The following is a 57,671-nucleotide window of genomic DNA, read 5'->3' on the forward strand; positions in this document are numbered from 1 at the left end:
GGGCAGACGGGATAGTGGCCCGGCTCATTGGGGTCGACGGTCGCGACGTACCCGAACGCCCCCACGACGGCCGCCATGATCCCCGCGGGGACGGCGAGACGCGCGAACACGCCGGAGGAAGGTTTCACCGGGGCCTCGGTGCTGTCGGTCGTCATGTCTCGCATTGTGCCCGCGGGGACGGGGAAAGCACCCGCGCACGCGCGAGGGCGGCCGGGGCTTCGTGCTGATGAACTTCATGAACCAGGTGATCGGCACGCACGCGCGAGGGCGGCTCCAGCACACCCACTCGGTGTCCGGAACCGCCCTCGGAAGTCTCGCGCGGACGGTCGGCTCAGCTCTCGGCCTTGGCCGGGGTGCCGTAGGTGATGTGGTCGGGGAGGTCGCGGAAGCCCTTCGGCTGGCCGAGGCCCATGCCCTTCATGACCAGGCCGACGGCACCGCCGAGGACCGAGATCACCATGCCGGCCCAGAAACCCAGCGGCTCCGCCATCACCATGAACGCGCCCGCGACGCAGAACCCGATGAAACAGATCGTTGCACCGGTCCAAGCCGCCAAAGTGTGACCGTGGCTGCTGCCCGCCATGACTTGCTCCTCATGCTGTCCATGTGGCGCCCGACCCGGACGCTCACTCACATTGTCCCGCACGCACCCGCGCGCGGGACGCCGGGGTGGCCCGCGCCCACGCCCGATTCACCACAACGGGACCGCGTATGCGTACGGGCCCGGCGAACGCTACGCCCCCGTGGGGTCCTCGCCCCGGTCCAGCGCCTTCCACATGTCCTCCGGCCGGTCCGGGTCGGCCGGTTTGGCGGTACGGCGGGGCCGAGGCGCGCCGTCGCGCTCGTACCGCCCCGACATCCCGGGCCACAGACGGCCGTAGCGCAGGGCGAGGAGCCCGGCGAGGAGCAGCAGGGCGCCACCGGCGGCGGCGACGTACGGCCAGGCCGTGTGGGAGAGCGCGGCGACCGTCGCGGACGTGTCGCCGGACGCCTTCGCGGCCTGCTCGTCGAGCGCGGAGCTGTCGTTCGCGCCGGAGAGCGCGGCGAACAGGGTTCCGGCGCCGGAGAGCGCGAGAACGGCGGACACGGCGAGGCGTCCCGCCCGGCGGACGGCGAAGACGGCGACGAGCGCGGCGAGGCCCACTATCGCGAGCGCCGCGGGCACGCCCGTGACGTCGCTGCCCTTCGCGGTGAGCCGGAAGGCGCCACCCGCGACCGACGCGGTCCCCTCCGACCAGCGCTGCCGGGTGGCCAGCAGCGCGACAGCCGCCCCCAGCGCCCCGCTGAGCAGGGCGAGGGCGAGGCTACGACGTCCGGAGTTCGCGGCTCCGGCTCCGGGGCGGGGTTGAGGCACAGCAGTCACGTACCCCACTATCGCCTGAACCCCGGGCGTTCCGTCACCCGGGGTTCATTTCCGGCGCGGGAGGGCTCTGCCGGAGGGGGCCGACGGCCGGGTGTGTCAGGCCGGGTGTGTCAGGCCGGGTGTGTCAGGCGCTCCCGCCGAGCCGGTTGGCCGTGTGGACCGCCCGCAGTACCGCCGCCGCCTTGTTGCGGCACTCCTGGTCCTCCGCGACCGGGTCGGAGTCGGCGACGATGCCCGCGCCCGCCTGGACGTACGCGGTGCCGTCGCGCAGCAGGGCCGTGCGGATGGCGATCGCCGTGTCGGAGTCGCCCGCGAAGTCCAGGTAGCCGACGCAGCCGCCGTACAGCCCGCGCCGGGACGGTTCCAGTTCGTCGATGATCTGCATCGCGCGGGGCTTCGGCGCGCCGGAGAGGGTGCCGGCGGGGAAGCAGGCCGTGAGGACGTCGAAGGCGGTACGGCCGGGCGCGACACGCCCGGTGACGGTGGACACGATGTGCATCACGTGGGAGTACCGCTCGACGGACATGAAGTCGACGACCTCCACGGAACCCGGCTCGCACACGCGCCCCAGGTCGTTGCGGCCGAGGTCGACGAGCATCAGGTGCTCGGCGCGCTCCTTGGGGTCGGCGAGCAGTTCGTCCGCGAGGGCCTGGTCCTCCTGCGGGGTCGCCCCCCGGTGCCGGGTCCCGGCGATGGGGTGGACCATCGCGCGCCCGCCCTCGACCTTGACGAGGGCCTCGGGGGACGACCCGACGACGTCGAACCCGTCGAACCGGAAGAGGTACATGTACGGCGACGGGTTGGTCGCCCTGAGCACCCGGTACACGTCGAGCGCGCCGGCCGTGCACGGCGTCTCGAACCGCTGCGAGGGCACGACCTGGAACGCCTCGCCCGCGCGGATGCGCTCCTTGATGTCCTCGACGGCGTCCATGAAGTCGGGCCCGCCCCACAGGGCGGTGTACTCGGGAAGCTCGGAGGGCGGCAGGACGGCGGGCGGCTGGGCGACCGCGCGCGAGAGGTCCGCCTCCATCGCGTCGAGCCGCGCGACCGCGTCCGCGTACGCCTCGTCGACGCCCGTGTCGAGGTCGTTGTGGTTGATCGCGTTGGCGATCAGCAGGACCGAGCCCTCCCAGTGGTCCATCACCGCGAGGTCGCTGGTGAGGAGCATGGTCAGCTCGGGGAGCTGGAGGTCGTCGCGCCCGCCGGGCCCGATCTTCTCCAGGCGGCGGACGATGTCGTACCCGAGATAGCCGACCATGCCGCCGGTGAACGGCGGGAGGTCCTGCGCGTGAGGCGTGTGCAGCGTCTCGATCGTCGCCCTCAGGGCCGCGAGGGGGTCGCCGTCGACAGGGACGCCGACGGGCGGTGTGCCGAGCCAGTGCGCCTGGCCGTCGCGCGCGGTGAGGGTGGCGGCGCTGCGGACTCCTACGAAGGAGTAGCGGGACCAGGAGCGGCCGTTCTCCGCGGACTCCAGCAGGAACGTGCCGGTGCGCTCGGCGGCGAGCTTGCGGTAGAGCGCGACCGGGGTGTCGCCGTCGGCGAGGAGCTTGCGGGTGACCGGGATGACCCGCCGGTCGACGGCCAGCTTGCGGAACGTGTCGAGGTCCATGGCGGCCGACCCTACTGACCCGAGGCGATCGGGAGCACATCCTCGTCGAAGCAGGTGCGCGCGCCCGTGTGGCAGGCGGCGCCGACCTGGTCGACCTTCACGAGCAGCGTGTCCGCGTCGCAGTCCAGGGCGACCGACTTCACCCACTGGACGTGCCCGGACGTGTCGCCCTTGACCCAGTACTCGCCGCGGCTGCGCGACCAGTACGTGCACCTGCCGGTCGTCAGCGTCCTGTGCAGCGCCTCATCGTCCATCCAGCCCAGCATCAGCACCTCGCCGGTGTCGTGCTGCTGGGCGATCGCGGGTACGAGGCCGTCGGGACTGCGCTTGAGGCGGGCCGCGATCTCGGGATCGAGGCTGCTGGGCCGGGGGTCGCCGGTCGTGCTGGTCATGTCCGCCATTGTGCCGCCTGCCACTGACAGTGACGGTCCGGTGTCCACTGTGCGGACGTCCGCTGCGGTCGTAGGCTGGCGGCATGTCGACCTTCGCCAAGCGTGAACGGCTCCTGCTCGCCGACCTCTTGGAGACCTCCGGTCCGGATGCCCCGACGCTCTGCGAGGGCTGGCGGACCCGGGATCTCGCGGCGCACGTGGTGGTGCGCGAACGCCGTCCCGACGCGGCGGGCGGGACCCTGATCAAGCAACTGGCGTCCCGCCTGGAGAAGGTGATGGACGAGTACAGGGCGAAGCCGTACGAAGATCTGATCGCCCTGATCCGCACGGGCCCCCCACGCTTCTCCCCCTTCGCCCTGAAGCAGCTGGACGAGGCGGCCAACACAGTGGAGTTCTACATCCACACGGAAGACATCCGCCGGGCCCAGCCCGACTGGACCCCCCGCCCCCTGGACCCCGTCTTCCAGGACGCCCTCTGGTCCCGCCTGGAACGCACCGCCCGCCTGATGGCCCGCTCCTCCCCCACGGGCCTGGTCCTCCGCCGCCCCGACGGCCGCACGGCAGTCGCCCACCGCGGCACCCCGGTCGTCACCGCCACCGCCGAACCCGCCGAACTCCTGATGTTCGTCTTCGGCCGCCAGTCCACGGCCCAGGTGGACCTGGAGGGCGACAAGGAGGCGATCGAGAAACTCCGGGCGGGCAAGCAACTGGGCATCTGAGGGGGAACACGCCGCCCTGCGCGCGAGACGAACGGACACGCCGACGACGCGGGGCGCTCTTCGCCGGGCGGCCCCGCGCGCGTGGGACGAAGGCCGGAGCGAACAGCTACGGCGGAGAGACGCCCCGTCCCTCACCCCGGCAGCTCCGCCCGCCGCAGCCCCCGCACCCCCAGCACCACCACCGCGCTGAGCCCGTTCAGCGTCGCGCACGCCGTGAAGACCGGGCCGGTGCCCCACAGGGAGACCGCCCAGCCGACGACCGGGAAGGTCAGCGGGGCGACGCCGTAGCCGATGAGGGTCGATACGGCGGTGACGCGGCCGATGTACGCCGCGCCCGCGCGGGACTGGACCAGCGTTCCGGCGAGGGCGCCACCGAGACCGGCGAGGAGGCCGACGCACAGGGCGACGGCGATCGCCCCGGCGACGGACGGCACGCGCGCGAGGGCGGCGATGGCGAGGGCGCCGCCGACCGTGGCGCCCGCGAGGACCAACCCCGCGCGCGGGACGCGCCCCCGCCAGGCGAGCAGCAGCGACGCCGCGCCGGCCCCGACGCCGAACCCGGCGAGCACGAGCCCCAGCCCGGAGGCTCCCCACCCCCGCTCCCCGGCGAGCAGCGTCAGCCCGAGGTTCATCGGCCCCACGAACCCCAGATCGCTGAGCGTGATGGCGAGCACCAGCGCGGAGAGCACCCGGTCCCGCCGCACGTACCGCACACCGTCCACCAACTCCCCGACCACACCACGCCGCCAGGCACGCAACGCACCTGAACCCCCGGACCGCACCTGCCCACGCCACCGGACACCCCAACCTCCGCCCCCTCCAGCCCGCGCCTCCTCACGCCGCCAGACACGCCACCCGCGCATCCCTCCGGTCCGTACCGCCTCACCACGCCACCAGGCGCCCCAACCCCCGGCCCCTCCAACTCGCCCTTCATCACACCGCCAGGCACCCCACCCACGTCCCCCTCCAGGCCGTACCGCCTCACGCGCGGGCGCAAGCGGCACAGGAGCAACCGGCTCGGTCACGGACGGCACCTCCTGGTACCCGTCGCACCGGCCGCCCTGCGGAGCGAGAGGCGCGGACGGCACAGGCGCGACCAACCCCCCGCACGCGAGCACCTCCCCGTCGGTGACTCCCACCCGCCCGCGCGCAGAGCGCTCCTCGATCGGTGCGGCCCCCCGCGAGGAGCCCCCACCGCCTGAAGGCACCTCCGCTTCAGGCCCCGCACTCCCGTCCCCACCCTGCGCGGGAACCACGCTCCCCGAAGCCGTCCGGCCTCGCGCGGACGCGTCACAAGCCAGGGCCGTCCCCCGCGCCGACGCGTCACCCCCCGCAGCCGCCCCGCCCCGCACGGAAACCGTGTCCCTCGAACCCACCCGCCCGCGCGGATCCGCCCCACCAGCCGCCTCCACCCCCACCCGGACCCGTACCGCCCCCAGCACCGGCCACGACACCCCGATCAGCAGCGCCGCCACCCCGAACGCCCCCGCCGTACCCCCCACCGCGACGCCCACCCCGCCCAGCGGCCCGCCCAGAACGTTCGCCAGGCGCGTGGAGAGCCCCCGGAGCCCCTGCACCCTCCCGAACTCCCCCGGCGGGGCTATGAGGGCCGGCAGGGCCCCCGCGGCGGGCAGGAACGCGGCGTCGACGACCCCGAAGAGGACGGCGACCGCGCCGAGGACCCAGAGCCCGGGGCGCGCGAAGAACAGCAGCACGGCCGCCGACAGCACGAGCGCACACCGCACCCCCGTACTGCCCAGGACGACCCGCCGGGCCCCGTACCGATCGGCCAGCACACCCCCGCCCAGCATCAGGACGGCCCGGGGCAGCGCCCCGGCGACGGTCACGAGCCCCGCCTGGACGGGCGTCCCGGACTGGACGGCGGCCCAGGAGAGGGCGATGTAGTACACGTTGTCGCCGACCCCGGAGAGGGTGAACCCGGCGAGCCAGCGCAGGACGTTCGGATCCCGATGAGCACCACGCGTGCGCACGGCGACGCTCAGAACCGGAACGGGAAGGCGTACGTATGGATCTGCACGTTCTCCCGCCCCTCGGTGTCACCGGCGGCCTCGGCGGCCCGCCCCCGCTCGTCGTAGCGCTGCAACAGGGCCAGCACCTCCCGGTTCAGCTCGGACAGCTCCGCCGCGGTGAGCCGCAGGTTGGACTCGGAGGACTCGACCGCGGCGTTCCACTCGGCACTCCAGTGCGCGCGCTCGTCGAGGAAGCGCCGGTACATGTCGGCACGCTGCTCGAAGAACAGCCGGCTCGCGGCGGTGTGCGCGGCGGCGGCCTCGGGCGCGTCGCGGAAGTCCGCGTCGTGGATGCGCAGCCCGTCGGAGGTCCGCTGCCACCACCGCTCGCGCCCGTCCGTGCTCTGCGGCTCGGCCTCCTCGATGAGCCCGTGCTCGGCGAGCTTGCGCAGGTGGTAGCTGACGAGGGACACCGCCTCGTCGACCTGCTCGGCGAGCTGCGAGGCGGTCGCCACGCGCGCGACGGTCAGCCCCCGGTACAACGCGGACCGCAACGGGTGCGCGAGCGCTTTGAGCGTGCCCACGTCGGTGATCCGCCGGTCTCTCTCCTGGCTTGCCATGTGGACCAGGCTAGATACGAAAGGAAAGTTGCGCAACATATTTTGCGCAACTTCTCTTGTGTATCACCGCACAAGTAAGCCCCGCTCGCCAGGCGAACGGGGCTTACAGCAACGTGCTGGAACCTCACCGAACCGGGTGTCCCGCCTCCCGCAGCGCCTGCTTCACTTCCCCGATCCGCAGATCCCCGAAGTGGAACACCGAAGCGGCCAGCACGGCATCCGCCCCCGCCCCCACGGCCGGCGCGAAGTCACCCAGCTTCCCCGCACCCCCGGACGCGATCAACGGCACGGACACGTGCTTACGGACAGCCTCGATCATCTCGATGTCGTACCCGTCCTTCGTCCCGTCCGCGTCCATCGAGTTGAGCAGGATCTCCCCGGCCCCCAGCTCGGCGGCCCGGTGGGCCCACTCGACGGCGTCGATGCCGGTCCCCCGGCGCCCGCCGTGCGTGGTGACCTCGAACGACCCGGACTCCGTGCGCCGCGCGTCCACGGACAGCACGAGCACCTGGCTCCCGAACCGCTCGGCGATCTCCCGGATCAGCTCGGGACGGGCGATGGCGGCCGTGTTGACGCCCACCTTGTCCGCGCCCGCGCGCAGCAGCTTGTCGACGTCCTCGGGCGCGCGCACGCCACCGCCGACGGTCAGCGGGATGAACACCTGCTCGGCGGTGCGCCGCACCACGTCGTAGGTGGTCTCCCGGTCCCCGGAGGACGCGGTGATGTCGAGGAACGTCAGCTCGTCGGCGCCCTCGGCGTCGTACACCTTGGCCATCTCGACGGGGTCGCCCGCGTCGCGCAGGTTCTGGAAGTTGACGCCCTTGACGACCCGCCCGTTGTCGACGTCGAGGCAGGGGATGACACGTACGGCGAGGGTCATGACGAGGCTCCCGAGAACGCTTCCAGCTCGACCTCGACGAGGATGCGCGGGTCGACGAACCCGGTGACGACGACGATCGTGTTGACCGGGCGCACCGCGTCGAAGGTCTCCTTGTGGGCGCGTCCCACCTCGTCGACGTCCCGCGCGTGCGTGAGGTACAGGCGCGTACGGATGACCGCTTCCGGCCCGAGGCCGAACTCGGCGATGGCCGCGAGCGCCGTCCCGAACGCCACCTTGGCCTGCTCGTACGGGTCGCCCTCGCCGTACAGGACGCCGCCCTTGAACGACGTCGTGCCGCCGACGACGACCCGGTCGCCCGCCTGGACCGCGCGCGCGAAGCCGAAGGGCTCCTCCCAGGGGGAGCCGCTCTGCACCCGCCGTACGGCCGTCACGACGACACCGCCGCCAGTGCCTCTTCCAGCGTGAACGCCTTCGCGTACAGGGCCTTGCCGACGATGGAGCCCTCGACGCCGAGGGGGACGAGTTCCGCGATCGCGCGCAGGTCGTCGAGGGACGACACGCCGCCGGAGGCGACGACAGGACGGTCGGTGGCGGCACAGACGCCGCGCAGCAGCTCCAGGTTGGGGCCCTGGAGGGTGCCGTCCTTGGCGATGTCGGTGACGACGTACCGCGCGCAGCCCTCGGCGTTCAGCCGCTCCAACGTCTCGTACAGGTCCCCGCCGTCGCGCGTCCACCCGCGCCCGCGCAGGGTGGTGCCGCGTACGTCGAGGCCGACCGCGATCTTGTCGCCGTGCTCGGCGATGACCTTGGCGACCCACTCCGGCGTCTCCAGGGCGGCCGTACCGAGGTTCACGCGCGTGCAGCCCGTCGCGAGGGCGGCGGCCAGCGTGTCGTCGTCCCGGATGCCGCCGGACAGCTCGACCTTGATGTCCATCGCGCCGGCGACCTCGGCGATCAGCGCCCGGTTGTCGCCGGTGCCGAACGCGGCGTCCAGGTCGACGAGGTGCAGCCACTCCGCGCCCGCGCGCTGCCAGGCGAGGGCGGCCTCCAGGGGGGAGCCGTAGGACGTCTCGGTCCCGGACTCGCCGTGCACGAGACGGACGGCCTGGCCGTCGCGGACGTCCACGGCGGGAAGGAGTTCGAGCTTGCTCACAGTGTTCCGATCCAGTTGGTGAGGAGCTGGGCTCCGGCGTCGCCGGACTTCTCGGGGTGGAACTGCGTCGCCCACAGGGCGCCGTTCTCGACGGCGGCGACGAACGGGGTGCCGTGGGTCGTCCAGGCGACCTTGGGGGCCCTGATGGTCGGGTTGCGGACCTCCAGGGACCAGTCCTGGACGCCGTAGGAGTGCACGAAGTAGAAGCGCGCGTCCGGTTCGACCCCGGCGAAGAGTTCGGAGCCCTGGGGGGCGTCCACGGTGTTCCAGCCCATGTGCGGGACGATGCCGGCCTTGAGGGGCTCGACCGTGCCCGGCCACTCGTCGAGACCCTCGGTCTCGACGCCGTGCTCGATGCCGCGCGCGAAGAGGATCTGCATGCCGACGCAGATGCCCATCACCGGACGCCCGCCGGACAGCCGCCGGCCGACGATCCAGTCACCGCGCGCGGCCGTGAGGCCCTTCATGCAGGCGGCGAAGGCGCCCACGCCGGGCACCAGGAGGCCGTCGGCGTTCATCGCCCTGTCGTAGTCACGCGTTATCTCGACATCGGCGCCCACGCGCGCGAGAGCGCGTTCGGCGGACCGGACGTTGCCGAAGCCGTAGTCGAAGACGACGACCTTCTTCGGGGAGCCGCTCAATTCCACACCTCCAGCCTGAGGACACCGGCGACCAGGCACAGCGCGGCGCTGACCGAGAGGAGCACGATCAGGCTCGTCGGCATCTTCTGCTTGGCGAAGGAGTAGACACCGCCGAGCAGGAACAGACCGAGAACGATCAGAATGGTCGACAGGCCGGTCACAGCGCGCCCTTCGTGGAAGGAAGGATGCCCGCCGCGCGCGGGTCGCGCTCGCTGGCGTAGCGCAGCGCCCGCGCGAGGGCCTTGAACTGGCACTCGACGATGTGGTGCGCGTTGCGCCCGTACGGCACGTGCACGTGGAGCGCGATCTGCGCCTGCGCGACGAACGACTCCAGGATGTGCCGGGTCATCGTCGTGTCGTACGCGCCGATCATCGGCGCCATGTTCTCGGGCTCGGTGTGCACGAGGTACGGGCGGCCGGACAGGTCGACGGTCACCTGCGCGAGGGACTCGTCCAGGGGCACCGTGCAGTTGCCGAAGCGGTAGATGCCGACCTTGTCGCCGAGGGCCTGCCGGAAGGCGGCGCCCAGCGCGAGCGCGGTGTCCTCGATGGTGTGGTGCGAGTCGATGTGCAGGTCGCCCTCGGTCTTCACGGTCAGGTCGAACAGACCGTGCCGGCCGAGCTGGTCGAGCATGTGGTCGTAGAAGCCGACGCCCGTGGAGATCTCGGTTCTGCCCGTCCCGTCGAGGTCGATCTCGACCAGGACGGACGTCTCCTTGGTGGCGCGTTCGGTACGGCCGACGCGGTTCATGCGCGCTGCTCCTTCTTGAGTTCACGGACCGCGTCGAGGAACGCGTCGTTCTCGGTGGGGGTCCCGGCGGACACCCTGAGGAACCCGGGTACCCCGTTGTCCCTGATCAGGACGCCGCGGTCCAGGATGAATCGCCACGCCACGCGCGGGTCGTCGAAACGGCCGAACTGCACGAAGTTGGCGTCGGACTCGGTCACCTCGTAGCCGATGGCCCGCAGCTCGCCGACCAGCCGGTCGCGCTCCGCCTTGAGCTGCTCGACGTACTTCAGCAGCGTCCCGGTGTGCTCCAGGGCGGCCAGCGCGGTCGCCTGGGTGACCGCGGAGAGGTGGTAGGGAAGCCGGACGAGCTGCACGGCGTCGACGACCGCCGGGTGCGCGGCGAGGTAGCCGAGGCGCAGGCCCGCCGCGCCGAACGCCTTGGACATCGTCCGGGAGACGACCAGGTTGGGGCGGCCCGCCAGGAGGGGCAGCAGCGAGTCGCCGTGGCTGAACTCGATGTACGCCTCGTCGACGACGACCATGGACGGCTTCGCGGCCTGCGCGGCCTCGTACAGCGCGAGGACGGTCTCGCGCGGGACGGCGTTGCCGGTGGGGTTGTTGGGGGTCGTCACGAAGACGACGTCCGGGCGATGCCCGGCGATCGCGCGCGTGGCGTCGTCGACGTCGATCGTGAAGTCGTCCTTGCGGGGGCCCGAGATCCACTCGGTGCCCGTCCCGCGCGCGATGAGGCCGTGCATCGAGTACGACGGCTCGAACCCGATCGCGCTGCGGCCGGGCCCGCCGAACGTCTGCAAGAGCTGCTGGATGACCTCGTTGGACCCGTTGGCGGCCCACACGTTCGCGAGCGCGACCTCGTACCCGGTGGTGTCCGTCAGGTACTTCGCGAGCTGCGTGCGCAGCTCCACGGCGTCCCGGTCGGGGTAGCGGTTGAGGTCGCGGGCGGCCTCACGCACGCGTTCGGCGATCCGCTCGACCAGTTCCTCGGGGAGCGGGTAGGGGTTCTCGTTCGTGTTCAGCCGTACGGGGACGTCCAGTTGGGGCGCTCCGTAGGGGGACTTGCCGCGCAGCTCGTCCCGTACGGGGAGGTCGTCGATTCCGAATGTCACTTGCCGGGCACCTTCCAGCCGAACCTTGCCTTGATCGCCGCGCCGTGCGCCGGGAGGTCCTCGGCCTCAGCGAGCGTGACCACGTGGTGGGCGACGTCGGCGAGCGCCTCGCGCGTGTAGTCGACGATGTGGATGCCGCGCAGGAACGACTGCACGGACAGGCCGGAGGAGTGGCAGGCGCACCCTCCGGTGGGCAGGACGTGGTTGGAGCCGGCCGCGTAGTCGCCCAGGGAGACGGGCGCCCAGGGGCCGACGAAGACCGCGCCCGCGTTGCGCACGCGGTCGGCGACTTCCGAAGCGTCGGCGGTCTGGATCTCCAGGTGCTCGGCGCCGTACGCGTCGACGACCCGCAGGCCCTCCTCGACGCCGTCGACGAGGACGATCGCGGACTGCCGGCCCGCGAGCGCGGGGGCGATGCGGTCGTCGATGTGCTTGCTGGCGGCGACCTGCGGGATCAGTTCCTTCTCGACGGCGTCCGCGAGTTCGGCGGAGTCGGTGACCAGGACGGCGGCGGCGAGCGGGTCGTGCTCGGCCTGGCTGATCAGGTCGGCGGCGACGTGCACCGGGTCGGCGGTCGCGTCCGCGAGGACCGCGATCTCGGTCGGCCCGGCCTCGGCGTCGATGCCGATCCGGCCGGTGAAGTAGCGCTTGGCGGCGGCGACCCAGATGTTGCCGGGGCCGGTGACCATGTTCGCGGGCGGGCAGGACTCGGTGCCGTACGCGAACATCGCGACGGCCGTGGCGCCGCCGGCCGCGTACACCTCGTCGACGCCGAGCAGCGCGCACGCGGCGAGGATCGTCGGGTGCGGCAGGCCGCCGAAGTCGGCCTGCGCCGGGGAGGCGAGGGCGATGGACTCGACGCCGGCCTCCTGCGCGGGCACGACGTTCATGATCACGGAGGACGGGTACACGGACCGCCCGCCGGGCGCGTACAGCCCGACCCGGTCGACGGGCACCCACTTCTCGGTCACGGACCCACCGGGCACGACCTGGGTCGTGTGCGTCGTACGGCGCTGCTCGCGGTGGACGAGGCGGGTGCGCCGGATCGACTCCTCCAGGGCCGCGCGGACGGCGGGGTCGAGGCCGTCCAGCGCCTTCGTGAGCGCCTCGACGGGGACGCGCACGGACGTGAGCCGTACGCCGTCGAACTTCTCGGCGAAGTCGATCAGCGCCGCGTCGCCCCGATGATGCACGGCCTCGCAGATGGGCCGCACCTTCTCCAGGGCAGCCGCGACGTCGAAGTCGGCTCGGGGCAGCAGGTCGCGCAGGGCGGGCCCTTCGGGGAGGGCGTCGCCGCGCAGATCGATTCGCGAGATCACGGAGCCAATTCTCGCAGACCCGGTTCCGGGGCCGTTCGCGCGTATCAATGGCTGATACAGAACCGCCTCGTCACACAACGTGGCAATGAATTCGGACAGGTTGGGAACTTTCGAAGATCGATGTCACGTTCAGTGTTCAAAGCCTCACGGAGCGGGCAGAACAGGTGCGAGGAGAACAGATGTACGAGAAAGGAGGGGCAGTGGTGATCGAGGGGGCCGGAGCGCATGTCAGGGACCTCCCGGGAGACCTGACGGCGGTCGAGGCGGGACTGTGGCAGGCGTTCCGGGACGGCGGGATGTACGACCTGAGCTGCGGCAACCCGGAGGTGGACGACCCGCACGGCGGCCACCCCTGGGGCGAGGGGCGGACGGTGCGGGCCAGGGTGGTGGCCTGGCTCCTGCTGGACGGCCCGCCGGCGCTGACGGGCCGGGTGTCGTCGCTGAAACTGGCCGGCGTCCGCATCAGCGGCACGCTGGACCTGTCCGGCGGCCGGGTCCTGCCGTACGTGGAGCTGCGCGGCTGCCGGTTCGACCGGGAGGTGCTGCTCCCGGAGGCCCGGTTCACGACGCTGCGCCTCGTGGACTGCGCGGTCCCCCGCCTGGAGGCGGCCCGGGTGCACACGGAAGGGGACCTGCACCTCCCGCGCAGCCGCTTCCCCGAGGGCATCCGCCTGACCGACGCGCACATAGGGACGGACCTGCTGCTCAGCCAGGCGGTGGTGCACCGCGACCGCAGCGGGCGCTCCGTCGTCGCCGACGGGATGACGGTCGGCCAGGACGTCCAGGCGGACCTCCTGGAGTCCCACGGCGAGCTGAGCCTGCGCGGCGCCAAGGTCGGGGTGTCGCTGAGCCTGCGCGGAGCGCGCCTCGCCGACCCGCTGGGCCGGTTCGCGCTCAACGCCCCGCAGCTCACCGTCGAACGCTCGCTGTACCTGACGCCGGCGGCGGCGGGCGGCCGGCAGACGACGGGAGTGACACCCGCGCGGGGCATCCGCGTCCAGCGCTTCGAGTGCCGGGGCGGCCTGCGGCTGGACGACGGGCGGTTCGGGGACGCCGTGGACCTCCAGTCCGCGCGCTTCATCCTCACGGACGACCAGGAGCTGTCCCTGCGCCGGGTGCACGCGTCGGAGCTGCGCTTCCTCGGCCAGCGCCCGGCGCACGGCACGGTCGCCCTGTCGGGCGCGCGGGTCGTCAACCTGATCGACCGCGCGACGGCCTGGCCGGGCCCCGGCCGCCTGCACATGGCCGGGTTCACGTACGACAACCTGATCCCGGTCGGCCCGTTCCCGCTGGCCGCGCGCCTGGGGTGGGTCGCGGCGGCGACCGCGGAGTACGCGCCGGAGCCGTACGAGCGCCTCGCGGGGGTCCTGCGGGCGGGCGGGGAGGACGAGGACGCGCGGGAGGTCCTGCTCGCCAAGCAGCGCAGACGCCGCGAGACGCTCCCGCCGGGCGCGAAGTTCTGGGGGTACGCGCAGGACTGGACGGTCGCCTACGGGTACCGGCCGGGGCGGGCGGCGGTGTGGATGGGGGTGCTGTGGGCGGCGGGGTCGGTCGCCTTCGGCCACGCCCCGCACCACCCCACGGGCGGGAGCGGCCCGTCCTGGGACCCGGTCCTGTTCACCCTGGACCTCCTCCTGCCGGTGATCGACCTCGGGCAGGCCGGGCAGTGGCGGCTCGACGGGGCCTGGCAGTGGGCGGCGGCCGTGATGATCCTGCTGGGCTGGATCCTGGCGACGACGGTGGCGGCGGGCGCGACCCGGCTGCTACGGAGGGACTGAAACATGCGCGCCGCAACCCCCACGGAACCCGCACGCAGGGCGGCCCCGCAGTCACGGAAACCGCACGCTGTGCCCGTAGCGTGGCGACTGAACGGTAACCTTTTACTCTCCCTTGACCTCGGGGCGTACAACTTTCCATGGGTTGCGCTTTACCTCTGGCGCGTCGCCGACCAGCGTTTTTCAATGGTCGGCACCATGGCTCTGCTGCCCCCGTTCATCCGCCCGGCCCGCGCGCCGAAAGCCCCGAAGGCCGCGCCGCCCCTCGCCGTCACCGGACTGCCGGCCGACGACGAGATGCTGCTCGACGTCCCCGACGACCTCCTCGGCCCCGCGCTGGTCGCGGCCGGGCGCGGCGAGCACAGACCGGCGGCCGGACTCCTCGCGCGCACCCGCGTACGGCGCGACTGGGAGGCCCGCGACCGGTACGTCAAGCGCCTCGCGGCGTTCGCGCAGGCGCGGCCCGAGTGGTTCGAGGTGTGGCGGGCGGGCGCGCCGCGCGACCCGGACGTCCTGCTGGTCGCCGCCCAGCTCGCGGTGGGCCGCGCCTGGCGCTCCCCCGCGCGCGAGGAGCTGCTGCGCGAGGTGAGCCCGCTGATCACGGCGGCGGCGCAGGCATGGGACCGCGACCCGGTGCCGTGGCGCATCGCCCTCGACCACGCGCGCGGGGCGCACGCCGGGCACAAGTACTTCGGCGAGCTGTGGGAGGCCGCCGTCCGCCGCTCGCCCCACCACTTCGGGTGCCATGTGTCCGCGCTGCGCTACCTGGGCACCTCCTGGCACGGCTCGCACCTGGAGGGCTTCGACTTCGCCGACCGCGCCGCGCAGGACGCCCCCGCCGACTCCCTCGTGCAGTCGCTGCCGGCGCTCGTCGCGTTCTCGTACCTGACGGACGGCTGCGGGCCCCTCGTGGCGCGCGAGCGGCTCGACGCGGCGGCCGACCGGGCGGTCGTCCTGTCGGCCCGGCTCGGTCCCGGCGACTCGCGCGCGGCCGAGATCCGCAACGGCCTCGTCTACGTCCTGGACCGGCTCGGGCGGCGCGAGGACGCGCTCGTCCAGCTGCGGCTGCTGGGCCCGTACGTCACCTCGTTCCCCTGGAACCGCTTCTCCGACGACCCCCTCGGCCACTTCCTCGCCGCCCGCGAGGACCTCCTCCACGGCCGTCCGGTCCGCCCGTGGAGCGGTCACGACGGACATCCGACCGGCGCGGACCATTAGGCTTCCGCACCGTGACCATCGTCCGTCTGCCGCTCTTCCCCCTGAACTCGGTGCTGTTCCCCGGGCTCGTGCTGCCGCTGAACGTCTTCGAGGAGCGCTATCGCGCGATGATGCGCTCCCTGCTCAAGACACCGGAGGACGAGCCGCGCCGGTTCGCCGTCGTCGCCATCCGCGACGGCCACGAGGTCGCGCCCGCGGCCCAGGGCATGCCCGACCCGACCGCACAGCTGCGGCGCGGCCCCCTCGCCGGGTTCGGCCCCGACCCGCTCAAGGCGTTCCACTCCGTGGGGTGTATCGCCGACGCGGCGACCGTACGGGAGCGGGGCGACGGCACGTTCGAGGTACTGGCGACCGGTACGACCCGGGTGCGGCTGCTGTCCGTCGACGCGTCGGGGCCGTACCTCACCGCCGAGGTGGAGGAGCTGTCCGAGGAGCGCGGCGAGGAGGCGCAGGCCCTCGCCGAAGTCGTCCTGCGGGCCTTCCGCCAGTACCAGAAGCGGCTCGCCGGCGCCCGGGAGCTGTCCGTCCTCTCCGGCGACCTCCCCGACGAGCCCGGCGTCGTGTCGTACCTCGTCGCCGCGACGATGATGCTCGACACGCCGACCAAGCAACGGCTCCTCCAGGCACCGGACTTCACGTCCCGGCTGCGGGACGAGCTGAAGCTCCTGCGCGTCGAGACGGCGATCCTGCGCGGACTGCCCTCCCTGCCCGCGTCCGACCTGACGCGCGGCCCCACGAGCCTGAACTGAGGACCCCGGTGGCGAAGAAGCCGAAGAAACAGGCCGGTGGGACGCCGGCGACCGTCGCGCTGACGGCGGCGGGGGTGCCGTACACGGTCCACTCCTACGACCACGACCCCGCGCACCCCTCGTACGGCGAGGAGGCCGCCGAGGCGATGGGGGTGTCGCCGGAGCGGGTGTTCAAGACGCTGGTGGCGGACGTCGACGGGGCGCTGACCGTCGCGGTGGTCCCGGTGGCCGGCACCCTCGACCTGAAGGCGCTGGCGACGGCCGTGGGCGGCAAGAGGGCGGCCATGGCCGACCCGGCCCTCGCCGAACGCACCACGGGGTACGTCCGGGGCGGCATCTCCCCCCTGGGCCAGCGCAGGCGACTCCCGACGGTCCTGGACGCCTCGGCCGACGCCCACGCCACCATCTGCGTCTCGGCCGGCCGCCGGGGCCTGGAGGTCGAGCTCTCCCCCGGCGACCTCGCCACCCTCACCGAAGCGGTCCTGGCCCCCATCGGACGTGCGTGACCCCTCGACGTGCCGCCCCCTCTCCGTTAAGCAGAGAAGGCATGTCGAAACGCACGCGGAAACGAAAGTGGCGCACCAAGAAACGACGCGCGAACCACGGGAGGCGCCCGGCGTAGGGCTCACGGCGCGGGCGGGGGCGGGGGATGCCCGCGCCCGCGCCGGGTGTGTCGCGGCTCGGACCGCGGGAGGCGCCCGTACGCGAGCCCGCAATCGGCGGCAACGCCTGAGAAAGCCCCCGCACGGACGCCCTCTACACCGGCGGCGCCAGATACGGGTGTTCGTACACTTCCGGATCCCGTGGCCCGAACAACGCCGTCAGCCCCAGATGTACCAGCAGCCCCGCGATGGACCACACCATCAGCGCCCCCTTAGCCCCCAGCTTCAGCGGCGCCGAGAACGTCACCCCCTTGCCCGCGCTCTTCGCGTGGGCGATGACGTCGGAGGTCGGCCCGAGCCAGGTGCCCAGCTTCCACGCGACGACCGAGGCCAGCACGCCTCCGAGGGTCAGCCCGACGACGAGCGGGATGCCACCCCGCCGGCGCCACAGGAAGACCCCGACCGCGCTGAGCGCCCCGCAGGCCAGCGCGAGCAGCGTGAACGTTCCGTCGACGCCGATGGCCTGTTCGCCCTCGGAGTCCTTGAGGTAGACGACCCAGCTCCCGTCTGACTGGTCCCCCACGAGCGGCACCCGGGGCGCCAGCCAGAGCCACAGCAGCCCCAGCACGAGGCCCAGCACGGTCACCCCCACGGCGACCAGCGCCCCGTCCCGGAGATCACCCAGCAGCTCGGCCCGGTCCTTCACGCCCACCACCTCCCCGTACCCCTCCGGAGGCGGCGGAGGCCAGTCCCCCCGCGGGGACGGTTCGTGCGGCGGCGTAGGCGGAGTCAACGGAGCGGTCACCCTGCCATCGTGCCAGGCCCGCCTGAGCCCCGCCCCACCGGAGCCCCACCGGAGACCGGTCGGAGCCGCGCAGCACCGGGAACGCCCCTGGCCGAGGCCCGCGGAACCGCACCCCCCGGCCTCACCGGACCGCGGCCCTCCGATAAGCCCAGGTGGCCACCGCCAACGACACGACCCCCACCCCCGCGCACACCGCCAGATCCCCCAGCACATACCCCCAGTCGGGCCGCGCGGCGAACGTCCGCGCCATCGCCTCCACCCCGTACGTCGACGGCAGCAGATCCCGGGCGAACCGCACCACCTCCGGCATCCGGTCCGGCGGCAGCACCCCCAGCAACAGCGCGGCGGACATCCCCAGCTGCCCCATCACGGTCGCCAGTTCGGGCCGGGGCGCCAGCAGCCCCAGCGCCGCCCCCAGCCCGGACAACGCGGCCCCCGCCAGGGGAATCACGGCGAGCAGGATCCAGAGATGCGTCAGCGGCAGCCCGAAGAGCACGCACCCGAAAACAGCCGTGATCACCGTCCCCGGCACGGTGAACGACGCGTACGCCCCGGCGGCCCCCAGGACGACAGCGGCAGGCGGCACAGGAAGCGTCGCGTAGTGATCGAGCCCCCCGCTGGCCCGCAACTGCCCGAAGTACTGCGCGAGAAGGTTCAGCGCGACGAAGGCGACGACGAGAACGGCGGACCCGGCGACGACGGCCTCGGCCTCGCTCCCCCCGTCGACGACCCCCCGCATCATGATGAGAATCCCGACGGACTGGAACGTCGCGACGAAGAGCAGCGGAATCCGGGCCACCCGCGCACGCGACAGCTGCGCGCGGTAGACGGCGGCGAGGGACGGCCACAGCCGGGCGCGCGGCCCGAGCTCGGCGGCCTCACGCTTCCCCTGCTCCGCCCCCCGCACACTCCCCGGCAGAACCCCGGCGGGTACGACACTCACGTGGCGCTGCTCCTCTTCTCCAGGGCCCCGACCCCGTCCCGTACGGATCCGGCGCCCGAAAAACTCATCCCGTCACACAGGACGCCAAAAGGGCCCTTCATGCCTTCACCAGCCCCTGCCGGAAATTCCCGCCGAGCGCGAGGTACACGTCCTCAAGGCTCGGCGTGGCCAGCGTGAAATCGTCGAGCGCGGCGAACGCGGCCCCGCCGGTCACGGTCGACACGACGGCCCGGGCCTCCTCGGGCGCGAGCCGCAGCGTCCACCGCCGCCCCGACTCGACCGCCCGCTCCCGCAGCGCGGCCACCTCGGGAACGTCCAGCGGCGCCTTCTCCCGCCACACGAGATCGACCCGCACCTCCCCGGCGACCTGCTCCTTGAGCCCGGTCGGCGTGTCGCAGGCGATGACGCGCCCCCGGTCGAGGACGGCGACCCGGTCGAGGACGGTCTCCGCCTCGATGACGTTGTGCGTGACGAGCAGCACGGTCGTCCCCCGCTCGGCCCGCCGCCGGTCGACGGCGGACCAGACGGCGCGCCGGGCGACGGGATCCATGCCGGTGGTGGGTTCGTCGAGGACGAGCAGCCGCCGCTCCCCCACGAGCGCGGTGGCGAAACAGGCGAGCCGCCGCTGCCCCCCGGACAGCTTGCGCAACGGCCGCCCGGCCAGCGCCGTGAGCCCCAGCTCGTCGAGGACCGCGTCCCGCTCGGCGCGCGCCGCGTGCACGTCGAGCCCGCGCAGCCGCGCGGTGGTCTCGGCGGCGAGGGAGACGGTGAGCTCGTCGAGCGCGGTGGACTCCTGCCCGAGGTACGCGAGGAGCCGCGACGCCCGTTCGGGATGGCGCACGATGTCGTGCCCGAGGATCTCGACGCTGCCGGAGTCGGGCCGCATCAGCCCGGTGAGCTGCCGTACGAGGGTGGACTTCCCGGCGCCGTTGGGCCCGAGCAGTCCGAAGATCTCACCGCGCCGGATGTCGAGGCTCACGTCGTCCGTGGCCCGCACCTCGGGCGTACCGGGAGCGCCGCGTCTGCCGCGCACCGCCCGGTAGGTCTTGGTCAGCCCGCGCACGGCACACACGACGTCCTCGGTGTGCCGGACTGCCGGTGCCGCGCGCGTACTCACAAGGGGAGAGCGTACGGGGTCGGCGGGCCCGGCCCTTGTCCGGGTCGTCGCTCAGTCGGCGGCCGGCTGGTGCTCGACGCCGGTCCTGGCGTCGATCTCACGCCAGAATCCGGCCCGGATCGCGTACCGGTCGTGCTCGTCGATCTGGTCGTCCTTGTGCGCGAGGAGCCCGAAGCGGGCGGCGTAGCGCAGCAGCTCGCCGTCGATGCGGTGGGGGACGCGGGGATACATTCCGGACAGTTTCGGGAGGTGACCGTGGTCACCGAGACGGGCGATCCAGCGCCGCGCGAACACCTGCCCGACCTCGTACGGGTCGCCGCCGACGGTCGTGATGTCCTCCTCGCGGTCCGCCCAGCGCTGTTCGGCGGTGGTGAGCTGCGCGAGCGTCGGCATCGCGGCGGCCTCGGGGGCTTCGGCGGCGGGTCGGTCGACCCAGCCCTTGTCGGAGGACCAGCGCAGGGTCGCGGCCGGGGCGGGGAGCGGCTTCTCACCGGAGGCGCGCAGGGCGGCGAGGTCCTTCGGTGTGGGGATGCCCTTGTGCGCGGGGACGCGCTCCGAGACGCCGTTGCCGTCGGCCGGCGCGTGCTCGTGCGGCTCGGAGTCGGGGGGACGCGGCGCGTCCGGCAGGGGGGCTCCGAGGATCGCCGCGATCTCCGGGCGCGGCACGGGCTGCGGCGCGCACACCCCGCCGTGCTCCTTCGCGCGGACGGCCTTCGTGATCCACGTCCGGTCGAGCACCCGCCGCTCGTCCGCCTCCGCGACGAGGTCCTCCGACTGGTTGTAGTCCCCGTCGGCGGCCTGGACGGCCCACAGGTGTACGGCGACGCCGTGCTCCTTCGCGGCCATCATCCCCGGCAGCAGATCGCCGTCGCCGGTCACCAGCACGACGTCCGAACAGGCGCGGTTGCGGGCCAGCTCGGTCAGCTCGGCGTGCATCGCCGCGTCGACGCCCTTCTGCGCCCAGCGTCCGTCGCTGCGGGTCAGCGCGCCGAGCCGGACGGTGACCCGGGGCATCACGCGCAGCCTGCGGTGCTCGGGCTGGGGGACGCGGTCGGGGGCGCCGTCGAACCAGTAGATCCGCAGCAGCGGCCGTTCCGTATCGGACTCCGCCTGTTCTCGCAGGCCCTGTACGAGCGCACTGTGGTCGACGCTGATACGGGAGCGCGAGGGATCGCCGGCGAGGAGACTGGCGGCGGCCCCCAGCAGATACCCGGCGTCCACCAGGACGATGCAGCGGTCCACGCGACTCACCCTCTTCCCGGTAGTTGTGCTTCGGGCTTCCTTGGAGTCTGCCCGACCTCGCGGGGGTTAACGGCCGGAACTCGATCTTCGGCGTGGCGTTTGGGGACATTGCCCCCTCCGCCCCCTTGGTCACACAGGGCAATGATCCGAAATGCGGCTTATCTCCAGCCGTGTGAGTCTGAACCAGGCCCTAGCCCCTAACCATCCCAGGAGGCAGATCCCCATGGCCAAGAACAAGAAACAGAACCGCGCCCAGGCCGCTCAGGCTTCCCAGGCGGAACGCGGCCAGCAGCAGGCCCAGCAGTCGGCGATGGAAGCGGAAGCCAGGCGAGCCACCACGGCAAGCCCGATGGACATGGCCCGCAAACACCGCGAACGCCGCTTCGGCCACAACTGAGGCGAGCGGTACAGGGCAGTAGCAGCCTGAGCACGAAGAGGGGCGCACCCGCAAAGGGATGCGCCCCTCTTTCACACCAACAAGCTGTGCGTCTAAGCGCCGAGCCAGGCGAGGGCATTCAGGGGCGCGGGGCTGTGTCGATTTGCGGCTACCGCCGCGCGGGCGCGACCAGCCACCGACTACCCGCACCCGGCACACCACAGCCCCGACCTCCCCCTACCCCGCCAGGCACGCCGGACCCAGCAGCACCTTCAGGTCACCGAACAACGCCGGGTCCGGCTTCACCCGGTGCCGGTCCAGCCGCAGGATCGTCGTCTTCGTCGGCCCCTGCAACCGGATCCGCACCTCGCTGTCCCCCCGGTGATGCGTGAGGATCTCGTTCAGCCGGCTCACCATCGGCGGCGTCACCCGGGTCGCCGGGATCGTCAGGATCACCGGCGCGTTGGTCCCCGCGTTGGACAGGTCCGGCACGGCCAGCTCCATCGCGACGAGCCGCGGCACGTCCTCCCGCTTGTCGAGGCGGCCCTTGACGAACACGACCGCGTCCTCGACGAGCTGCGTGGAGATCAGCTGGTACGTCGCCGGGAAGAACATGCACTCGATGGACCCGGCGAGATCCTCGACCGTCGCGATGGCCCACGCGTTGCCCTGCTTGGTCATCTTGCGCTGGAGCCCGGAGATGATCCCCCCGATGGTCACGACGGCCCCGTCCGCGTGCTCACCGCCCGTGAGCTGCGAGATCCCGGCGTCGGCCTTGTCGGACAGCACGTGCTCAAGCCCGAACAGGGGGTGGTCGGAGACGTACAGCCCGAGCATCTCCCGCTCCTGCGCGAGCAGATACGTCTTCTCCCACTCGTCGGTGGTGAACTCGACGTCCAGCCCGAACCCCGGCTCGTCGCTGTCCTCCTCCCCCATCCCCCCGAACAGGTCGAACTGCCCCTCGGCCTCCTTGCGCTTCACCGCGACCACGTTGTCGATCATCGTGTCGAAGTGCGCGGTGAGCCCCTTGCGCGTGTGCCCGAGGGAGTCGAACGCCCCGGCCTTGATCAGCGACTCGGTGGTCCGCTTGTTGCAGGCGACGGCCTCGACCTTGTCGAGGTAGTCGGGGAAGGACCCGTACTTCCCCTTGGCCTTGCGGCTGCGGATGATCGACTCGACGACGTTCGTGCCGACGTTACGGACCGCTTCGAGCCCGAAGAGGATCACGTCGTCACCCTGCGCGGCGAAGTTGTGCACGGACTCGTTGACGTCCGGCGGCAGCACCTTGATGCCCATGCGCCGGCACTCGTTGAGGTAGATCGCGGACTTGTCCTTGTCGTCCTTGACGGACGTCAGGAGCCCGGCCATGTACTCGGCGGGGTAGTTGGCCTTGAGGTAGGCGGTCCAGTAGGAGACGAGCCCGTACGCGGCGGAGTGCGCCTTGTTGAAGGCGTACCCGGCGAACGGCACCAGCACGTCCCACAGGGCCTGGATCGCCTCGTCGCTGTAGCCGTTCTTCTGGGCGCCGGCCTGGAAGATGGTGAAGTTCTTGGCCAGTTCCTCGGGCTTCTTCTTGCCCATCACGCGGCGCAGGATGTCGGCCTCGCCGAGGGAGTACCCGGCGATGATCTGGGCGGCCTTCTGCACCTGCTCCTGGTAGACGATCAGGCCGTAGGTGACCGCGAGGACCTCTTCGAGCGGCTCCTCCAGCTCCTTGTGGATCGGGGTGATCTCCTGGAGCTTGTTCTTGCGCAGCGCGTAGTTGGTGTGCGAGTCCATGCCCATCGGGCCGGGACGGTAGAGCGCGGAGACGGCGGAGATGTCTTCGAAGTTGTCCGGCTTCATCAGGCGCAGCAGCGAGCGCATGGGGCCGCCGTCGAACTGGAAGACGCCGAGGGTGTCGCCGCGCTGGAGGAGTTCGAAGGTCTTCGGGTCGTCGAGCGGCAGCGCGAGGAGGTCGAGTTCGACGCCCTTGTTGGACTTCACCATCTTGACGGCGTCGTCCATGATCGTCAGGTTGCGCAGGCCGAGGAAGTCCATCTTCAGCAGGCCGAGCGACTCGCACTGCGGGTAGTCCCACTGCGTGATGGTGACGCCGTCGGTGTGCCGGACCCAGATCGGGGCGTGGTCGACGATGGGCTCGCTGGACATGATGACGCCGGCGGCGTGCACGCCCATCTGCCGGACCAGGCCCTCGACGCCCTTGGCGGTGTCGATGACCTTCTTGACGTCCGGCTCGTTCTCGTACATCCCCCGGATCTCGCCCGCCTCGTTGTACCGGGGGTGCGAGGGGTTGGTGATGCCGTCGAGGTCGATGCCCTTGCCGAGGACGTCGGCGGGCATGGCCTTGGTGAGGCGGTCGCCCATGGCGTACGGGTACCCGAGGACGCGCGCGGAGTCCTTGATGGCGTTCTTGGCCTTGATCTTGCCGTAGGTGCCGATCATGGCGACCTTGTCGGAGCCGTACTTCTCCGTCACGTACCGGATCACCTCGACGCGCCGGCGCTCGTCGAAGTCGATGTCGACGTCCGGCATGGAGATGCGCTCGGGGTTGAGGAACCGCTCGAAGATCAGGCCGTGCGGGATGGGGTCGAGGTCGGTGATGCCCATGGCGTACGCGACGATCGAGCCGGCCGCCGAGCCTCGGCCGGGGCCGACGGCGATGCCCTGCTTCTTGGCCCACATGATGAAGTCGGCGACGACGAGGAAGTAGCCCGGGAAGCCCATCGAGATGATGGTGTCCATCTCGTACTCGACCTGCTTCATGCGGTCGTCCGGGATGCCGTCCGGGAAGCGGCGGTTCATGCCGCGCATGGTCTCCTCGCGGAACCAGGAGACCTCGGTGTAGCCGTCGGGGATGTCGAACTTCGGCATGAGGTTCTTCTCCTCGAACATGCCGGTGGTGTCGACCATCTCGGCGATGAGGAGCGTGTTGGCGCAGCCCTCCTGCCAGGCGTCGGAGGAGTCGACGGCGTACATCTCGTCCGTGGACTTGAGGTAGTAGCCGGTGCCGTCGAACTTGAAGCGGTCCGGGTCGGAGAGGTTCTTGCCGGTCTGGATGCACAGCAGCGCGTCGTGCGCCGTCGCCTCGTGCGCGTACGTGTAGTGCGAGTCGTTCGTCACCAGGGGCGGGATGCCGAGCTTCTTGCCGATCTCCAGGAGGCCGTCGCGGACCCGGTGCTCGATCTCGATGCCGTGGTCCATCAGCTCCAGGAAGTAGCGGTCCTTGCCGAAGATGTCCTGGTAGTCGGCCGCCGCCTTGAGGGCCTCGTCGTACTGGCCGAGGCGCAGCCGGGTCTGGAGCTCGCCGGAGGGGCAGCCGGTGGAGGCGACGATGCCCTCGGACCACTGGGAGATGGTCTCCTTGTCCATCCGGGGCCACTTCTGGAGCCAGCCCTCCGCGTACGCGTCGGAGGAGAGGCGGAAGAGGTTGTGCAGGCCGGTCTTGTTCACGGCCCACATCGTTTTGTGCGTGTACCCGCCGGAGCCCGAGACGTCGTCGCGCTTCTGGTGCGGCTGGCCCCACTGGATCTTGCGCTTGTTGCGCCGGGACTCGGGGGCGACGTACGCCTCGATGCCGATGATCGGGGTGACGCCCGCCTTCTTCGCGGTGTGGAAGAAGTCGTAGGCGCCGTGGAGGTTGCCGTGGTCGGACATCGCGATGTGGGTCATGCCCATCTCGTTGCACGCGTCGAACATGTCCTTGAGCCGCGCGGCACCGTCCAGCAGCGAGTACTGGGTGTGGACGTGCAGGTGCGTGAACGGCGGCTTTGACACGGCTTGGCCTCCTACAGGGAAACGGGTGGCGACGGGACTGCGGAGTGGTCTGGGGGTCGGCGTGAAGTCTATGCCTCGGCACTGACACGCGAAGGTCTCCCCCGCGTACCTTCACTGGCGGGCACCAATCGAAGGACCCGTCCGTTGGAGTCGGCAGATACGCAGAAACGCTGCCGAACACATACGCACCAGGAGGCACCCGGCGATGTCGGTCAACCGGCTCAACGACGAGCAGCGCGGCGAGGAGATCCTCGCCGTCTTCGACACCGCGTTCGGCGAGCTCCTGGCCGCCGACCCGGCCGCGTTCCGCGTGAAGTTCCGCAAGATGGCGGCTTCCGCGTTCGCGTTCTACCGGGGGACGGCCGCTCTCTTCTACCACGACCTGGACGCGGAGAAGCACGGCGGCCCCTACCTCGACGACCGCACCGCGCGCGTATGGATCCACGGCGACCTGCACGCGGAGAACTTCGGCACGTACATGGACGCGACGGGCCGCCTGATCTTCAACGTCAACGACTTCGACGAGGCGTACGTCGGCCCCTTCACCTGGGACCTCAAGCGCTTCGCCGCCTCCATCGCCCTCATCGGGTACGCGAAGGCGCTGAGCGACGAGCAGATCGGCGAGCTGGTCGGCGTCTACGCGGGCGCGTACCGCGAGCGCATCCACGCGCTGGCGACGGGCGCGAAGCGCGACGAGGTACCGCCGTTCACGCTGGACACCGCCGAGGGCCCGCTCCTGGACGCGCTCAGGGACGCCCGCTCGCTGACCCGCTTCGGTCTCCTGGAGTCGATGACGGAGATCCGTGACTTCGAGCGCCGCTTCGCGCCGGGCGGCGGCTCCATCGAGCTGGACGCGGCGACGCGCTACAAGGTGCTGGCCGCGTTCGACGGCTACCTGGAGACGCTCCCGGACTCCTCGCTGGCCCGCCCGGACTCGTACCGCGTCAAGGACGTCGTCGGCCGCCGGGGCATCGGCATCGGGTCGGCCGGGCTGCCGTCGTACAACATCCTGCTGGAGGGGCACAGCGACGCCCTGGAGAACGACGTCGTGATCTACATCAAGCAGGCCCAGACCCCGGCGGTCTCCCGGCACATCACGGACCGCGCGATCCGGGACTACTTCCAGCACGAGGGCCACCGCACGGTCATCTCCCAGCGCGCCCTCCAGGCGCACGCGGACCCGTGGCTGGGCTGGACCGAGCTGGACGGCGCGGGCCAGCTGGTCGCCGAGGTGTCGCCGTACGCGGTGGACCTGGACTGGGGCGACATCGACGACCCGGAGGAGATCGCGGCGGTCGTCGCGGACCTCGGCCGGGCGACGGCGACGATGCACGCGGCGGCGGACGACACCTCGGGCGAGTCGCTGGTGCCGTTCTCCACGGAACGGGCCATCGACGCGGCACTCGCGGCCGACGAGGAGGGCCTCGCGCCGCTCCTGGTGGACTTCGCGCACAGCTACGGCGCCCGCGCGCGGGCCGACCACCAGACCTTCGTCGACCTGTTCCGCAACGGCCGGATAGCGGGGCTGTGACAGAAGCTGTGACGAGAAAGGTGACGGGAAGGGCACACATGGCCGCCCCGGGGCCTCTCACAGGCACCTTTTAGGAGCCTCTTACGACAGCCCGTGTCACACTGCCGGTGTTATGGACATATCCGGGACCCGACTCAGAGCCGCGCGCGCGGCGCTGTTCACGGCACTCGTCGTGACGCTCAGCACCGCGTCGCACGTCCTGCTGTCCCGGGCCCCCCTGCCGCTGAACACGGTCGCGCTGATCACGGCGGCCGTGTTCGCGCTCGCCTACCTCCTCGCGGGCCGCGAACGCGGCTACACCCGGATCGCCGCGCTGCTGGTCCCGCTGGAGCTGGCGGCCGACACGGTCTTCACGACCGGTCAGCACGTCTGCTACGGCCCGGCCGGCGGCCCGGTCACCGGCCCGCTGCGCTCGGTCGGCTGGAACGTCCTGTGCGGCGACGGCACCGAGTTCGGCACCCCCCTCACCCGCGTCACCCAGTCCGGCCAGGTCCCGGCGCTCCTCGCGCACGCCGACCCGGCGACGGCGTGGGGGCTGCTCGCGGCGCACGTCAGCGTCGGCCTGGTCGCCGCCGCCTGGCTGCGCCGGGGCGAGCGGGCCTTGGCCCAGCTGCTGCGGGCCGCCGCGGTGACGACGTTCCGGCCGCTGCTGCTCGCGGTGGCCGCCGTGACGCACCGGCCGCGCCCCGAGACCGGTGTCACCGGCCGCCTGCCGCGCGCGACGCGCCGTACGGCCGCCGTCCGTGACCTGCTCCTCGTCCACTCCCTGGGACGCAGGGGTCCGCCGCTCGCCGCCTGCGCCTGACGGTTCAGGCACGCGACGCGACACCCCCGTACACCCCTTTTCACACGCTTTCAGGGAGAACACCGACATGAGCAAGCGCAACAGTCAGGCGTCGAAGAGCGCGGCGCGCGAGCGGCTGCGCGAGGAGCGCGAGCGGCAGGCGAAGAAGGACAAGGTCAAGCGGCAGGTCATCGTGGCCGCCTCGGCGCTGGCGGTGCTGGCGGCGGCCGGCGGGATCAGCTACGCGGTGATCCAGGCCAACAAGCCCTCCCACTGGGAGGCCGCGAAGAGCGACACCGTCGTCGCCCCGGCCAACACCACCGGCGACAAGGGCACGACCGTCGTCATCGGCAAGGACACCGCGAAGAAGACCCTCAAGATCTTCGAGGACCCGCGCTGCCCGATCTGCGCCCAGTTCGAGCAGACGGTCGGGACGACCGTGAAGAAGGACATCGACGACGGCAAGTTCAAGTTCCAGTACGTCGGCGCGACCTTCATCGACAACAAGGACAACGGCGAGGGCTCCAAGAACGCCCTCAGCGCCCTCGGCGCCGCGCTGAACGTCAGCCCCGAGGCGTTCCTCGAGTACAAGGCCGCGATGTACTCGACGAAGTGGCACCCGGAGGAGACGACCGACAAGTTCAAGGACGACAGCTACCTCATCGAGATAGCCGACACGGTCCCGGCGCTCAAGGGCAACGCCAAGTTCCAGGACGCCGTCAAGAAGGGCACGTACGACGCCTGGGCGATGGCCATGTCGAAGACGTTCGACGACAACAAGGAAGGCGTCCAGGGCACGCCCGGCTTCGTCATGGACGGCAAGCAGCTCAACGACGGGAAGCCGATGATGACGGTGGACCAGTTCAACCAGGTGGTCGACGCCGCGATCAAGGGCTGAACCCCTCCTCGGTGAACAACTGGCGGGCGGACTTCACGAGTTCGCCCGCCCCCGTTCATACTGATCAGTAACCTGAGGGTTCGTGACCACACCGCAAAGACGCACTCACGAGCCCCTCACCCCGCGCCGCCGTACGGTCGTCAAGGCCGCGGCGGCGACCGCCGTCCTGGCCGGACCGCTGGCCGCCGCCCTGCCCGCGCGCGCAGCCTCCGAAACCGCCCCGGCCTTCCTGCACGGCCTCGCCTCCGGCGACCCCCTCGCCGACGGCGTCCTGCTGTGGACCCGGGTGACGCCCGCGCCCGAGGCGCTCCCCGGCTCGGGACTCGGCCCGGACACCGAGGTGGAATGGGTGATAGCCCGCGACAAGGCCCTCACGGACATCGCCGCGCGCGGCACCGTCACCGCGACCGCCGCCTCCGACCACACCGTCAAGGCGGACGTCCGCGGCCTCGCCCCGGCGACCGACTACTGGTTCCGCTTCTCGGCGGGCACCGCCCTCTCCCCCGTCGCGCGCACCCGTACGGCCCCGGCGGCCGACGCGTCCGTCACGGGTCTGCGCTTCGGCGTGGTCTCCTGCGCGAACTGGGAGGCCGGGTACTTCGCGTCGTACCGCCACCTCGCCGCACGGGGTGACCTGGACGCCTGGCTGCACCTCGGCGACTACATCTACGAGTACGGCACCGGCCAGTACGGCACCCGGGGCAAGGTGATCCGCCCGCACGTCCCCACCCACGAGATCGTCACCCTCGCCGACTACCGCGCCCGGCACGGCAACTACAAGACGGACGGCGACCTCCAGGCGCTGCACGCCAAGGCGCCGGTCGTCGCGATCTGGGACGACCACGAGTTCGCCAACGACTCCTGGTCCGGCGGCGCCGAGAACCACACCGAGGGCGCCGAGGGCACCTGGACGGCCCGGCAGGCCGCCGCCAAGCAGGCGTACTTCGAGTGGATGCCGGTGCGGCCCGCCCTCGCCGGTACGACCTACCGGCGGCTGCGGTTCGGGAAGCTCGCCGACCTCTCGCTGCTCGACCTGCGGTCCTTCCGCTCCCAGCAGGTCAAGACGGGCAACGGCTCGGTGGACGACCCCGGGCGCACGATCACCGGGCGCGCCCAGCTGGACTGGCTGAAGGCCGGGCTGAAGTCCTCCGACACTACGTGGAAGCTCGTCGGGAACTCGGTGATGATCTCGCCGTTCGCGATCGGCTCCCTGGCCGCCGACATCTTCAAGCCGCTGGCCAAGCTGCTCGGCCTGCCCGAGGAGGGCCTCGCCCTCAACACCGACCAGTGGGACGGCTACACCGACGACCGGCGCGAGCTGCTGGCCCACCTGAGGTCGAACGCGATCTCCAACACGGTCTTCCTCACCGGCGACATCCACATGGCGTGGGCGAACGACGTCCCCGTGGACGCCGGCACCTACCCCCTCTCCCCGTCCGCGGCCACCGAGTTCGTCGTCACGTCGGTCACCTCCGACAACCTCGACGACCTCACGAACGCCCCCGAGGGCGTCATCTCCGCGCTGGCCTCGCCGGTGATCCGCGCCGCCAACCGCCACGTCCAGTGGATCGACACCGACCGCCACGGGTACGGCGTACTCGACATCACGCCCGCCCGCGCGCAGATGGACTACTACACGCTCTCCGACAAGACGAAGCAGAACGCGACGTCGTCGTGGTCGCGGTCCTACCGCACGCTCGCCGGGAGCCAGAAGGTCGAGCGGACGTACGACCCGGTGTAGGTCCTAGAGCGTTTCGAGGAAGCCGAGCGCCACCCGCCAGGTGGTCTCGGCGGCCTCCTCGTCGTAGTCGGGGAGGCCGGGGTCGGTGTAGAGGTGGCCGGCCCCGGCGTACCGGTGGACCTCCACGTCGGCGCCGGTCCGGCCCATCTGGAGGTACCAGGAGTTCAGCCAGTCGTCCGTCTCGAACTGGTCCGGCGAGGCGACGTGCAGCTGTACGGGGAGTTCGTCCACGGAGGCGTTGGGCGCGATGTCCGACGTGCCGTGCAGCAGGAGCAGGCCGCGCGCCTTCTCGTCGCCGAGTGCGAGGGTCTGCGCGACGGACGCGCCCAGCGAGAAGCCGGCGTAGACCAGGCCGCGCTCGGAGTAGGGGGCGGCGGCGAGGACGGCGCGCTTGAGGAGTTCCTCCTTGCCGACGGTCTCCTTGAACTCCATCCCCGCCTCGGCCTCGTCGAACGTCCGCCCCTCGAAGAGATCGGGCGTCCAGACCACGTGCCCGGCCCCGCGCAGCCGCTCCGCGGCGTCCTGTACGGCGGGCCTGAGGCCGTAGGTCGAGTGGAAGAGCATGATGTTCATGCCCTCATGGTGCCAGCCACACCCTGCACACGAGTCTCACGGGCCCCATGTTCAGGGCCACCCCTGAGCGGCTACGTTCGACGGTATGGAGAACCTGCTCCGACCCGTGATCGTCGTGGGCGGCTCACTCGCCCTGACCCTGCTCATCGGCTGGGCCACCGACCGCCTTCTGCGCAAGGCCGACGCCCGCCACTCGGAGACCCCGCTGTGGGGCCTGCTGCGCCGGGGCCGCGTCCCCTACCAGCTGCTGATCTGCGCCGCCCTGCTGAGAGGCTCGTACGACAGGGCCGAACTGCTCCAGGACCACCGCGTCGCCATCGGCCGCGCGCTGACGCTGGTGCTGATCGGCTCCGCGGCCTGGGTGATCGTCCGCATCTCCGCCGCGATCGTGGAGACGACGTTCACCCGGTACGCCAGCTCCCGCGCAGGCCGCGACCCCGCGCGCGTACGCCGGGTACGCACCCAGGTCTCCCTGATCATGCGGGTCGTCGCGGCCGTCGTGGGGGTCGTCGCCATCGCCGCGATGCTGCTCACGTTCCCCGCGATGCGCGCCGCCGGGGCCTCGCTGCTCGCCTCCGCCGGCATCATCGGCATCGTCGCCGGTATCGCCGCCCAGTCCACCCTCAGCAACATGTTCGCCGGGTTCCAGATCGCCTTCGGCGACATGGTCCGGCTCGGTGACACGGTCGTCGTCGACGGGGAGTGGGGCACGGTCGAGGACATCACCCTGACGTACCTGACCGTCCGCACCTGGGACGAACGCCGGATCACGATGCCGGTGTCGTACTTCACGTCCAAGCCGTTCGAGAACTGGTCGCGGGGCGGGGCGCAGCTGACCGGCACGGTGTTCTGGCAACTGGACCACTCGGCCCCGCTGGACGCGATGCGGGTCCACCTGCGCGACATCCTCCGGGCGTGCGAGCACTGGGACGGCCGCGCGTACGACCTGACGGTGACCGACAGCACCCCGAACACGATCGAGGTCCGCGCCCTCCTGACGGCGAAGGACGCGGACGACATCTGGAAGGTGCGGGTGACGGTCCGCGAACAGATGATCACCTGGCTCTGTACGCACCACCCGCACGCCCTCCCCCGGGTCAACACGGCGGACGCCCACCTGCCCCCGACGAGCCCGCGCCCGGACGGGGTGTCACCACGCAGGGCGCACGAGCCTCCGCACGCGCCGCGGGGATGACGGTACGGGGACGCCTCACGCACCCCATGGGCGCGCAGCGCCCCCTCAGGGGCGCGGGGAACTGCGCGCCCAGCCCCCACGGCGCCGCACCCCGCCCCTCACCACTCCACCCATTCCGCCCCCAACACCCCCAACCCGCCAACGGCGATCACCCCCACAGGAAACGCCCACCCCTCAACGAACTGGAAACGGGCGGGCGGGGTGGGAAAGCCCCCGGCATCACCGCAGGCTCCGCACATCCAACTGCCTCAACACCCGATCCACAATCTCCGGATCCGCCCCGCTCTCACTCCGCGCAGCCAACACCTCATGCCGAGCCGCACTCATCATCTCCCCCTGAATCCGCCGCACCCGCTTCAGCCTCCGCACCCGCTTCTCATGCCCCTCCCGCCGCTCGTCCTCGACAATATGAGGAGAAATCCGCACCCCGATCTCAAACGCCCGCCGCAACAGCTGCTCGGACACCTCCTCCGGCAACTCCTCCACCTCCTCGATCTCCCGCAACCTCCGCTTGGCGGCTTTGGCGGCCCGAACCGCCAACTCCCGCTCGTACTCCTTCTCCCGCTCGGTATCGGCCCGAACCCCGAGCCGCCGGACAAGAAACGGCAGGGTCAGCCCCTGAAGCACAAGGGTGGTCATGATCACCCCGAAGGCGATGAAGACGATCTCGTCGCGGGCGGGAAAAGCGGACCCGTCGTCGACATGCAAGGGAATGGCAAGAGCAAGGGCGACAGAGGCAACCCCCCGCATCCCGGACCACCACATGACGACGGTCTCCCGCCAGCTCATCGGAATCTCCTCGTCGACATCCCGCCGAGCATGCAGCTTCCGGGCCAGCCACCCCGCGGGAAGCAACCACAGAAGCCGCACAAAAATAACGACTCCGGCAACAATGGCGGCCCACCCGAGCATCTCCCCCCAGCGCCCGGAAGCGGTCCGAATGGCGTTGTGCAGCTCAAGCCCGATCAGCCCGAAGGCGACGCCGGTGACGAGCGTGTCGACGATGTCCCAGAACGCGTGCCCGGCAAGCCGATTGACGACGTCGTCGGGGTCGGTGGCGTACTCGGCGAGAAAAAGCGCACAGGTCAGAACGGCCAGCACCCCGGACCCATGCAGTTCCTCGGCCAGCACGTACGCGGCGAACGGCACGAGCAACGTCAGACTGATCTGAAGAGTCGCGTCCCCGAGCAGATCGAGCAGCTTGTTGGCCCCCCACCCGAGCACAACCCCCACCACGACAGCGACGACGGCGGACAGCACGAACTGGAGAACGGCCTCCCCCGCATGGAACTCCCCGCTGACGACGGCGGCGATGGCGACGTGGTACAGCACGATCGCGGTGACGTCGTTGAACAGCCCCTCCCCCTCCAGGATGGAGACGAGCCGCCGGGGCAGCCCCAGTTGCCCGGCGACGGCGGTGGCGGCGACGGGGTCGGGTGGAGCCACCAGCGCCCCCAGCGCGACAGCGGCAGCGACGGACAGCCCGGGCACGATGCTGTGGGCGACGGCGGCGACGGAGAACGTGGTCACGAAGACGAGCGCGACGGCGAGCAGGAAGATGGGCCGCCGATTCGCGGCGAACTGCCGCCAGGAGGTCCGCCGCACGGCCGCGTACAGCAGCGGCGGCAACAGCACGGGCAGGATCAGCCCGGGCGGAATATCGACGTTGGGCACGAAGTCCGCGACGGCGAGCAGAATCCCGAGCAGCGTCATCAGCACCGGGGACGGCAACCCGAACCGGTCACCGACGGGCACACTGATCACGGCCCCGAGCAGCAGGACGAACAAGAGGGCCAGCTGATCCACGGCAGTCGCTCCGGCGTTCTAGACACAACCGATCAAGAACAAGCCTCGCACGCACCGCGCGAGCCCGGAGAAACGCCGCGGCTCACCCGTACGTCTCCTCCCGGACGAGGTCCAGCGCGAGCTGAAGGTCCGCGGGATAGTCGCTGGAGAACTCGACCCACTCCCCGTCCCCGGGGTGCTCGAAGCCGAGGCGGACCGCGTGCAGCCACTGCCGGGTCAGGCGCAGCCGCTTGGAGAGGGTGGGGTCGGCGCCGTACGTGAGGTCGCCGACGCAGGGGTGCCGGTGCGCGGACATGTGCACGCGGATCTGGTGGGTGCGCCCGGTCTCCAGCTTGATGTCGAGCAGGGAGGCCGAACGGAACGCCTCGATGAGGTCGTAGTGGGTGACGGAGTCCTTGCCGTCGGCGGTGACGGCCCACTTGTAGTCGTGCTGGGGGTGGCGTCCGATGGGCGCGTCGATGGTGCCGCTCGTCGGGTCGGGGTGCCCCTGGACGAGGGTGTGGTAGCGCTTGTCGACGACGCGTTCCTTGAACTGCCGCTTCAGCGAGGTGTACGCCCGCTCCGACTTGGCGACGACCATCAGGCCGGACGTCCCGACGTCGAGCCGGTGCACGATCCCCTGGCGCTCGGCGGCGCCGGACGTGGAGATGCGGTACCCGGCGGCGGCGAGCCCGCCGATGACGGTGGTCCCGGTCCACCCCGGGGACGGGTGCGCGGCGACGCCGACCGGCTTCATGATGACGACGACGTCGTCGTCGTCGTACACGATCTCCATGCCCTCGACCGGCTCCGCGACGATCTGCACCGGTGCGGGGGCCTGCGGCATCTCGACCTCCAGCCAGGCGCCGCCGTGCACGCGCTCCGACTTGCCGACCACCGAGCCGTCCACCGAGACCTTCCCCGCCGCGGCCAGCTCGGCGGCCTTCGTGCGGGAGAAGCCGAACATCCGGGAGATGGCGGCGTCGACACGCTCGCCCTCCAGGCCGTCGGGCACGGGCAGGGTTCGGATCTCGGGAATGGTGCTCACCCGTCGAGTATGTCAGTCCTTGTGGACGGTCCCGTCCGGGTCCAGTCCCTTGAACGACAGGAGGACGATCAGAATGCCGCCGCAGACGATCGCGGAGTCGGCGAGATTGAACACGGCGAAGTGCTTGGGGGCGATGAAGTCGACGACGGCCCCCTCGAAGATCCCGGGCGACCGGAAGATCCGGTCGGTGAGGTTCCCGAGCGCCCCCCCGAGCAGCAGCCCGAGCGCGATCGCCCACGGCAGGCTGTACAGCTTCCGGGCCAGCCGCACGATCACGACGATCACGGTGGCGGCGATCACCGTGAAGATCACGGTGAACGCTTCCCCGAAGCTGAACGCGGCCCCGGAATTGCGGATCGCGTCCAGCTTGAGCCAGTCCCCGATCAGTTCGACGGGAGCATGATGCTCAAGCTTGGCGACCACGATGATCTTGCTGACGAGATCGAGCGCGTAAGCGACAGCGGCCACCGTGAACAACACGAGAACCCGCCGCTTCCCCCGAGGCGACTCCCCCTCGGGAACCTCCGACGTACCGATAACGCGCTCCACCTCTGCCACGTAAGTCCCTCACGTAGGTACCAGTGAGGACGAGAGTACGACACGCTTGAAAAGGCAGGCGCGCAGCGCCGTCTTTTCAAGGGGCGCGGGGAACTGCGCGACCAGCCACAGCGAGCCCGCACCCGGCAACGAACCCCCCGCCACCCCCCTCAGTAGCGCCGTTCTTGCTTCTGCTTGCACGCAACACACAAGGTCGCCCGAGGAAACGCCTGCATCCGGGCCTTCCCGATCGCCTCCCCGCAGCTCTCGCACAACCCGTACGTCCCCGCATCGAGCCGCTCCAACGCCCGCTCGCTCTGCTCCAGCATCTCCCGGGCGTTCGCGGTGAGCGCCATCTCGTGCTCCCGCGTGATGTTCTTCGTCCCGGTGTCCGCCTGATCGTCCCCCGCCCCGTCCCCGGAATCCCGCATGAGCCCGGCCAGCGCTCCCTCGGACGCGTCGATCTCCGACCGCAGCCGCATGACCTCGGACATCAGCTCGGCGCGTGCCTCGGCCACCTCGTCCGGCGTCCACGGCTCCTCTCCCTCCCTGACAGCCAGCACAGCCGTACCCGCACTCTTCTTGTTCTTAGCCACCATGGCCGCGGCCCCTTCACATACGTGATCTTGCGCGCGAATCGTGCTGGGACGATAAATCGACTTCACCCGCTCGGCAACAGGTCGGACCGCCTGCCGCGCACCCCGGGAATTCCGTTCGGCCACCCCGCCCGGAGCCCCGTACACTGGCCGGAGCGACAAAGCATTGATGGGGACGAGTAGCGGCGTACGCGGCCGAGAGCGACCCGGGGACGGTGGGAGCCCGGGGGTGAGCGCGTCGTGAAGATCACCCCGGAGCCGCCGGAAGAAAGCCGCCAGGCGAGTAGACCCGGTTTCGCGAACCCAATGAGGGGGCTCCCCGGAGGACCGGTGGGCCAAGGAGGGTGGTACCGCGGGAGCGAAACGGCTCTCGTCCCTCCGACGGAAGGCAGCAAGTCCGTTGGAGGAAGCTCGCAGATGACAGAGCCGACGTACCGCCAGGTCCCCGCCCAGGTCGACCTGCCCGCGCTGGAGCACACCGTGCTCGACTTCTGGCGCGAGCAGAAGATCTTCGCCAAGACGCTGGAGCAGTCCGAGGGCCGCCCGGAGTGGGTGTTCTACGAGGGCCCGCCCACCGCGAACGGCATGCCCGGCGCCCACCACATCGAGGCCCGCGTCTTCAAGGACGTCTTCCCCCGGTTCCGCACGATGCGCGGCTACCACGTCGGCCGCAAGGCCGGCTGGGACTGCCACGGCCTGCCGGTGGAGCTGGCGGTCGAGAAGGAGCTGGGCTTCTCCGGCAAGCAGGACATCGAGACGTACGGCATCGCGGAGTTCAACGCGAAGTGCCGGGAGTCGGTGCTGCGCCACACGGACGCGTTCTCCGAGCTGACGACCCGTATGGGCTACTGGGTCGACCTCGACGACGCGTACGTGACGATGGACCCGGAGTACATCGAGTCCGTCTGGTGGTCGCTGAAGGAGATCTTCAACAAGGGTCTCCTGGTCCAGGACCACCGCGTCGCCCCCTGGTGCCCGCGCTGCGGCACCGGCCTCTCGGACCACGAGCTGGCCCAGGGCTACGAGACGGTCGTCGACCCGTCCGTGTACGTCCGTTTCCCTCTCACCTCCGGTCCGCTGGCCGGCGAGGCCGCCCTCCTGGTGTGGACGACGACCCCCTGGACACTGGTCTCCAACACGGCCGTGGCCGCGCACCCCGAGGTGACCTACGCGGTCGTGACGGACGGCACGGAGAAGCTGGTCGTCGCCGAACCGCTCGTCACCAAGGCGCTCGGCGAGGGCTGGGAGACCACAGGTCAGACCTTCACCGGCGCCGAAATGGAGCGCTGGAACTACCAACGTCCGTTCGATCTGGTTGAGTTCCCGGCTCCGGCGCATTACGTCGTCAACGCCGAGTACGTGACCACCGAGGACGGCACCGGCCTCGTCCACCAGTCCCCCGCGTTCGGCGAGGACGACCTCAAGGTCTGCCGCGCGTACGGCCTGCCGGTCGTGAACCCGGTCCGCCCGGACGGCACGTTCGAGGCGGACGTACCGATGGTCGGCGGAGTCTTCTTCAAGAAGGCGGACGAAAAGCTCACCGAGGACCTTCAGCAGCGCGGCCTCCTCTTCAGGCACATCCCGTACGAGCACAGCTACCCGCATTGCTGGCGCTGTCACACCGCGCTCCTCTACTACGCGCAGCCCTCCTGGTACATCCGCACGACGGCGGTCAAGGACCGCCTCCTCCAGGAGAACGAGAAGACGAACTGGTTCCCGGACACGGTCAAGCACGGCCGCTACGGCGACTGGCTCACCAACAACATCGACTGGGCGCTGTCGCGCAACCGCTACTGGGGCACCCCGCTGCCGATCTGGCGCTGCGAGGACGACCACCTCACGGTCGTCGGCTCCCGCGCGGAGCTGACCGAGCTGACCGGCACCGACCAGTCGTCCCTGGACCCGCACCGGCCGTACATCGACGCCGTCACGTTCGGCTGCCCGGACTGCGGCAAGGCGGCGACCCGCGTCCCCGAGGTCATCGACGCCTGGTACGACTCGGGTTCCATGCCGTTCGCGCAGTGGGGCTACCCGTACAAGAACAAGGAACTCTTCGAGTCCCGCTACCCGGCGCAGTTCATCTCCGAGGCGATCGACCAGACCCGCGGCTGGTTCTACACGCTGATGGCGATCGGCACGCTGGTCTTCGACAAGTCGAGCTACGAGAACGTCGTCTGCCTCGGCCACATCCTGGCCGAGGACGGCCGCAAGATGTCCAAGCACCTCGGCAACATCCTCCAGCCGATCCCGCTGATGGACCAGCACGGCGCCGACGCGGTCCGCTGGTTCATGGCCGCCGGCGGCTCCCCGTGGGCCGCGCGCCGGGTGGGCCACGGCACGATCCAGGAGGTCGTCCGCAAGACCCTCCTGACGTACTGGAACACGGTCGCCTTCCAGGCCCTGTACGCCCGCACGTCCAACTGGTCCCCCTCGGCGGCCGACCCGGCCCCCGCCGACCGCCCGGTCCTGGACCGCTGGCTCCTGTCCGAACTCCACGCCCTGACCGCCCAGATGACGGAGGCACTGGACGCCTACGACACCCAGCGCGCCGGCAAGCTCCTGTCCGCGTTCGTCGACGACCTGTCGAACTGGTACGTACGCCGCTCCCGGCGCCGTTTCTGGCAGGGCGACAAGGCGGCGCTGCGCACGCTGCACGAGGTCGTCGAGACGGTCACGAAGCTGATGGCGCCGCTGACCCCGTTCATCACCGAGCGGGTCTGGCAGGACCTGGTCGTCCCGGTCACCCCGGGCGCCCCGGAGTCCGTGCACCTGTCCTCGTGGCCGGAGGCGGACGAGAAGGCGATCGACCCGGAGCTGTCGCGGCAGATGGCCCTGGTCCGGCGCCTCGTCGAGCTGGGCCGCGCGACCCGCGCCGAGTCCGGTGTGAAGACCCGTCAGCCGCTGTCGCGCGCGCTGATCGCGGCGTCCGGCTTCGACGCCCTCGACCGCGAACTGCACGCGCAGATCACGGAGGAGCTGAACGTCGAGTCGCTGGCGTCCCTCTCCGAGGTGGGCGGCAGCCTCGTCGACACCACCGCGAAGGCCAACTTCCGGGCGCTCGGCAAGAGGTTCGGCAAGCGCGTCCAGGACGTCGCCAAGGCGGTCGCGAACACGGACGCGGCGGCCCTGTCGCTGGCCCTGCGCGAGGGCACGGCGTCGGTCGAGGTCGACGGCGAGACGATCACCCTGTCCCCGGACGAGGTCATCGTCACCGAGACGCCCCGCGAGGGCTGGTCGGTGGCCTCCGACTCCGGCGCGACCGTCGCCCTGGACCTGGAGATCACCGAGGAACTGCGCCGCGCGGGCCTGGCCCGTGACGCGATCCGCCTGATCCAGGAGGCCCGCAAGAACAGCGGCCTCGACGTCGCCGACCGCATCGCCCTGCGCTGGGAGTCCGCCGACCCGGCGGTCACCGAGGCCCTGACCGGCCACAGCACCCTCATCGCCGACGAGGTCCTCGCGACGGACTTCGCGACCGGCCCCGCCGACGGCACGTACGGCGAGCCGTTCACGGACGAGGGGCTCAGCCTGACGTTCCGCCTGCGCAAGGCGTAACACCGTACGGCCTAGGCCCGGTTCCCCCCAAGCGGGGGGAGCCGGGCCTTCGTCGTCCCCCGCCGTCCTGCCCAACTCCTCCGCAACACGCGTAAAAAGGGCGCGGCCCCGGACGAATCCGGGGCCGCGCCCTGAACGCTGCCTGTGCCTACGGCGTACTACGTGCCGTAGGGGCCTCTAGGAGGCCGTCAGTTGTCGTCCTCGTCGATGAGGAAGCCGCGCATCGGCGAGGGAGCCTGGCCCATCGGGGAGGGACCCTGCGGACGGACGGGAGCCATCGGCTGAGTCATCGCCGGGGACATCTGCTGCTGGCCGCCGTAGGACGGACCGGCGGGGCTGGGCTGCCCCATGCCCGAACCACCCATGCCGGGACCGCCCATTCCGCCACCCATGCCCGAACCGCCCATGCCGGGCGCACCCGCGCCGTAGGACGGGGCGCTCGCGCCGGCCGGAGCCATGGAGGGCGACGGGGACGGCGGCAGGGAAGCCGTCGCGGGGGTGCGCGGCGGGGCCAGGGAGTCGTCGGCCTGGGTCTCCAGCTGACGCAGCTGGGATTCCAGGTAGGACTTCAGGCGGGTGCGGTACTCGCGCTCGAAGCCGCGCAGGTCCTCGACCTTGCGCTCCAGCGTGGCGCGGGCGGACTCCAGGGAGCCCATGGCGACGCGGTGCTTCTCCTGGGCGTCCCGCTCCAGGGCGTCGGCCTTGGCGCGGGCGTCGCGCTCCAGGCCCTCGGCGCGCGAACGGGCCTCGCCGACGATCTTGTTGGCCTCGGAGCGTGCCTCGGCGATCGCCTGGTCGGCGGTCTGCTGGGCCAGCGAGAGGACACGAGCCGCGCTGTCGCCGCCGGGACCCTGGCCGGGGCCGCCCATCGGACCGCCCATGGGGCCACCCATCGGGCCGCCCATCTGCTGCTGCATGGGCGGCTGACCGCCCATCGGACCCTGGCCCATCGGGCCGGGACCCATCGGCCCCTGACCCATCGGACCCGGGCCCTGGGGACCCTGGCCGCTGGGACCGGCCGGAAGCTGCGGGGCACCGCTCGGCAGCTGGGGCGGGCCGCCCATGGGGCCGCCCATCTGCTGCTGCGGCGGGCCCGATATCCCTGCGGGCACCGGGGCGCCCGGCCCTCGCATGCCCTGCTGCGGCATCCCCTGCGGGGGCATGCCCTGCTGGGGCATCCCGGGCTGCTGCATGCCCTGCTGCATCCCTTGCTGCTGCATGCCCTGTTGTTGCATGCCCTGCTGTTGCATGCCCTGCTGCTGGGGCATCCCCTGCTGCGGCATGCCCTGCTGGGGCGGCATTCCCTGCTGCTGGGGCATGCCCTGCTGCTGGTCCTGCGGCTCCGGGGCCTTGCGCTGCTGGTTCTGCGCGGCGGCGCGGGTGGCCGCGGCCAGCTTGGCGCGCAGGTCCTCGTTCTCGCGCAGCAGGCGGGTCAGTTCGGCTTCGACCTCGTCGAGGAAGGCATCGACCTCGTCCTCGTCATAGCCTTCTCGGAGGCGGACGGTCGTGAACTGCTTGTTCCGCACGTCCTCGGGGGTCAACGGCATCTCTTCACCTCAACGTTGTCTTCGGCATCGGCAAGACGGTAGGTCACATCGTTCACAGCCGGATCACGATCGAGATCAGGACATAGACGATGATCATCAGTACGAAGAAGGACAGGTCGAGCGCCACGCCCCCGAGACGCAACGGCGGGATGAACCGCCGAAGAAGCTTGAGCGGTGGATCGGTGACAGTGTAGGTGGCCTCCAGAACGACCACCATCGCCTTGCCGGGTTGCCACGAGCGGGCGAACTGGAAGACGTAGTCCATGACCAGCCGGAAGATGAGCACGATGAGGAAGACCATCAGCGCGATGTAGATGATGTTCAGGACCACGCCCATGTTCGGTGCTTCCCTCTCCCCTGCTTACGCGTGCTCTGTCTTGTCTTGCCGGGTAAATCCGGTGGTGCGTCTCAGCTCTGGTTGAAGAACCCGCCCTCTGCGATGCGGGCCTTGTCCTCCGCCGTGACATCGACGTTAGCAGGAGACAACAGGAACACTTTCTGTGTCACCCGCTCGATGCTGCCATGGAGACCGAACACCAGACCGGCGGCAAAGTCGACAAGTCGCTTCGCATCCGTGTCGTCCATCTCGGTGAGGTTCATGATCACCGGGGTGCCCTCACGGAAGTGTTCCCCGATGGTACGGGCCTCGTTGTAGGTCCGCGGGTGAAGCGTGGTGATCCGGTAAGGCTCTCGTTCGGACACGACCTTGGGCATGATCACCGGTGCGTTCTTCTCCAGGGACTGACGTTCTTGTGTGATGGACGCCACGGGCGCGATGCGCGCGGGACGTCCGGATTCCGCGGTCACCGCCGCCGCACGGACCACCGGCTCACGAGGGGCGGGGGGCTGGACGATTCGCACCTCTTCGTCCCTTTGGGACTGATGTGCGTTGTGCGACTGGTGCGACGGTTCGTGCCGCCGGTGGTCGCGCTCGGGTTCGTCCAGCTCGGGTTCGAAGTCGTCATCGGGGTCGAAGCCCCGGCCGTCGTACCCATCGTCCTCCACGAGGCCGAGGTAGACCGCCATCTTGCGCATCGCGCCGGCCATGCTCTGAGTCCTCCGCTCTGTGGTGGATCGGTTGACGACTGCCAAGTCCCGCGATCCACGTGGCCCTTGTGTCCGCCTCCTGGCGGGTAATGACCATATTTTCTACTGTGGTCCGACTTCCTGGCGACGTTACCCGAGCCGAGGACGGACTCCGAGTACCGCACTGCCGACGCGCACATGTGTCGCCCCGGCCGCCACGGCCTGCTCAAGGTCCGCACTCATCCCCGCTGACACCATGGTGGCAGCCGGATGACTTCGGCGCAGGTCGGTCGACAAATCCATCAACCGCTGAAACGCTGCCCGTTCACGCCCGGCATACTCACCGGTCAGCGGAGCGACGGTCATCAGACCGTCCAGCCGCACCCCCGGCGAGGCCGCGACGAGTGCGGCCAACTCCCCGATCCCGCCCGGCCCCACGCCCCCGCGCTCACCCCGGCCGCTCTCCCCCGCGTCCAGCGCGACCTGGATCAGGCACCCCACCTCGCGCCCGGCCTTCTCGGCCTGGCCGGACAGCGAGACGATGAGCCGGTCCCGGTCGACAGACTGTACGAAATCCGCGTAACCCACCACGGAACGCGCCTTGTTGGTCTGCAACTGCCCGACGAAGTGCCAGGTCAGCGGGAGGTCGGCGCACTCGGCGGCCTTGGGCGCCGCGTCCTGGTCCTTGTTCTCGGCGACATGGCGCACACCGAGTTCCGACAGCATCCGCACATCGCTCGCCGGGTAGGTCTTGGTGACGACGATCAGCGTCACCTCCGACCGGGCCCGCCCGGCATCCGCGCACGCGCGCGCGATGCGCTCCTCCACCTTCGCCAGATTCCCGGCGAGTTCGTCCTTACGGTCCGTCATGCCCCATCAGCCCAGCCAGACATATCCCGCGAGTCGCCCTGTGGCGCCGTCGCGACGGTACGAGAAGTGGTCGTGCGACTCCAGCGTGCACACCGGCGACTGCGCCCGGTCGCGCACCCCGAGCCGCTCCAACTGCGCGTGCACCCCGGCGGCGACGTCGACGGCGGGAGTGCCCCAACTCGTCTCGGCGTACGCCGCCGGTTCGAGCGCGGCGACGTCGGCGCGCAGGTCCGACGGCACCTCATAACACCGGCCGCAGACGGCGGGTCCGGTGCGGGCGACGATCCGGTCCGGCTCGGCGCCGAGTTCCGCCATCGCGCGTACGGCGGAGGCGACGACCCCCTTCACCATGCCGGGCCGGCCCGCGTGAGCGGCGGCGGCGACACCGGCGACCGGGTCGGCCAGCAGGACGGGGACGCAGTCGGCGGTGAGGACGGCGAGGGGGAGGCCGCGGCGGGCGGTGACGATCGCGTCGACCTCCGGGACCGGCCGCGCGCCCCAGGGTTCGGTGACGACCTCGGCGTCCGCGCCGTGCACCTGGTTCATCCAGACCACCTCGGCCGGGTCCAGCCCGAGCGACTTGGCGGCCAGTTCGCGGTTGGTCCGCACGGCGGCGGGGTCGTCGCCGACCGCGCCGCCCAGGTTGAGCTCCTCATACGGAGCGGCGCTCACCCCGCCCCACCGGTCGGTGAAGGCGAAGTGCGCGCCGCGCACGCTCTCGCGCTGTCCTATCACTTCAGGAAGTCCGGTACGTCCAGTTCCTCGGCGGCGCTGTCCGAGTACGTCCGCGACGGCGGGACCGGCGGGTTCAGCGGGGGCAGGTCGGCGACCGGCTCCGGAGCGGGCTCCGGGGCCTCCTTCGGCGTCACGCTGCCGAGCGAGCCGAAGGACGGGCGGGACTCGGGCCGGCCGGCCGGCGCGGGCTCCTCGCGGCGGGTGGAGGCCGAGCCGATCACGTTGTCGCGGCGGGCCGGGGGCTGGCCGCCGTCGAAGCCGGCCGCGATGACCGTGACGCGGACCTCGTCGCCGAGGGCGTCGTCGATGACGGCGCCGAAGATGATGTTCGCCTCGGGGTGGGCGGCCTCGGAGACCAGCTGGGCGGCCTCGTTGATCTCGAACAGGCCGAGGTCGGAGCCACCGGAGATGGAGAGCAGGACACCGCGGGCACCGTCGATGGAGGCTTCGAGGAGCGGCGAGGAGATGGCCATCTCGGCGGCGGCCACCGCGCGGTCGTCGCCGCGGGCCGAGCCGATGCCCATGAGCGCCGAACCGGCCTCGGACATCACGGACTTGACGTCGGCGAAGTCGAGGTTGATCAGGCCCGGGGTGGTGATGAGGTCGGTGATGCCCTGGACACCGGAGAGCAGGACCTGGTCGGCCGACTTGAAGGCGTCGAGGACGGAGACCTGGCGGTCCGAGATGGACAGCAGCCGGTCGTTGGGGATGACGATGAGGGTGTCGACCTCTTCGCGCAGCTCCGCGATGCCGTCCTCGGCCTGGTTGGCGCGTCGGCGGCCCTCGAAGGTGAACGGGCGGGTGACCACGCCGATGGTGAGGGCGCCCAGGTTGCGCGCGATGTTGGCGACGACGGGTGCGCCGCCGGTGCCGGTGCCGCCGCCCTCGCCGGCCGTCACGAAGACCATGTCGGCCCCCTTGAGGACCTCCTCGATCTCCTCGCGGTGGTCCTCGGCGGCCTTGCGGCCGACGGCCGGGTTGGCGCCTGCGCCCAGTCCTCGGGTGAGTTCGCGGCCGACGTCCAGTTTGACGTCGGCGTCGCTCATCAACAGCGCCTGCGCGTCGGTGTTGATCGCGATGAACTCGACGCCCTTGAGACCGACTTCGATCATCCGGTTGATGGCATTGACACCACCGCCGCCGACACCGATGACCTTGATGACTGCGAGGTAGTTCTGCGGTGCTGCCACGTCGAAGGCCTCTCGCCTCGAATTACGTTGTCGTCGTTGCCCGGTTGTCCGAACCCCGCCGACGGATGCCGAATGGGACGGTCCGTAGCGCCGACCCGAACCCTAACGCTGAAGTTTAGGGTTACCAGTGTGTCTGTTCCTTGGAGTCTTCCGAACAGGACACTAAGTCGACAAGTGGCGCCCGTTCAACGAACACGCCGAACCTCCCGTTTTTCTTTTCACCCTATGTGATCAGCCATGTCGCTGCCCAACCAGGGTGCTGGCCTGCGCATATGTGCGTCAACTCCCCGATGACGCAGGGGCGGTGGGGACGCTCACGTCGAAGTGCCGGGCGTCCGGCGCGGCTTTCATGAGAGCACTGAGCGTACGGGCTTTCGCCGCGCCCTTCTCGGCGCTCCCCCAGGCGACGGTGCGACCATCCGTCAGGTCGAGTGAAATATCGTCGTACGAGCGAACTTTGACGGTTTTTGTGGTTTTCAGCACGCCGGCCGGAAGGCTGCCGGCCGTGCGGACGGCTTCGCGGACGAGGCGGTCCTCGCCGAAGCGGCGCAGACTAGCGGCGGTCGAACCGGAGTTCGCGAGGGAGAGCTCCAACAGGGGCGCCCCCTTCGGGGGTTGAGGGACCGTCGCGAACCGTACGCCCTCGTCGTCGACCTCGGTGTAGCCGGAGCCGTGCCGGATCAGCAGGACCGGGGTCCGCTCGGTGACCTCGACCGTGACTCCGTGTGGCCACGAACGGGCCACGTCCACCTCGCCGATGCGCGGCAGCGCCCGCCGCAGACGTGACGCGATCTCGTCGGTGTCGATCGACACCAGCGGTGTGTCCAGCGGGACTTGAGCCGCGTCCTGGACCTGCTCCGGCGTCAGGACGTCCGTACCCGACACCGAGACGTCCTCGACGCGCAGCCACGGGGAGCCGTACAACACCCAGACGCCGCCCGCCCCGAGGAGGACGGCGGCGACGGCGGCGACGGCGATCACGCGGAGCCTGCGCGGGCCCAGGCGGCGGACGAGGGGCGGGCCGGGGGGTCCCTGCCGACGTTCCGTACCGCGCTCGACGGTGGAGGGTCCTCCGGCCACGCTGCCTGACCTTTCTCGATACGCCTAACGGCGCGAGGCGATCGCCTCGTACACCATGCGGACGAGCAGGTCGTCCGCGTCGCGGCGGCCGAACTCGCTGGCCGCGCGCGACATCTCGTACAGCCGGTGCGGGTCGGCGAGGACGGGCAGGACGGTCTCCCGGACCCATTCCGGTGTCAGTTCCGCGTCGTCGACCAGCAGTCCGCCGCCGGCCTTGACCACCGGCTGGGCGTTCAGCCGCTGTTCGCCGTTGCCGATGGGCAACGGGACGTAGGCGGCCGGGAGTCCGACGGCGGAGAGCTCGGCGACGGTCATCGCGCCCGCGCGGCAGAGCATCATGTCGGCCGCGGCGTACGCGAGGTCCATCCGGTCCAGGTAACTTACCGGGATGTACGGGGGCATTCCCGGCATCTGCTGCACGTGCGGCAGTTCGTTCTTCGGGCCGACCGCGTGCAGGATCTGGATCCCGGCCTGCTGGAGCCAGGGCGCGACCTGCTGGACGACCTCGTTGAGCCGCCGGGCGCCCTGCGAGCCGCCGGAGACCAGCAGCGTCGGCAGGTTCGGGTCGAGGCCGAACATGTGGCGCGCCTCGGGGCGGGCCGCGGCGCGGTCCAGGGTGGAGATGGAGCGGCGCAGCGGGATGCCGATGTAGCGGGCGTCCCTGAGCTTGCTGTCGGGCGTGGAGACGGCGACCTGGGCGGCGTACCGGGAGCCGATCTTGTTGGCGAGGCCGGGGCGCGCGTTGGCCTCGTGGATGACGATCGGCACGCCGAGGCGTTTGGCGGCCAGGTAGCCGGGCAGGGCGACGTACCCGCCGAAGCCGACCACGCAGTCCGCCTTGGTGCGCTCCAGGATCTGCTCGGCCGCCTTGATGGTGCCGCGCAGCCGGCCCGGGACGGTGATCAGCTCCGGAGTGGGCTTGCGGGGCAGCGGTACGGCCGGGATCAGCGCGAGTTCGTAACCCCGCTGCGGGACGAGCTTGGTCTCCAGGCCGCGCTCCGTCCCCAGGGCCGTGATGCCCACGGTCGGGTCCTGCCTGCGCAGCGCGTCCGCGAGGGCGAGCGCGGGCTCGATGTGGCCGGCGGTCCCTCCGCCTGCGAGTACGACATGCACCGAAATTCACCGCTCTCCGGACGTACGTGCCGGGGCACGCCGTCGCATCGTGTTCCATCTCCGGGGTTCCCGAGGGCCCCCGCCCCGCTTTCTGGCAGAACGGGTCTGCCGCATCGCAAGCGCCGCCCGCGCAGCGGGATCCTCACGCGCGAACGCGATCAGCAGCCCGATGGCGAACATGGTCGGCAGCAGGGCCGACCCCCCGTAGGAGAACAGCGGGAGGGGGACACCGGCGATCGGCAGCAGGCCGAGCACCGCACCGATGTTGATCACGGCCTGGGCCATGATCCAGGTGGTCACGCCTCCCGCGGCATACCTGACGAAGGGGTCCTCCGTGCGTCCGGCCACGCGGATACCCGCATAGCCTAGAGCCGCGAAGAGGGCGAGGACCGACAGCGTCCCCGCGAGGCCCAGTTCCTCACCGGTGACGGCGAAGATGAAGTCGGTGTGAGCTTCGGGGAGTTGGCCCCATTTCTCCACACTCGCACCGAGGCCGGAACCGAAGATGCCGCCCGACGCGAGGGCGTAGATGCCGTGCACCGCCTGCCAGCAGTCGACCGGTCCCGCCTTGGGGTCCGTCGCGCCGATGCACTGGAGGCGGGCCATGCGGTTGGCGCTCGTCTTGATCAGGATGAACCCGATCAGGGCGGCCACCGACAACACCCCCACGAACATCCGCGTCGGCGCACCCGCGAGCCACAACAGGCCGAACAGCACAGCCGTCAGGATGATCGCCGTGCCCATGTCCCCGCCCAGCATGATGAGTCCGAGCAGCATGAACGCGACCGGGACAAGGGGGACGAGCATGTGCTTCCACTGCGCGAGCAGCTTCTTGTCCTGCTTGCGGGCGAGCAGATCGGCGCCCCACAGCACGAGCGCCAGCTTCCCGAACTCGCTCGGCTGGATCTGGAACGACCCCCCGAGCGAGATCCAGTTCTGGTTCCCGTTGACGGCCATCCCTATCCCCGGCACCTGTACGAGCGCCATCATGAACACGGCGCCCGCGAGGATCGGGTACGCCAGCGCCCGGTGCAGCTTCACGGGCATCCGCGAGGCCGCCACCAGCAGCAACGCCCCGATGGACGCGGCGAGAAACTGCTTCCGGAAGAAGAAGGTCCCCGGCAGCGACTGCTGCAACGCGGTGATCTGGGACGCGGAGTACACCATCACGAGCCCGAGGACGGTGATGAGCAGACTCCCGCCGAGGATCAGGTAGTAGGCGGTGAGGGGGCGGTCCCAGGCTTTGCGGGCGCGGGTGTGGAGGCGGATGAGGGGGTTGTCACGCTTGTTGTGGGGAGGCCGAACGACGGGCCTCCGCACGACCTTCTGGACAGGAGCCCGCCCGGTGCGACTGCTAACCACGGCGAGCACCCCCATCTTTCAGGGGCGCGGGACTCTGACATTTGCGGCTCCGCCGCGTGGGCGCGCCCAGCCCCCACGACCCGCAGCCGAAGAACGACCGAGTCACGCGTCCCTCCAAGTCTCCTGGAGAACGCCATCAGCCGATCTCGCGAACGGCCTCCGCGAACGCGTCCCCACGCTGGTTGTAATTGGTGAACATGTCCATCGAGGCACAGGCCGGCGCCAGAAGCACGGTGTCGCCCGCGGCAGCGAGACGCTGGGCCTCCCGCACCGCCTGGAGCATCGCCCCAGTGTCGGTCCGGTCGAGGTCCACGACCGGTACCTCCGGGGCGTGTCGCGCGAGGGCCTCCCGGATGAGCGCACGGTCCGCGCCGAACAGGACGACGCCACGCAGCCGTTCGGCGGAGCCGGCCACCAACTCGTCGAAGGCGGCGCCTTTCGCGAGCCCCCCGGCGATCCACACGATCGACTCGTACGCGGCCAACGACGCCTGCGCGGCGTGTGTGTTGGTCGCCTTGGAGTCGTCGACGTAGGAGACCCCGGCCACGTCGGCCACATGGGCGATGCGGTGCGCGTCCGGCGTGAACGCGCGCAGCCCGTCACGGACCGCCTTGGCGGGAACGCCGTACGCGCGCGCGAGGGCGGCGGCGGCGAGGGCGTTGGCGATATTGTGCGGGGCCGGCGGGTTGACGTCCGCGACCTCGGCGAGTTCCTGCGCGTTCTGGTGCCGGTTCTCGACGAACGCCCGGTCGACGAGGATGCCCTCGACGACGCCGAGCTGGGAGGGGCCCGGCGTACCGAGGGTGAAGCCGATCGCGCGGCAGCCCTCCTCGACGTCCGCCTCGCGCACCAGGTCCTCGGTGGCCTTGTCGGCGGCGTTGTAGACGCAGGCGACCTGGTTGCCCTCGTACACGCGGCCCTTGTCGGCGGCGTACGCCTCCATGGAGCCGTGCCAGTCGAGGTGGTCCGGGGCGAGGTTGAGGACGGCGGCGGAGTGGGCGCGCAGGGAGGGCGCCCAGTGGAGCTGGTAGCTGGAGAGCTCGACGGCGAGGACGTCGTAGTCGCCGTTCACCGCGTCCAGCAGGGAGACGCCGATGTTGCCGACGGCGGCCGTACGCAGCCCGGCGGCCGTGAGGATGGACGCCAGCATCTGGGTGGTGGTCGTCTTGCCGTTGGTGCCGGTGACGCACAGCCAGGGCGGTGCGTCCGGGCCGCGCAGGCGCCAGGCGAGTTCGACGTCGCCCCAGATCTCGACGCCGGCCGCGCGGGCCGCCGTGAAGAGGGGCTTGTCGGGCTGCCAGCCCGGCGCCGTGACGACGAGGTCGGTGCCGTCCGGCAGGGTGGCGCCGTCGCCGAGGCGGACGGTGACGCCGAGTTCCCTCAGGCCGGCCGCCTGCGCGCGGGCGCGGTCGTCGTCGCCGTCGTTGACGACGGTGACCTCCGCGCCGAGTCCGCGCAGCACCGTGGCCGCCGGGACGCCGGAGACGCCGAGTCCGGCGACGGTGACGTGCTTGCCCTGCCAGTCGGTCACTTGTCCGCTGCCCATCCCGCGTAGAAGAGGCCGAGTCCGACGATGACGCAGATGCCCTGGATGATCCAGAAGCGGACCACGATCAGGACCTCGGACCAGCCCTTGAGTTCGAAGTGGTGCTGGAGCGGCGCCATGCGGAAGACGCGTTTGCCGGTGAGGCGGAACGAGCCGACCTGGATGACGACCGACATGGTGATGAGGACGAACAGGCCGCCCATGAGGGCCACGAGCAGCTCCGTGCGGGAGCAGATCGCGAGGCCGGTCAGCACGCCGCCGAGGGCCAGCGAGCCGGTGTCGCCCATGAAGATCTTCGCCGGGGAGGTGTTCCACCACAGGAAGCCGAGGCAGGCTCCCATCAGCGCCGCCGACACCACGGCGAGGTCGAGGGGATCTCGTACCTCGAAGCAGGCGTTGGGGTTGGTGAGCGTCTCGCCGTTGGCGCAGGACTCCTGGTACTGCCAGACGCCGATGAACGTGTACGCGCCGAAGACCAGCACGGACGCGCCGGTGGCGAGGCCGTCCAGACCGTCCGTCAGGTTCACGCCGTTGGACATGGCCAGGATCATGAACAGCGCCCACACCACGAACAGGACGGGTCCGATGGACCAGCCGAAGTCCGTGATGAAGGACAGTTTCGTGGACGCGGGCGTATTGCCTCTGTTGTCCGCGAACTGCAAGGACAGCACCGCGAATCCGATGCCGACGATGAGCTGTCCGGCCATCTTCGCCTTGGCCCGCAGACCGAGCGAACGGCGCTTGACGATCTTGATGTAGTCGTCCAGGAAGCCGACCAGACCCATGCCGACCATCAGGCCGAGCACCAGCAGGCCCGAGTACGTCGGGGGCTTGCCGGCGATGATCTTCGCGCCGAAGTAGGCGGCGACCGTCGCGAGGATGAACGCGATACCGCCCATGGTCGGCGTACCGCGCTTGCTGGCGTGCCCGCGCGGGCCGTCGTCACGGATGTACTGGCCGTACCCCTTGCGCGCCAGCAGCTTGATCAGCAGCGGGGTGCCGACCAGCGACAGGAACAGACCAATGACTCCCGCGAACAGGACCTGTTTCATCATCGGGCGGAAACCTCGCCCTCAGCGGCGAGCAGCGCCTCGGCGACACTCTCCAGACCGACCGATCGGGACGCCTTCACGAGTACGACGTCCCCCGGGCGCAACTCGCTGCGCAACAGGTCGACAGCCGCCTGTGCGTCGGACACGTGCACCGACTCCTCACCCCACGAACCCTCGTTGTATGCGCCCAGTTGCAGCCAGGCGGCCTCCCGGCCGCCGACCGCGACGAGCTTGCCGACATTGAGCCGGACGGCGAGCCGTCCGACCGCGTCGTGCTCGGCGAGCGCCTCGTCCCCGAGCTCGGCCATCTTGCCGAGCACCGCCCAGGTCCGCCGCCCCTTGCCCATGGCCACGAGCGCGCGCAGGGCCGCTCGCATGGACTCGGGGTTCGCGTTGTAGGCGTCGTTGACGATCGTCACGCCGTCCGGGCGCTCGGTGACCTCCATCCGCCAGCGGGAGAGGGTGCCCGCCCCGGAGAGCGCCTCAGCGATCTCCCTTGCGGACATGCCCAGCTCATGGGCGACGGCGGCGGCGGCGAGCGCGTTCGACACGTGGTGCTCACCGTACAGGCGCATGGTCACGTCACTCGCACCGGAGGGTGTGCGAAGCCTGAAGGAGGGCTGTCCGCTGTCCGTGAGTCGCACGTTCTCGGCGCGTACGTCCGCTTCGTCGCTCTCGCCGAAAAGGACCACCTTCGCCGTCGTACGGGAGGCCATGGCCCGGACCAAGGGGTCGTCGGCGTTCAAGATGGCTGCGCCGTCAGCGGGCAGGCTCTCCACGAGTTCGCCCTTGGCCTGCGCGATCTGCTCACGGCCGCCGAACTCGCCGATGTGGGCGGTGCCGACGTTGAGGACGAGGCCGATCTTCGGGGGCGTCAGTTCGGCGAGGTACTTGATGTGACCGATGCCTCGCGCGCCCATCTCCAGGACGAGGAACCGGGTGTCCTGGGAGGCGCTCAGCGCGGTCAGCGGCAGCCCGATCTCGTTGTTGAGCGAGCCCGGCGTGTACACGGTCGGCGCATGGCTGGAGAGCACCTGGGCGATGAGGTCCTTGGTGCTGGTCTTGCCCGCCGAGCCGGTCAGCGCGACGAGGGTCGCGCCCAACTGCCGTACGACGTGCCGGGCGAGGGCGCCGAGCGCCGTCTGGACGTCGTCCACGACGATCGCGGGCGCGTCCACCGGCCGGGACGCCAGGACGGCGACCGCGCCCGCGTCGACGACCTGGCGCGCGTAGTCGTGGCCGTCGACGCGTTCACCGACGAAGGCGACGAAGAGGCTGCCGGGGCCGGCCTCGCGGGAGTCGCGGACGACGGGTCCGGTGACGCGCGCGGACGGATCCGGTATGGCGTGAATCTGCCCGCCGACGACTTCAGCGATCTCGGCGAGGGAGAGGGCGATCACAAGTTCATCCCTGGGTCTTCTGGATAGCTTCGCGAAGCACCTGGCGGTCGTCGAAGGGACGGATCACGCCGGCGATGTCCTGGCCCTGCTCGTGGCCCTTCCCCGCGACCAGCACGGTGTCCCCCGCGTGCGCGCGGCCCACGGCCGCCTCGATCGCGGCGGCCCGGTCCTCGAACAGCAGCACCTCGCCGCGCTCGTGCGCGGGCACGGAGGCCGCGCCGTCGAGCATCGCGGTGAGGATCGCGAGGGGGTCCTCGGAGCGGGGGTTGTCGGAGGTCAGTACGGCCGTGTCGGCGAGCCGGGCCGCCGCGGCGCCCATCGGGGCGCGCTTGGTGACGTCCCGGTCGCCGCCGCAGCCGAGCACGATGTGCAGCCGCCCCTTGGTGACCTTGCGCAGCGCCTTGAGCACCGACTCGACGGCGTCCGTCTTGTGCGCGTAGTCGACGACCGCGAGGTACGGCTGTCCCGCGTCCACCCGCTCCAGGCGCCCCGGCACGCCGGGCACCCCGGCGACGCCCTCGGCGGCGGCGTGCGGGTCGATCCCGGCCTCGGCGAGCGCGACGATCGCGGCGAGGCTGTTGGCCACGTTGAACGGGCCGGCGATCGGGGACCTGGCGGCGATCCGCGTCCCGTCGGGGGCGACGACCGTGAAGTGCGAGTCCATCGCGCCGATGTGGACGTCCACCGCGCGCCAGTCGGCGTCCGGGTCGCCCTCGGCGGAGAACGTGACGACCGGGACCTCGGCCTCGGCGGCGAGCCTGCGGCCGTACGCGTCGTCGTAGTTGACGACCCCTCGCCTGCTGCGCGCCGCCGTGAACAGGGTGGCCTTGGCCCGGAAGTAGTCCTCCATGTCGGAGTGGAACTCCATGTGTTCCGGGCTGAGGTTGTTGAAGACGGCGACGTCGAAGACCACGCCGTCGACCCTTCCGAGGGACAGGGCGTGGCTGGAGACCTCCATGGCGACCGACTCGACGCCGCGCTCGCGCATGACCGCGAAGAGGGCCTGGAGGTCGGTGGCCTCGGGGGTGGTGCGCTCCGACTTGATCTGCTCGTCGCCGATGCGGGTCTCCACCGTGCCGATGAGGCCGGCGGGGCTCTTCAGGCCGCCCTCGACGAGGTAGGCGGTGGTGGTCTTGCCGGAGGTGCCGGTGATGCCGATCTTCAGCAGGGCCTCGGCCGGACGGCCGTAGACGTCGGCGGCCAGTTCGCCCATCCGCGCGCGCGGGTCGTCGACGACCAGGACCGGGAGGCCGGTCGCGGCGGCGCGGTCGGCGCCCGCCGGGTCGGTGAGGACGGCCGCGGCGCCCTGGGCGGCGGCCTGGGCGACGAAGTCGGCGCCGTGCGTGCGCTCGCCCGCGCGGGCGACGTACAGGTCACCGGGGCGGACGGCGCGCGAGTCGTGGGTGATGCCCGTGACCTCGGCAGCGCCCTCGGCTGTTGTGTGTTGCCGCCGCGCGCCCAGCCGGTCGGCGAGGTCCGCGAGGGGTGTCGCGGTGACCTGTCGCGGCCGGGGTGTCTGGTGGTTTCGGGACTGATCAGCGTGTGGCACGGCGGTGAGCGTACCGGGCCGAGCCGCTCCGGAGCGAAGCGAGGACGGGGGCGGGGGGTGGTTCCCCGGGTCGGGAGTGATCATGGTCACGGGCTGGTTCCTGGCTGTTCGGCGCTGAACGGGAGGGACGGGGTCTTCGCGGGGTTCTCGGGGGTTCATGGCGTTCGTGGCGTTCACGGGGTTCATGGGGTGAACGTCACCGGCAGGTTGGCGGGCTTCGCTCCCGTCGGCGGGACCTGGAGGGTCTTCAGGGCGAACTCCATGACCTGCTTGAAGATCGGTCCGCAGATCTGGCCGCCGAAGTAGCTGCCTTTCGTCGCGTTCTGGATGGCGCAGTAGACGGTGACCCGTGGGTTGTCGGCGGGCGCGAAGCCCGCGAAGGAGGACGTGTACCCCTTGTACGTACCGGTGACGGGATCGACTCGGTTGGCGGTGCCGGTCTTCCCGGCGACGCGGTAGCCGGGGATGCGGGCCTTGGCACCGGTGCCCTCCCGGTCGTCGACCACGGACTCCAGCATCTGGCTCAGCGTCCTGGCGGTCTTCTCGCTGACGACCCGTGAGGTCTGGGGCGCGGGCGCGGGGGTGAACCGGCCGTCGGGGCCCTCGGTGCCGCGCACGAGCGTCGGTTCGACGCGTACGCCGCCGTTGGCGATCGTCGAGTACACGGAGGCCGCCTGGAGGGCGCTGACGGACATGCCCTGGCCGAAGGGGATCGTGTACTGCTGCGAGGTCGACCAGTCGGCGGCCGGCGCGAGGATGCCGCGCGTCTCGCCGGGGAAGCCGAGCCCGGTGGGCTGTCCCACGCCGAACCTGCGCAGGTAGGAGTAGAGGGCCTGGTTCGCCTCGGGCTGGGTCTTGCCGAGCTGTCCGGTGGCGAGGATGGTGCCGATGTTGGACGACTTGGCGAGGACGCCGTTGAGGGTGAGGTACCAGGTCGGGTGGTCGATGTCGTCCTGGAAGAGCCGGTCGCCGCGGTGCAGCCGGTTGGGGACGGTGACCTTGGTCAGCGGCGTCGCCGCGTTCTCCTCCAGGACCGCCGCCATCGAGACGACCTTCGCGGTGGAACCGGGTTCGTAGGCGTCCTGGACGGCCGCGTTGCCCATGTTCGCCGAGGTCGCCGAGGACAGGTCGTTCGGGTCGAAGCCCGGGGAGTTGGCCATGGCGAGGATCTCGCCGGTGCGCGTGTCCTGGACGATGACGTAGCCCCGGTCCGCCTTCGACTTCTGGACCTGCTCGGTGATCGCGTTCTGCGCGGCCCACTGGATGTCCCGGTCGATGGTCAGCTCGACGTCGGAACCGGGTACGGCGGGCGTCTCCGTCGACCCTGCCGTCGGCACCTGCCGCCCGCCGGACTGGGCGTACCGGATCTTGCCGTCCTTGCCCGCGAGGAGCTTGTTCAGCTGCTGTTCGACGCCGCCCCCGCCGACGCCCTCCGCGTTGACCCAGCCCAGTATCCCGGCGGCGAGGTCGCCGTTGGGGTACACGCGCTTGCTGCTGGGGACCGCGAAGACGCCGCCCAGGACGTTCACGGCCGTCTTGTCGGTGCTGGCCTTGCCCGCGAGGGTCGCCCTCAGGTCGCGGATCTGCTTCCAGACCTGCGGGGTCTGACGGGACGCCAGCTTCGCGTACCGGGACGCCGAGTTTTTCGGCCTCAGCTTCTTGACCAGGTCGGCCTGGTCCTGGCCGAGGATCGGCGCGAGGAGCGCGGCGGCCTGTTCGGGGCCGTCGTCGATCTTCAGCTCCTTCGCCGAGAACATCGTCGGATCGGCGGTGATGTCGTACGCGTCCTCGCTGGTCGCCAGGGCGACGCCGCTGCGGTCGGTGATCTCGCCGCGCTCGGCCGCGAGCACCTGTCCGACGTAGCGGTTCTGCTCGGCCTTCGCGGTGTACGTGCTCGCGTCGACCGCCTGCACCTGGAGGAGGCGGACGACGAAGGCGCTCAGGACGAGGCCGAGGGCCAGGCCGACCAGCCGCAGGCGGGGCCTCGGGCTGCCGAGGCGCAGGGTCTTGCCGGCTGCCGGGGGGCGGGGGGGCGCGGGGCGCCGTACGGGGGGTCGGGCGGCGCTCTGTCCCGGCCTGCGCTGGGCGCCCTGTGCGGGGCGGGGGGGCCGGGCGGGGCCGGGGACTCGGCGGGGCGGTTCCCTGTCGGACACTTCCGTCACCTGCCGGGGGTTGTGGGGGCGGAGGGCTGGGCGGGGGGCTGAGCTGTCCGGTTCGGGACGCTTGTGGTGGTGCCGGTCTGGCCGGACGGGGCTGACTGGAGCGGTCGGCCGGGCTGGTTCGCCTGATTCGCCTGGGTGCCGGGGGCCTGGCTCTGGCCGGTGGGGAGTTGGCCGGCCGGGAGCCCGCCTGTCGCGTTCTGGTTCGCCGCGTCCTGGTTCGCCGCGTTCTGGTTCGTCTGCGACAGCGTGATCGCCTCGGGGGGCTGTACGGATTCACGCGCGTGTGCCCCGGAGGGCTGCGCGGCGGCCGAGGGGGAGCCCTTGACGGTGCCGTCGGGCTGGAGGAAGGCGGGGTCGCCGCCGGGGACCATGCCGAGTTCGCGGGCGCGCTTCTGGAGGGCGTCGGGCGCCGAGTATGAGTCGATGTCCCGCTGGAGCGCCTGCTGTTCGTCGGTGAGGCTCTTGGTCTCCTTCTGGAGGTCGTCCATCCGGAACGAGCCCTCGCTGAGCGCGGAGTTGAGCACCAGCAGGCCGATCAGTCCGCCGCCCAGCAGGACGACGACCAGCAGCACGAACGGTGTCCGCCCGGCCTGCGCACCGCCTCCGGCCGGCAGCAGCCCGGCCAGTCGTCCCTTGAGTCCCGTTCTCATAGCGCCTCCACCCAGTAGGACGTCCGAAGCCTCCGCGAAGATGCACGAACCGGCCCGAGTCGCTCAGATGTGTGAATCGGCCTGTCCCGGGAACTCCGCGCGGCCCTCGCGCGTCCCGTCGCGGACCCACCCGACTCCCCGTCAGGACGCGGGACGCCCACGGGCGGTCGGCCGACCGCCACGGTCCCTGACCGGCTCACTCCACGTCCTCCCTGATGCGCTCGGCGCCCCGCAGCCGCGCGGGGGCGGCCCGGCGGTTCTCGGCGATCTCTTCCTCGGTGGGAAGTTCGGCACCGCGCGTGAGCAGCTTGAGCCGGGGCTGGTAGCGCTCGGGCACGATCGGCAGCCCGGGCGGCGCGGTGTTGGCGGCGCCGGCCACGAACACCTGCTTGACCAGGCGGTCTTCGAGGGAGTGGTACGACAGGACGGCGATCCGCCCGCCCACGGCCAGCGACTTGACGGCCGCCGGGATCGCCCGCTCCAGCACCGACAGCTCGCCGTTGACCTCGATGCGCAGCGCCTGGAAGGTCCGCTTGGCGGGGTTCCCGCCGGTCCGCATCGCCGCCTGCGGCAGCGCGCCCCGGATCACCTCGACGAGCCGCGCGCTGTTGGTGAACGGCTCCTTCTCGCGCTCGCGTACGACGGCCGAGACGATCCGCTTGGCCTGCTTCTCCTCGCCGTACGCGCGCAGGATGCGCACCAGCTCCCCGCCGGGATACGTGTTGAGGACCTCGGCGGCGCTGATGCCGGTCGTCTGGTCCATACGCATGTCGAGGGGCGCGTCCTGCGCGTAGGCGAAGCCGCGATCGGCCTCGTCGAGCTGCATGGAGGAGACGCCGAGGTCGAAGAGGACGCCCTGTACGCGCGGGCGGCCGAGGCGTTCGAGGACGTCGGGGAGTTCGTCGTACACGGCGTGGACGAGGGTCGCGCGCTCGCCGAAGGGGGCGAGGCGCTCGCCGGACAGGCGCAGGGCCTCCTTGTCGCGGTCGAGGGCGACGAGGTGGGCCTCGGGGAAGCGCTCCAGGAGGGCCTCGCTGTGTCCGCCGAGTCCGAGCGTG

General features: G+C 71.1%; 52 protein-coding genes and 2 pseudogenes (2 of these 54 running past the window's edge). 12 read left to right on the forward strand and 42 right to left on the reverse strand.

Annotated features, from left to right (window positions below):
• The 5 genes from ACQCO7_RS10855 to hisI form a co-directional block, all read right to left on the reverse strand.
• Positions 1 to 155, reverse strand: the start of a protein-coding gene (locus ACQCO7_RS10855) for a DUF2752 domain-containing protein (protein ID WP_464071628.1). It extends 283 nt beyond the left edge of the window; only the first 155 of its 438 coding nucleotides appear in the window; its start codon is at positions 153 to 155; its stop codon lies beyond the left edge, outside the window.
• 176 nt (positions 156 to 331) lie between these two features.
• A complete protein-coding gene (locus ACQCO7_RS10860; protein ID WP_010356517.1) occupies positions 332 to 583 on the reverse strand; it encodes an HGxxPAAW family protein in 252 nt (83 codons plus the stop codon).
• A gap of 150 nt (positions 584 to 733) precedes the next feature.
• On the reverse strand, positions 734 to 1,372 hold the full coding sequence (locus ACQCO7_RS10865; protein WP_464071629.1) for a TIGR02234 family membrane protein: 639 nt from the start codon (positions 1,370 to 1,372) through the stop codon (positions 734 to 736).
• A 115-nt stretch (positions 1,373 to 1,487) separates the two neighbouring features.
• Entirely contained in the window at positions 1,488 to 2,972 is a 1,485-nt protein-coding gene (locus tag ACQCO7_RS10870) for an anthranilate synthase component I (protein WP_464071630.1), read from the reverse strand.
• Positions 2,973 to 2,983: 11 nt separating this feature from the next.
• The gene (gene hisI / locus ACQCO7_RS10875) at positions 2,984 to 3,364 is read right to left on the reverse strand and encodes a phosphoribosyl-AMP cyclohydrolase (protein WP_464071631.1); all 381 of its coding nucleotides are present in this window, start codon (positions 3,362 to 3,364) and stop codon (positions 2,984 to 2,986) included.
• A gap of 83 nt (positions 3,365 to 3,447) precedes the next feature.
• Here hisI and ACQCO7_RS10880 point away from each other — a divergent pair, with 83 nt between their 5' ends.
• Complete coding sequence (locus ACQCO7_RS10880) at positions 3,448 to 4,083, forward strand: TIGR03085 family metal-binding protein (protein ID WP_464071632.1); 636 nt, start codon at positions 3,448 to 3,450, stop codon at positions 4,081 to 4,083.
• A 131-nt stretch (positions 4,084 to 4,214) separates the two neighbouring features.
• Here ACQCO7_RS10880 and ACQCO7_RS10885 read toward each other — a convergent pair.
• The 11 genes and pseudogenes from ACQCO7_RS10885 to hisD all read right to left on the reverse strand — a co-directional run.
• Positions 4,215 to 4,817 (reverse strand): annotated as a pseudogene (locus tag ACQCO7_RS10885) (MFS transporter); the annotation flags it as partial.
• A 711-nt stretch (positions 4,818 to 5,528) separates the two neighbouring features.
• Positions 5,529 to 6,074, reverse strand: a pseudogene (locus tag ACQCO7_RS10890) (MFS transporter); the annotation flags it as partial.
• 8 nt (positions 6,075 to 6,082) lie between these two features.
• Positions 6,083 to 6,673, reverse strand: a complete 591-nt coding sequence (locus tag ACQCO7_RS10895) for a helix-turn-helix domain-containing protein (RefSeq protein WP_409114588.1) — start codon at positions 6,671 to 6,673, stop codon at positions 6,083 to 6,085.
• 124 nt (positions 6,674 to 6,797) lie between these two features.
• The gene (hisF, locus tag ACQCO7_RS10900; protein ID WP_409114589.1) at positions 6,798 to 7,553 is read right to left on the reverse strand and encodes an imidazole glycerol phosphate synthase subunit HisF; all 756 of its coding nucleotides are present in this window, start codon (positions 7,551 to 7,553) and stop codon (positions 6,798 to 6,800) included.
• Complete coding sequence (locus tag ACQCO7_RS10905) at positions 7,550 to 7,945, reverse strand: RidA family protein (protein ID WP_464071633.1); 396 nt, start codon at positions 7,943 to 7,945, stop codon at positions 7,550 to 7,552. The genes hisF and ACQCO7_RS10905 overlap by 4 nt, the downstream gene beginning before the upstream one ends.
• Complete coding sequence (gene priA, locus ACQCO7_RS10910; protein WP_464071634.1) at positions 7,942 to 8,667, reverse strand: bifunctional 1-(5-phosphoribosyl)-5-((5-phosphoribosylamino)methylideneamino)imidazole-4-carboxamide isomerase/phosphoribosylanthranilate isomerase PriA; 726 nt, start codon at positions 8,665 to 8,667, stop codon at positions 7,942 to 7,944. The genes ACQCO7_RS10905 and priA overlap by 4 nt, the downstream gene beginning before the upstream one ends.
• On the reverse strand, positions 8,664 to 9,314 hold the full coding sequence (hisH, locus tag ACQCO7_RS10915) for an imidazole glycerol phosphate synthase subunit HisH (RefSeq protein WP_464071635.1): 651 nt from the start codon (positions 9,312 to 9,314) through the stop codon (positions 8,664 to 8,666). Before hisH ends, priA begins: the two co-directional genes overlap by 4 nt.
• Entirely contained in the window at positions 9,305 to 9,469 is a 165-nt protein-coding gene (locus tag ACQCO7_RS10920) for a hypothetical protein (protein ID WP_409114593.1), read from the reverse strand. Before ACQCO7_RS10920 ends, hisH begins: the two co-directional genes overlap by 10 nt.
• The gene (gene hisB / locus ACQCO7_RS10925) at positions 9,466 to 10,059 is read right to left on the reverse strand and encodes an imidazoleglycerol-phosphate dehydratase HisB (protein ID WP_464071636.1); all 594 of its coding nucleotides are present in this window, start codon (positions 10,057 to 10,059) and stop codon (positions 9,466 to 9,468) included. Before hisB ends, ACQCO7_RS10920 begins: the two co-directional genes overlap by 4 nt.
• Positions 10,056 to 11,165 carry a histidinol-phosphate transaminase gene (locus ACQCO7_RS10930; RefSeq protein WP_464071637.1) on the reverse strand — a complete coding sequence of 370 codons (1,110 nt, stop codon included), beginning with the start codon at positions 11,163 to 11,165 and terminating at the stop codon, positions 10,056 to 10,058. Before ACQCO7_RS10930 ends, hisB begins: the two co-directional genes overlap by 4 nt.
• Positions 11,162 to 12,484, reverse strand: a complete 1,323-nt coding sequence (gene hisD / locus ACQCO7_RS10935) for a histidinol dehydrogenase (protein WP_464071638.1) — start codon at positions 12,482 to 12,484, stop codon at positions 11,162 to 11,164. Before hisD ends, ACQCO7_RS10930 begins: the two co-directional genes overlap by 4 nt.
• Positions 12,485 to 12,687: 203 nt before the next feature.
• On the opposite strand from hisD, the gene ACQCO7_RS10940 reads away from it, so the two are divergent.
• From ACQCO7_RS10940 to ybaK, 4 genes are all read left to right on the forward strand, one after another.
• Positions 12,688 to 14,262, forward strand: a complete 1,575-nt coding sequence (locus ACQCO7_RS10940) for an oxidoreductase (protein ID WP_464077191.1) — start codon at positions 12,688 to 12,690, stop codon at positions 14,260 to 14,262.
• Between the two features lie 183 nt (positions 14,263 to 14,445).
• On the forward strand, positions 14,446 to 15,477 hold the full coding sequence (locus ACQCO7_RS10945; RefSeq protein ID WP_464071639.1) for a hypothetical protein: 1,032 nt from the start codon (positions 14,446 to 14,448) through the stop codon (positions 15,475 to 15,477).
• An 11-nt stretch (positions 15,478 to 15,488) separates the two neighbouring features.
• A complete protein-coding gene (locus ACQCO7_RS10950; protein WP_464071640.1) occupies positions 15,489 to 16,226 on the forward strand; it encodes an LON peptidase substrate-binding domain-containing protein in 738 nt (245 codons plus the stop codon).
• An 8-nt stretch (positions 16,227 to 16,234) separates the two neighbouring features.
• Positions 16,235 to 16,732 (forward strand): Cys-tRNA(Pro) deacylase, encoded by a 498-nt coding sequence (gene ybaK, locus ACQCO7_RS10955; RefSeq protein ID WP_464071641.1) that lies wholly within the window; start codon positions 16,235 to 16,237, stop codon positions 16,730 to 16,732.
• 250 nt (positions 16,733 to 16,982) lie between these two features.
• On the opposite strand, the gene ACQCO7_RS10960 is transcribed toward ybaK, so the two are convergent.
• From ACQCO7_RS10960 to ACQCO7_RS10975, 4 genes are all read right to left on the reverse strand, one after another.
• A complete protein-coding gene (locus ACQCO7_RS10960; protein ID WP_464071642.1) occupies positions 16,983 to 17,633 on the reverse strand; it encodes a DUF2567 domain-containing protein in 651 nt (216 codons plus the stop codon).
• A 121-nt stretch (positions 17,634 to 17,754) separates the two neighbouring features.
• A complete protein-coding gene (locus tag ACQCO7_RS10965) occupies positions 17,755 to 18,576 on the reverse strand; it encodes an ABC transporter permease (protein WP_464071643.1) in 822 nt (273 codons plus the stop codon).
• A gap of 97 nt (positions 18,577 to 18,673) precedes the next feature.
• Positions 18,674 to 19,648, reverse strand: a complete 975-nt coding sequence (locus tag ACQCO7_RS10970; RefSeq protein WP_029184585.1) for an ABC transporter ATP-binding protein — start codon at positions 19,646 to 19,648, stop codon at positions 18,674 to 18,676.
• A gap of 96 nt (positions 19,649 to 19,744) precedes the next feature.
• Positions 19,745 to 20,935 carry an NYN domain-containing protein gene (locus tag ACQCO7_RS10975; protein WP_464071644.1) on the reverse strand — a complete coding sequence of 397 codons (1,191 nt, stop codon included), beginning with the start codon at positions 20,933 to 20,935 and terminating at the stop codon, positions 19,745 to 19,747.
• Positions 20,936 to 21,158: 223 nt separating this feature from the next.
• On the opposite strand from ACQCO7_RS10975, the gene ACQCO7_RS10980 reads away from it, so the two are divergent.
• Positions 21,159 to 21,332, forward strand: coding sequence for a hypothetical protein (locus ACQCO7_RS10980; protein ID WP_464071645.1), 174 nt, complete (start codon positions 21,159 to 21,161; stop codon positions 21,330 to 21,332).
• A 216-nt stretch (positions 21,333 to 21,548) separates the two neighbouring features.
• Here ACQCO7_RS10980 and dnaE read toward each other — a convergent pair whose 3' ends face one another.
• On the reverse strand, positions 21,549 to 25,088 hold the full coding sequence (gene dnaE / locus ACQCO7_RS10985) for a DNA polymerase III subunit alpha (protein ID WP_464071646.1): 3,540 nt from the start codon (positions 25,086 to 25,088) through the stop codon (positions 21,549 to 21,551).
• A 205-nt stretch (positions 25,089 to 25,293) separates the two neighbouring features.
• On the opposite strand from dnaE, the gene ACQCO7_RS10990 reads away from it, so the two are divergent.
• The 4 genes from ACQCO7_RS10990 (at position 25,294) to ACQCO7_RS11005 (ending at position 30,042) form a co-directional block, all read left to right on the forward strand.
• On the forward strand, positions 25,294 to 26,619 hold the full coding sequence (locus ACQCO7_RS10990; RefSeq protein WP_464071647.1) for a DUF2252 domain-containing protein: 1,326 nt from the start codon (positions 25,294 to 25,296) through the stop codon (positions 26,617 to 26,619).
• Between the two features lie 112 nt (positions 26,620 to 26,731).
• Positions 26,732 to 27,424 (forward strand): hypothetical protein, encoded by a 693-nt coding sequence (locus ACQCO7_RS10995; RefSeq protein WP_464071648.1) that lies wholly within the window; start codon positions 26,732 to 26,734, stop codon positions 27,422 to 27,424.
• 67 nt (positions 27,425 to 27,491) lie between these two features.
• Positions 27,492 to 28,301, forward strand: a complete 810-nt coding sequence (locus ACQCO7_RS11000) for a thioredoxin domain-containing protein (protein WP_464071649.1) — start codon at positions 27,492 to 27,494, stop codon at positions 28,299 to 28,301.
• 82 nt (positions 28,302 to 28,383) lie between these two features.
• Positions 28,384 to 30,042: an alkaline phosphatase D family protein gene (locus ACQCO7_RS11005; RefSeq protein ID WP_464071650.1), complete on the forward strand. Its 1,659-nt coding sequence runs from the start codon at positions 28,384 to 28,386 to the stop codon at positions 30,040 to 30,042.
• Positions 30,043 to 30,045: 3 nt separating this feature from the next.
• Here ACQCO7_RS11005 and ACQCO7_RS11010 read toward each other — a convergent pair whose 3' ends face one another.
• On the reverse strand, positions 30,046 to 30,615 hold the full coding sequence (locus ACQCO7_RS11010) for a dienelactone hydrolase family protein (RefSeq protein WP_010350388.1): 570 nt from the start codon (positions 30,613 to 30,615) through the stop codon (positions 30,046 to 30,048).
• An 85-nt stretch (positions 30,616 to 30,700) separates the two neighbouring features.
• On the opposite strand from ACQCO7_RS11010, the gene ACQCO7_RS11015 reads away from it, so the two are divergent.
• Entirely contained in the window at positions 30,701 to 31,810 is a 1,110-nt protein-coding gene (locus ACQCO7_RS11015) for a mechanosensitive ion channel family protein (protein WP_464071651.1), read from the forward strand.
• Between the two features lie 219 nt (positions 31,811 to 32,029).
• Here the strand turns inward: ACQCO7_RS11015 and ACQCO7_RS11020 are convergent, their stop codons facing one another.
• From ACQCO7_RS11020 to ACQCO7_RS11035, 4 genes are all read right to left on the reverse strand, one after another.
• Positions 32,030 to 33,616, reverse strand: a complete 1,587-nt coding sequence (locus ACQCO7_RS11020; RefSeq protein WP_464071652.1) for a Na+/H+ antiporter — start codon at positions 33,614 to 33,616, stop codon at positions 32,030 to 32,032.
• Between the two features lie 82 nt (positions 33,617 to 33,698).
• On the reverse strand, positions 33,699 to 34,643 hold the full coding sequence (locus ACQCO7_RS11025; protein ID WP_409114613.1) for an RluA family pseudouridine synthase: 945 nt from the start codon (positions 34,641 to 34,643) through the stop codon (positions 33,699 to 33,701).
• A 12-nt stretch (positions 34,644 to 34,655) separates the two neighbouring features.
• Positions 34,656 to 35,201, reverse strand: a complete 546-nt coding sequence (gene lspA / locus ACQCO7_RS11030) for a signal peptidase II (RefSeq protein WP_464071653.1) — start codon at positions 35,199 to 35,201, stop codon at positions 34,656 to 34,658.
• Positions 35,202 to 35,350: 149 nt separating this feature from the next.
• Positions 35,351 to 35,947, reverse strand: a complete 597-nt coding sequence (locus ACQCO7_RS11035) for a TraR/DksA family transcriptional regulator (protein ID WP_464077192.1) — start codon at positions 35,945 to 35,947, stop codon at positions 35,351 to 35,353.
• Positions 35,948 to 36,193: 246 nt separating this feature from the next.
• On the opposite strand from ACQCO7_RS11035, the gene ileS reads away from it, so the two are divergent.
• Positions 36,194 to 39,331: an isoleucine--tRNA ligase gene (gene ileS / locus ACQCO7_RS11040; protein WP_464071654.1), complete on the forward strand. Its 3,138-nt coding sequence runs from the start codon at positions 36,194 to 36,196 to the stop codon at positions 39,329 to 39,331.
• Positions 39,332 to 39,519: 188 nt separating this feature from the next.
• On the opposite strand, the gene ACQCO7_RS11045 is transcribed toward ileS, so the two are convergent.
• The 16 genes from ACQCO7_RS11045 to rsmH form a co-directional block, all read right to left on the reverse strand.
• Positions 39,520 to 40,878 carry a DivIVA domain-containing protein gene (locus tag ACQCO7_RS11045; protein ID WP_464071655.1) on the reverse strand — a complete coding sequence of 453 codons (1,359 nt, stop codon included), beginning with the start codon at positions 40,876 to 40,878 and terminating at the stop codon, positions 39,520 to 39,522.
• Between the two features lie 52 nt (positions 40,879 to 40,930).
• The gene (locus ACQCO7_RS11050) at positions 40,931 to 41,215 is read right to left on the reverse strand and encodes a YggT family protein (RefSeq protein ID WP_010350399.1); all 285 of its coding nucleotides are present in this window, start codon (positions 41,213 to 41,215) and stop codon (positions 40,931 to 40,933) included.
• A gap of 71 nt (positions 41,216 to 41,286) precedes the next feature.
• Positions 41,287 to 41,925 carry a cell division protein SepF gene (locus ACQCO7_RS11055; protein WP_010350400.1) on the reverse strand — a complete coding sequence of 213 codons (639 nt, stop codon included), beginning with the start codon at positions 41,923 to 41,925 and terminating at the stop codon, positions 41,287 to 41,289.
• 129 nt (positions 41,926 to 42,054) lie between these two features.
• Entirely contained in the window at positions 42,055 to 42,774 is a 720-nt protein-coding gene (locus tag ACQCO7_RS11060; RefSeq protein WP_464071656.1) for a YggS family pyridoxal phosphate-dependent enzyme, read from the reverse strand.
• Between the two features lie 6 nt (positions 42,775 to 42,780).
• Positions 42,781 to 43,509, reverse strand: coding sequence for a peptidoglycan editing factor PgeF (gene pgeF, locus ACQCO7_RS11065; RefSeq protein ID WP_464071657.1), 729 nt, complete (start codon positions 43,507 to 43,509; stop codon positions 42,781 to 42,783).
• Positions 43,506 to 44,699: a cell division protein FtsZ gene (gene ftsZ / locus ACQCO7_RS11070; RefSeq protein WP_464071658.1), complete on the reverse strand. Its 1,194-nt coding sequence runs from the start codon at positions 44,697 to 44,699 to the stop codon at positions 43,506 to 43,508. Before ftsZ ends, pgeF begins: the two co-directional genes overlap by 4 nt.
• A 279-nt stretch (positions 44,700 to 44,978) precedes the next feature.
• The gene (locus ACQCO7_RS11075; protein ID WP_464071659.1) at positions 44,979 to 45,779 is read right to left on the reverse strand and encodes a cell division protein FtsQ/DivIB; all 801 of its coding nucleotides are present in this window, start codon (positions 45,777 to 45,779) and stop codon (positions 44,979 to 44,981) included.
• Between the two features lie 24 nt (positions 45,780 to 45,803).
• Complete coding sequence (murG, locus tag ACQCO7_RS11080; RefSeq protein WP_010350408.1) at positions 45,804 to 46,892, reverse strand: undecaprenyldiphospho-muramoylpentapeptide beta-N-acetylglucosaminyltransferase; 1,089 nt, start codon at positions 46,890 to 46,892, stop codon at positions 45,804 to 45,806.
• A gap of 6 nt (positions 46,893 to 46,898) precedes the next feature.
• On the reverse strand, positions 46,899 to 48,254 hold the full coding sequence (gene ftsW, locus ACQCO7_RS11085) for a putative lipid II flippase FtsW (protein ID WP_464071660.1): 1,356 nt from the start codon (positions 48,252 to 48,254) through the stop codon (positions 46,899 to 46,901).
• A 136-nt stretch (positions 48,255 to 48,390) separates the two neighbouring features.
• Positions 48,391 to 49,800, reverse strand: a complete 1,410-nt coding sequence (gene murD, locus ACQCO7_RS11090; protein WP_464071661.1) for a UDP-N-acetylmuramoyl-L-alanine--D-glutamate ligase — start codon at positions 49,798 to 49,800, stop codon at positions 48,391 to 48,393.
• Positions 49,782 to 50,852, reverse strand: a complete 1,071-nt coding sequence (gene mraY / locus ACQCO7_RS11095; protein WP_010350412.1) for a phospho-N-acetylmuramoyl-pentapeptide-transferase — start codon at positions 50,850 to 50,852, stop codon at positions 49,782 to 49,784. The genes murD and mraY overlap by 19 nt, the downstream gene beginning before the upstream one ends.
• Complete coding sequence (locus ACQCO7_RS11100; protein ID WP_464071662.1) at positions 50,852 to 52,252, reverse strand: UDP-N-acetylmuramoyl-tripeptide--D-alanyl-D-alanine ligase; 1,401 nt, start codon at positions 52,250 to 52,252, stop codon at positions 50,852 to 50,854. Before ACQCO7_RS11100 ends, mraY begins: the two co-directional genes overlap by 1 nt.
• Before the next feature lie 4 nt (positions 52,253 to 52,256).
• Positions 52,257 to 53,891, reverse strand: a complete 1,635-nt coding sequence (locus tag ACQCO7_RS11105) for a UDP-N-acetylmuramoyl-L-alanyl-D-glutamate--2,6-diaminopimelate ligase (protein WP_464071663.1) — start codon at positions 53,889 to 53,891, stop codon at positions 52,257 to 52,259.
• Between the two features lie 92 nt (positions 53,892 to 53,983).
• A complete protein-coding gene (locus tag ACQCO7_RS11110; protein WP_464071664.1) occupies positions 53,984 to 55,954 on the reverse strand; it encodes a peptidoglycan D,D-transpeptidase FtsI family protein in 1,971 nt (656 codons plus the stop codon).
• A 5-nt stretch (positions 55,955 to 55,959) separates the two neighbouring features.
• Positions 55,960 to 56,613 carry a cell division protein FtsL gene (ftsL, locus tag ACQCO7_RS11115; RefSeq protein ID WP_464071665.1) on the reverse strand — a complete coding sequence of 218 codons (654 nt, stop codon included), beginning with the start codon at positions 56,611 to 56,613 and terminating at the stop codon, positions 55,960 to 55,962.
• A gap of 196 nt (positions 56,614 to 56,809) precedes the next feature.
• Positions 56,810 to 57,671: the 3' portion of a 16S rRNA (cytosine(1402)-N(4))-methyltransferase RsmH gene (rsmH, locus tag ACQCO7_RS11120; RefSeq protein WP_464071666.1), read on the reverse strand. 95 nt of this gene lie beyond the right edge of the window; 862 of the gene's 957 nt are visible here — the last part of the coding sequence; its start codon lies beyond the right edge, outside the window; the stop codon is at positions 56,810 to 56,812.

This window comes from Streptomyces saintjeani (assembly GCF_055409605.1).

What these genes read in the sequence shown, in the direction of transcription:
- hisB (WP_464071636.1), bottom strand. Translation starts at nt 10,059, where the DNA reads ATGAACCGCGTCGGCCGTACCGAACGCGCCACCAAGGAGACGTCCGTC.
- ACQCO7_RS10880 (WP_464071632.1), top strand. Translation starts at nt 3,448, where the DNA reads ATGTCGACCTTCGCCAAGCGTGAACGGCTCCTGCTCGCCGACCTCTTG.
- ACQCO7_RS10895 (WP_409114588.1), bottom strand. Translation starts at nt 6,673, where the DNA reads ATGGCAAGCCAGGAGAGAGACCGGCGGATCACCGACGTGGGCACGCTC.
- ACQCO7_RS11055 (WP_010350400.1), bottom strand. Translation starts at nt 41,925, where the DNA reads ATGGCCGGCGCGATGCGCAAGATGGCGGTCTACCTCGGCCTCGTGGAG.
- ACQCO7_RS11060 (WP_464071656.1), bottom strand. Translation starts at nt 42,774, where the DNA reads ATGACGGACCGTAAGGACGAACTCGCCGGGAATCTGGCGAAGGTGGAG.
- ACQCO7_RS10980 (WP_464071645.1), top strand. Translation starts at nt 21,159, where the DNA reads ATGGCCAAGAACAAGAAACAGAACCGCGCCCAGGCCGCTCAGGCTTCC.
- hisI (WP_464071631.1), bottom strand. Translation starts at nt 3,364, where the DNA reads ATGACCAGCACGACCGGCGACCCCCGGCCCAGCAGCCTCGATCCCGAG.
- ACQCO7_RS10995 (WP_464071648.1), top strand. Translation starts at nt 26,732, where the DNA reads ATGGACATATCCGGGACCCGACTCAGAGCCGCGCGCGCGGCGCTGTTC.
- ACQCO7_RS11050 (WP_010350399.1), bottom strand. Translation starts at nt 41,215, where the DNA reads ATGGGCGTGGTCCTGAACATCATCTACATCGCGCTGATGGTCTTCCTC.
- ACQCO7_RS11010 (WP_010350388.1), bottom strand. Translation starts at nt 30,615, where the DNA reads ATGAACATCATGCTCTTCCACTCGACCTACGGCCTCAGGCCCGCCGTA.
- mraY (WP_010350412.1), bottom strand. Translation starts at nt 50,852, where the DNA reads ATGAAACAGGTCCTGTTCGCGGGAGTCATTGGTCTGTTCCTGTCGCTG.
- ACQCO7_RS10860 (WP_010356517.1), bottom strand. Translation starts at nt 583, where the DNA reads ATGGCGGGCAGCAGCCACGGTCACACTTTGGCGGCTTGGACCGGTGCA.
- ileS (WP_464071654.1), top strand. Translation starts at nt 36,194, where the DNA reads ATGACAGAGCCGACGTACCGCCAGGTCCCCGCCCAGGTCGACCTGCCC.
- ftsL (WP_464071665.1), bottom strand. Translation starts at nt 56,613, where the DNA reads ATGAGAACGGGACTCAAGGGACGACTGGCCGGGCTGCTGCCGGCCGGA.
- ACQCO7_RS10945 (WP_464071639.1), top strand. Translation starts at nt 14,446, where the DNA reads ATGGTCGGCACCATGGCTCTGCTGCCCCCGTTCATCCGCCCGGCCCGC.
- hisF (WP_409114589.1), bottom strand. Translation starts at nt 7,553, where the DNA reads ATGACCCTCGCCGTACGTGTCATCCCCTGCCTCGACGTCGACAACGGG.
- ACQCO7_RS11015 (WP_464071651.1), top strand. Translation starts at nt 30,701, where the DNA reads ATGGAGAACCTGCTCCGACCCGTGATCGTCGTGGGCGGCTCACTCGCC.
- ACQCO7_RS11000 (WP_464071649.1), top strand. Translation starts at nt 27,492, where the DNA reads ATGAGCAAGCGCAACAGTCAGGCGTCGAAGAGCGCGGCGCGCGAGCGG.
- murD (WP_464071661.1), bottom strand. Translation starts at nt 49,800, where the DNA reads ATGGGCAGCGGACAAGTGACCGACTGGCAGGGCAAGCACGTCACCGTC.
- ACQCO7_RS10990 (WP_464071647.1), top strand. Translation starts at nt 25,294, where the DNA reads ATGTCGGTCAACCGGCTCAACGACGAGCAGCGCGGCGAGGAGATCCTC.
- ACQCO7_RS10870 (WP_464071630.1), bottom strand. Translation starts at nt 2,972, where the DNA reads ATGGACCTCGACACGTTCCGCAAGCTGGCCGTCGACCGGCGGGTCATC.
- ACQCO7_RS11045 (WP_464071655.1), bottom strand. Translation starts at nt 40,878, where the DNA reads ATGCCGTTGACCCCCGAGGACGTGCGGAACAAGCAGTTCACGACCGTC.